Below are 54,702 nucleotides of genomic sequence, written 5' to 3'. Positions count from 1 at the left end.
GCCGGGCAGCATCACGGTGAACAGAAATCCATAGATGTGATGCGACGGCACCACGCGCACCACGCGGCGGCGCGGCCCGATCAGGCTTGCCAGGAAATCGGTTTCCTCATTCAGCCGGTCGACGGCATGCACGCACAGCTTCGGCGTTCCCGAAGTGCCGGATGTTCGGAACCCGATTTCAGCATCGAAACGTTCGAGACACCAGGTTACGACATCTAGCCATCCGCCCAGCGTTCGCCGCACCAGCAGATAATCTTCCGCCCCGGCGCGATGCAGGTACAGCGTTTCATTGAGGGCCGAGGCCAGCGACAGGAGTTCCAGCGAATCAGCACCGAGGCCGTCGCCGTCCAGAACGAGATCGTCGGCCCAGCTATTGGCCGCGGGAAGTGGCAGGCCGGGGCGCAGCACGGCGAATTCGCCAGCCACCAGGTCGATGACGTAGCGCCGTAATGCCGACCGGTCCTGCCACCACCGCATAACGGTCACAGCCTCTTCACGAAAATCCAGTAGCTGTCGCCGATCACGGCATTCTTCATCTGCACCTTCACCTTGGTCGGCTTCATGTTGTAGTCGAACACATAGTCGAACATCACGCTGAGTTTCCCGGACTTCACGCCGGCATCGAATGCACCCTTGAAGGCTGGCGTGTTGGTGCACGGGGCGACGTCCTTGAAGAAATTCTTGCCGATCACGGCTTTCGGGTCGCGACCGGTAATGGCGCCCTCGGCCATGTTGTACTGCAGAATGGTGCCGTTGGCGTCGATCTGGACCGCGCCGAAGGCCAGGTTGTTGATTTCGGCGGCGGACATTTTCGCAAGGGCGTTCTGGATGTCGTCCTTGCCGAACTCGACGATACTAGGTGCGCTCATTGTGATGTGTTCCTTGTTCCTTGTTGCTTCATCTCGGTGGATGACGCGCCTGAATTAGTTTTTTGTAATGCTGCGCCAACGAATTTATTTGCGGCAGAATGGACAAGATTTGTGATCCAACCGTCCGCACCGGCCGTACGTGCTTTGATGGTCAAGCCATAAAACCTGCCGTCCTCACCATGATGGCGGCACCGTTAGGCTGGTTGCAGAACCGCTCCTCAACATCATTCTCCGCCCGCACGGTGATCACCGTGCGGCCTTTCCGGCACTGACGCTTTAAGCTGCCGCGTTGTGATGCCGGTGAGGGACGCCGTGGTCGGCCGGGCTTGCCGCCGGCGCTACTTGTTGCTATATTGTTCCATAAATATTGAAGTAGGCTCTCTGATTATGGAAAATCCATGTTTCTATGAAATTCAATAGCTTAACGCATCAAAACCATCGCAAAACAACGTAAACCACCGGAAAGCTGTCGCGCAGCGGCCACCAAAATGCGCGATCCATATGGTTCAGCCACCCGGGCCGCGTCCGGCGCTTTTCTGCCGCAGGCGGACGGGTATGGTAGGCGACCGAATACAGGCCGGTCCGCATAGGCAGCCGGCCCACCGAACAGAGGTTGGAGGAAACCCGAAGATGACCACCACTAAGGTCGCCCTGATCACCGGCGCGGGCACCGGCATCGGCAAGGCTTCGGCCATCGCCCTGGCCAAGGCGGGCTATAACGTCGTGCTGGCCGGCCGCCGGCTGGAGCCGCTGCAGAATGCCGCCCGCGAGGCCGAGGCCCATGGCGTGCGCGCCGTGGCGGTGGCCACCGATGTGGGCGACCATGCCCAGGTGAAGGCGCTGTTCGCCAAGACCAAGCAGGCTTTCGGCCGGCTCGACGTGCTGTTCAACAATGCCGGCATGGGCACGCCGGCCATGCCGCTGGAAGACCTGTCCTACGAACAGTGGAAGGCGGTGGTGGACGTCAACCTCACCGGGCCGTTCCTGTGCACACAGGAAGCCTTCCGCATCATGAAGGACCAGACCCCGCGCGGCGGCCGCATCATCAACAACGGCTCGATCTCGGCCTATGCGCCGCGCCCGTTCTCGGCGCCCTATACCTCGACCAAGCACGCCATCACCGGCCTCACCAAGGCCAGTTCGCTCGATGGCCGCGCCTACGACATCGCCGTGGGCCAGATCGACATCGGCAATGCCGCCACCGAGATGACCGAGCGCATGAAGGCCGGCGTGCTGCAGCCCGACGGCTCCACCCGGGCCGAGCCGCGCATGGATGTCGAGCATGTGGCCAATGCCGTGGTGCATATGGCCAGCCTGCCGCTCGATGCCAATGTGCTGTTCATGACGGTGATGGCCACCAAGATGCCCTTCGTCGGTCGCGGCTAGGCCGGCAGGAAGGCGCAAGGAAAAGGGGGCCGCAAGGCCCCCTTTGCTATATTGGTGTTGCGGGCCGGCTATGCCGGGCTCACTCCGGCTCGATGCCGGCGGCCTTCACCACCTTGGCCCATTTCTCGGTCTCCGAGGCCTGGAAGGCGGCCAGTTCTTTGCGGCTGCTCGAGACCGGTTCGATGCCGGCCGCCATCAGCTTCTCGCGCACCTCCTTGTCGGCGATGGCCTTGGCGATGGCAGCCTGCAGCTTGTCGGCGATGGCGGCGTCGGTCTTGGCCGGCAGCCAGGCGGCGAACCAGGCGGTCAGCTCATAGCCCGGTACGCTTTCGGCGATCGTCGGCAGGCCGGGCGCCACGGGCGAGGGCTTGGTGGTCGAAACTGCCAGCGCCTTCAGCTTGCCGGCGGCGGCATTGGGCAGCGTGGTCGAGACATCGGCGATCATCAGCGACAGGTTGCCGCCGATCAGATCGGTCACGGCCTGCGGATTGCTCTTGTAGGGCACATGCAGGATGTCGATGCCGGTCATGGTCTTCAGCATCTCGACGCTGATGCGCGACGAACTCGATCCGCTGCCGAAGCTCAGCTTGTTCGGGTTGGCCTTGGCATAGGCGACCAGATCCTTGACGCTGCTGACCGGCAGCGAGGGATGCACCACCAGGGCCATGGGTATGGTGCCCAGCATGCTGACCGTCTCGAAATCCTTCACGGGGTCATAGGGCAGCTTCTTGAGCATGCTCTGGTTGGCGGCATGGGTGGTGTTGGTCGAGATCAGCAGCGTGTAGCCATCCGGTGTCGCCTGCGCCACCTTCTGCGCCGCGATCACGCCATTGGCGCCGGCGGCATTCTCCACCACCACCGTCTGGCCGAGGTCGTTGCCCAGCTTGTTGCCCACCACGCGGGCCACCGTGTCAGTGGCGCTGCCGGCGGCAAACGGCACGATGAACTTGATGGGTTTGTTTGGATAGGCGCTCTGGGCGGCAGCCGGCAGGGCGAAGCATAGTGCCGCCAGGGCGGTCAATACGGGTTTCAGTCTCATGGTTTCCTCCTCGGTTTATCGTTGCTCGGTGTGAAGGGCGAAGCCAGCCGGCAGCCGGACCGGCAGGGTCAGCAGCAGGAACGACAGTGTCTTGCCATGGCCATCGAGGCCGAGGCTGGCATTCACGCCGCCGTCGAGTGCGTGATCGAGTACGAAGTTGAAGGCATGCAGATTCGGCAGGTCGTAGCGCCTGACCTCGGTCACGCCACGGTCGGCAAACAGCCCTGCCACGCGGGTTTCGCTCACCTGTTCGGCCAGCAGGGCGTAACTCTCGGGGCGATAGCAGATCAGGGCGATGTTCAGCCGGTTGCCCTTGTCGCCGGCGCGGGCATGCGCCAGCCGATGCAGCGGAAGGCTGTCGCTCATGGCATCACCTCCACCGTTTCTTGCACATGCTCGCGCTCGATCAGGCAGGAAGCGCTGGCCAGTTGCGGCAGCAGGTGCCGCCGGATTCCGCCGCCGCCGGCCGGGCCGGCAACGTACAGCGCTTCCACTTCCGCCAGCAGGCATTCGGCCGCGCGGCGATCCGGGCTGCGTGTGGCGAAGCGCACGCGCAGGTCATCGCTGCCGTCAGCTTCGAAGGCCCGGGCCAGCATGGCGCCGGTGCTGTCGCCGAATACGCTGCACAGACCGATAACGTCGGCGCGGATGGGCAGTCCCGGATGCCGGCGGGCCATGCGTTCGCACACGATCCTGACGGCCAGCCTGGCGCGGGCCGCGGCATTCGGGCCGGCATACGAGATCTCCGCCTCGGCCAGAAAGCCGGATTCGATGCATACCGTCGCCTTCAGGCTGTCGGGCCGTGGATGTCCGATGGCACCGGAAACCGCCACGCGATCGGGCCCGGCCTGTACGAGTTCCACACCGGTGATGTCGAGCACCACGTCGGGCGTCAGATAGGCCGCCGGGTCATGGATTTCATAGAGCAGCTGCTCCTTCACCGTGCGCAGGTCGACGCAGCCGCCGGTCCCGGCCGGTTTGGTGATGATCGCACGACCGTCACGGGCCACTTCCGCGATCGGATACCCCAGATCGGCCAGGTCCGGCACGTCCTTGTAGCCGGGATCGGCGAAGTAGCCGCCGCTGACCTGGGGTCCGCATTCCAGCAGATGTCCGACCAGCGTTCCGGCAGCAATGCGGGACCAGTCATTCCAGTCCCAGCCGAAAGCATGCACCAATGGTCCAAGCGCCAGCGCCGGATCGGCAACCCGCCCGGTCACCACGATATCCGCGCCGCGATCCAGCGCCTCGGCAATCGGCCTGGCCCCGAGATAGGCATTCGCCGAGATGATCCGGCTCCCGGCTGAAAGCAGGGTCCGCTCGGTTTCGCGGGCTGCCAGATCGGCGGCGGACAGACGGCCGGTCAGGTCATCGCCGCCCACCACCGCGATCTTCACGGCGGAAAAGCCAAGGTCTGCTGCTAATGCGGCCAGGCGTTTTGCCGCGCCATGCGGATTAGCGGCCCCGAAATTGCTGACGATACGAATCCCGCTGGTCAGGCATTTCGCCAGCACGGGCTCCACCAGGGCCAGCATGCTCGGGCTGTAGCCGGCTTCAGCCTCACGCTGACGATCCAGCTGGGCCAGCGCCAGTGTGCGTTCGGCCAGCGTCTCGAAGATCAGGAAGGATGGAGCGCCCGAGGCCGCCAGGGCATCCACCACGGCGACGGCACTGCCGGCACGATCGCCGGCAAATCCGGCGCCTGCACCGATATGGACGGTCTGCGGCGACATGCTGATCGACGGCTCTTCCCGCGTTTCCTCGGTGGCGGAGAGTAGCCGGCACATCTATAACTTCAATTATATAATATCTATAGTATCATTATGTATGTCTATAAATCTGACGATCCGGCAGCTTGAACTTTTTGCCCAGGCCAGCCGCTGCAGCACTTTCAGCGAGGCAGCGGAGAAACTGCATATCTCGCAGCCCGCGCTCAGCGTCGCCATCCGCAAGATCGAAACTGAACTTGGCGTCACGCTGTTCGAACGCACCACCCGGCATCTGGCGCTCACGGCCGATGGCCGGCAGCTGGCGGCCGTTGCCGATGATCTTATCCGCGATTTCCGCGTTGCCCTGCAGGGCGTCGCATCGCGGGCAGCCGGCTTGCATGGCCGCCTGGCCATCGCGGTGCTGCCTTCGATTGCCGCCTCCATCTTGCCGCATGCCCTGCACAGCCTGCAGCGGAAATACCCCGGCATTGATGTGGCGCTTTTCGACGTGATGCACGACCGGGCAGTGCGGATGGTCGAGGATGGCGTTGCCGATTTTGCCGTCACCACGCGAACGGCCGAAGGAGGCTTGCTGGTCTATGATGTGATCGGCGCCGACCGCATCCATCTGGTTTGCCGTAACGACCATCCGCTGGCCGGGAAGGGCCCTTTGCCATGGCGAGCACTGGATGGCCATCCTTATGTCGCCATGGCGGGATCCACCTCGGTGCGGCGTCTGGCTGATGCCGTTCTGCTGCAGGCCGATTTTTCGCTTCGCCCGCGCTATGAGGTTGAGCAGATCGCCTCGGCGATTGCGCTGGTCTCCGCCGGATTGGGCGTCACGGCTCTGCCGGCGCTGACCTTCTCAATGTTTGCCGGCGAGAAACTCACCATGCGGCCGCTGGTTCGGCCGGCCTTGAGCAGGCAACTGGGGCTTCTGCGGCTCAAGGCGCGTGTATTGTCGGCGCCGGCCCAGGCTTTGGCCAATGAAATCGTCGCGGCCTTTGGCAGTTCTGTTGGCCGGCGCGGGCCTAGTCCTTTCGACGCTCCCACGCCGCGCGGGCCAGGCAAAAGATCGTGAACAGCATCTGCGCACCGGCATGGGCCGTGTTGGTGGTGCCATCGTATTGCGGCGCCACCTCCACGACGTCGCCGCCGATGACGTCAAGGCCGATCAGACCGCGCAGGATGGCCAGGGCCTCGGCAGTGCTCAGGCCCCCGATCTCGGGCGTACCGGTGCCGGGTGCGAAGGCGGGGTCCAGCCCGTCCACGTCGAACGAGACATAGACCGGCCCATCGCCTACCACCTGGCGTGCCCTGGCGATCACCGCCGGGATGCCCATGGTGGCGACCTCCTCGGCATGGATCACCGTCATTCCGGACTCGTAGGAGAATTCCCACAGGTATTCCGCGCCGCCGCGGATGCCGATCTGGATCGTGCGGTCGGGGTCCAGCACGCCGTCCAGTACGGCCATGCGGAAGGGGCCGCCATGGTGGAATTTCGAGCCCTCGTAGGGGCCTGAGGTGTCGCAATGGGCGTCGATATGGACCAGACCCACCGGGCGATCGGCGCCCAGGGCCTTCAGGATCGGCCATGTCACCGAATGGTCGCCGCCCACCGAGAGAGGGATCACGCCGGCTGCCGCCACCCGGCGGTAGAAGGCCTCGATATCCTGGTGGCAGCTTTCCAGGCTGAAGCGGCTGCGGAACGGCACGTCGCCGATGTCGGCCGCCTTGCAGCCGATGAACGGGGCCATCTTCAGGGCATGCTCATATGGGCCGATGCGTTCCACCGCGCGGACCGCCCGGGGGCCCAGCCTGGCGCCGGCGCGGTTGGTCACACCCAGATCCATTGGCAGTCCGATCAGGGCGAAATCCAGCCCGGCGAAATCCTCGGACTGGGCGGCCTCGGGCCGGTAGGGGGCGCCCAGGAAGGTGGCGGCGTCCGAAAAGGGCCATTTGCGGCGTTCGCCGTCGCTGAACTGCTGGTCGGCCACGGCGCGGAAGGCGGGATCGAAGATATCCCCACCTTTTGCGGCGGCGAACTTCTCGCGCAGGGCACGCAGCTTGGCTGGATCTGTCATGGTCGGGCTATACTAAGGGAGGAGACATGCCGGCTAAGTGTATGAAGTTTGGCTGGCCGTCTCAAACAAATGTCGTGCCGGTCTCGTCGTTACCGCGCCGGCCCGATCAATGCGCCGGGTCCGGCGGAAAGATTGCGCGGGGCCCGGGAAAAGCATTAAAATTCACGGATTGTTTATTACGGCAAAGACATAACCCGGATATCAGGGGCGCCGCCAGTTTGGCTAGAGGGGGTAAGGGTCAGAATGAACCCGATGGAAGTAGAACGGATGCTTGGCCGCCACAGGGAGTGGCTGCTGAAGCGTCCCCGTGGAGCGCGTCTCAACCTTTCGCTGGCCGACCTTCAGGGTTACGACTTCAGCGGCGCTGATTTGCGCGCAGCCAAGCTCTCTGGCGCCAATCTTTCACGTGCCGTTCTGGTCGAGACCAATCTCTCGGAAGCCGATCTCTTTGCGGCCAATCTGGAACGCGCCGACCTGTCGCGGGCGGATCTGTCCAAAGCCGATCTGCGTGGCGCGTCGATGCGCGGCGCTACCCTGGCCGGGGCCCGCCTCATGGGCGTGGATTTCCGCGGCGGCGCGCTGATGCAGGCTTCGGACGATGGTGTCGGCTTCGGAGCCAAGGATGCCAGCGGCAAGAAGCCCAAGGCCAATACGGGCGGCGCGGATCTGGCCGAGGCCAACCTGCGTGGCTCCAACCTGACCGGCTCGAACATGAACGGCGTCAATCTGGCCGGTGCGAATCTGTCGCGCGCCAACCTGACCAAGGTATCTCTGCGCAAGGCCAATCTGGCCGGTGCCGATTTCAAGGGTGCTTGCCTGCGCGGCGTCGACATGTCGCTCGCGCTGATCGACGGTGCGGATTTCCAGGGTGCCGACCTGAAGGGCGCAATCCTGGAAGATGTGGATATGGATTCCGCCAATTTCGCCGGCGCCGAATTGTTTGTCGATGTCTCCAGCTTCGGCGACACGGTGGCGAATATCCTTCAGGAACACGAAAAGTGGATCAAGACCGATGGCAAGGAAGGCTCGCGCGCCGATCTGGCCGGTCTGAACATGGAACGCATCGACCTGTCTGGCAAAGACCTCAGCGGCGCCAATCTCAAAGGCGCCAAGCTGGCCGGCGCCAAGCTGCAGAATGCCAATCTGGTGATGACCGACCTGTCAGAGTCCGACCTCACAGGCGCCAATCTGATTGGCGCCCTGGCCAATGGTGCGAATTTCGCCCGCGCGACCCTGCACAAGGCGATCCTGCAGCGTGCGCAATTCGGTCAGGTGCCGCTGCGCGGTCCGGACGGCAAGCCGATCGGCCGCTTCTGGTCGGCCAGCCTGGCGGCTGCGGATGCGACGGAAGCCGATTTTTCCGATGCGCTGCTGAAGGGTGCCAACCTGATCGATGCAAAGCTGACGCGGGCCCGGCTGGTGAATGCCAATCTCACCGATGCCAAGATGGTCAATACCGATCTCAACGGTGCCGACACCACCGGCGCACAAATGCCGCCGTTGAACTAAAGCCGTATTCCTGTGATGCCGATGGCCAGCGCGGCTGGCCATCGGTGTAACCCGTCAGTTTTCCATGTTGCGGGCGCGTTCGATGCGCATGCGACCTGCATATTCCACGGCTTCCTTGTGGTTCTCCGGCACAACCGACATCAGCTTCTGATTCAGGTTGCGCGACATCTGCCATTCTTTCTTGGGCTCGTTCTTGCTGAGCAGGGCCTTGGAATTCAAGTTGCCCAGGATGCGTTCCCATATCGTGTCGACGCAGTGAGGCAGGCGGCCTTCGCCCAGCGCACGGTTTAGTTTCTCCAGCAGCGGATCAGGCTTGGCCGGCATGGTCAGCTTGCCGGCAGAGAGATCGGCCAGCGCCATCAGGGCTTCGGCCAGGCCAGGGCGGGACCCGAGCAAATCCTGGATCAGGGTTGTGGAGTCCAGGCAACTGGCCGCGATTTCGTCGAGCAGGATGCCGTTGCCGTTCATCGGCCGCTCGATCATGTCGGTGAGGACGATATCCAGCCGGGCGGCGTAACTGGACATGGTCTGCGTTACCTTCGCGGTCTGGAAGAAATACGTGAAACGAAGTTCATCGTCCTGCATACGCGCCGCCAGGCGCTCATAAAGCCGGGCGAAGTTATTGTTTTCGAAGGCAGGCAGGTTCTTTTCCGCCATTGCATCGCGGGTGCGCTGGATCAGCTTGTCGAACAGCGCTTCCAGCTTCTTGCTGCGCTCGGCCTGGCTGGGCAGGCCGGCCTGGGTCTGTGCGCCAGCCAGGGCGTAGAGGCCGGCCCGCAGGAAATTGCTCATGTCATTCAGCTTGCGCTGATGCTGCGGGGAATGCAGCAGCTCCAGCGAGGTGGCGTTCTGCTTGTCGAGGAATTCGCGGTAGGTGGCGCTGAAGCCTTTGGCGGCGGGGCGGCGGGCGAGGTCGTAGGGTGTTTCACAAACCGGGAACAGGCCCTTGAAGGGCCGCGTGACCATTGCCTTGGCCTTGGCCGTGGCGGTCTTGTTGAAGATTTCCGTCTGTGTCGCAAAGCCATCGGAGCGGGCCCGCGAACGCAGGATTTTAACCGCTGTGAAATCGCCCATGTTCAGCAGGGCGTTGGCCTGGGCTATGGCCGACTTCTCCATCTGCTCATTGGCGTGCTGCGTCATCCCGGAATCGCCTTCCAGGCGTTTGTCCAGACGCCAGCGCCCATCAACCTGGACGTAGATTTCGTAGGCATAGGCCCGCGAGCCGAACAATGACCCAAACACCATTTATTCCCCCGCCAGTCCGGCTTTTACAGAACATTTGTCGCGAGAATTTTCGCGCAACGTAAGGGTGATTGGCAAGACCCTGTAGCCTGGTCAGTCCTGTTTTTCGCGGCGCTGTTTGTCGGCCAGGGCCTTCTGCTCGATGGACTGCAGTTGCTTGGCGAAACGCTCGAAAGCCTGCGAGACGGACAGGATGAACTGACGCTGTTGCGGTTCTGGCATTTCCAGTGCGGCCTCGGCAAAACGCCGGGCCTGATGGCGCGCCAGTCCGGCTGCATCGCGGAAGGCGTCGGCGCGCACCTGCTCGAAAGTGGACAGGATGCAATGCCGCGTGATGCTCTCCTCAACCGTCTTGAAGGAGGCTTCCTTGACCATGCCATCCTTCAGCAGGTCGAAGACCAGCAGCGTCTCTTCGGAAATCTTGTTGATGATGCCGTCCACGCGCTCGCGGTCGCGCGGGGTGGGCGCCAGGTCGGGCTCGGCCGGACGTTTGGAGGCTCGTTTCACGACATTGCGCCACATGGCGGAAAAGGCAGTCCTTTCTGGCGTCCGATCATGGCGTTCTGGAATTGTGCGACACAACCCCGGGATGCGCCAGCAATATCCGGAAAAGCTGGCACAAAATGGTTAAATTTTCCGACTTCCCGGGCATGGATACTGCCAACCGGGCCCGGGCGACCACGTAATTTTTTCGTAACCCGTTCGATTGCTTGGCTTGCCGCCGAATATTTCACCCCCTCGGCTGATCTGCTATAACCGGGCCGCCTTAACAGGGGGCGTAAAAAACCGGGCTCATGCCATGCGGCGGGTTGACCGGCCGGCGCAGCGGGGGTAACTCGCTGCCGCCAAAGTGCTTTTTTGTCGTCTTTCGGCTTGCGGGCCGAAGATGCCGGGGTAGGGAGGTCTTGTGAATATTCTGCTGACACTCAGCCGTCTGATCGACGGCCTGAATGCTGCCGTTGGCCGTATCGTCTATTGGGCGGTACTTGTCGCGGTGATCATCAGTTCGGGCAACGCTGTTGTCCGCTACGGTTTCAACACAAGCTCGAATGCCTGGCTGGAGGTACAATGGTATCTCTTCTCGGCGATTTTCATGCTCTGCGCCGGATATACCCTGCTGCGCAACGAGCATATCCGGATCGACGTGATCGTCAGCCGTTTCTCGGAGCGCACACTGACCTGGATCGACATCATCGGCACGGTGCTGTTCCTGCTGCCCATCTCGATCATCATCATGTATCTGTCCTGGCCGGTGCTTGTTGACTCCTTCGTCCGCAACGAACTGTCCAGCGATGCTGGCGGCCTGATCCGCTGGCCGGTCAAGCTGCTCATCCCGGTCGGTTTCCTGCTGCTCGTTCTTCAGGGCATTTCCGAACTCATCAAGCGCATCGCCTTTCTGCAGGGCCTGATCCCGAATCCGGCACCGAAGAAACAGGATGCCCACAGCCCGGCCGAAGGCGCAGCGGAGTAATCACCCATGATCCAGTTCCTGACCGACAACATGGCGCCGCTGATGTTTGTGGCGCTGGTTTTTTTCCTTCTGTTCGGCTACCCGGTCGCTTTCGCGCTGGCGGCGAACGGCCTGCTGTTTGCCTTTATCGGCATCGAGTTAGGGCTTCTGACCCCGGCCCTGCTGCAGGCCCTGCCCGAACGCGTCTTTGGCATCATGCGCAACGATACGCTGCTGGCCATTCCGTTCTTCACCTTCATGGGGCTGATCCTCGAGCGATCCGGCATGGCGGAAGACCTGCTGGACACAATTGGCCAGCTTTTCGGGCCGATGCGCGGCGGTCTGGCCTATGCCGTGATTTTCGTCGGCGCGCTGCTGGCAGCGACCACCGGCGTGGTGGCGGCTTCGGTGATTTCGATGGGCCTGATTTCGCTGCCGATCATGCTGCGCTATGGCTATGACCGTCGCCTGGCATCCGGCGTGATCGCGGCCTCGGGCACGCTGGCACAGATCATCCCGCCCAGCCTGGTTCTGATCATCATGGCCGATCAGCTCGGCCGTTCGGTTGGCGACATGTATGCCGGCGCAATCATTCCCGGCCTTGTACTTTCAGCCCTGTATGCTGGCTACGTCTTCATGATCTCCATGATCAACAAGGACGCCGCACCGGCATTGCCGCCCGAGGCCCGTACGCTGCGCGGCATGCAGCTTGCGATCCGCGTGATCGTTTCGCTGGTGCCGCCGCTGGTGCTGATCTTCCTGGTGCTGGGCACGATTTTCCTCGGGATCGCGACCCCGACCGAAGGCGGCGCCATGGGTGCGGCCGGTGCCCTGATCCTGGCGCTGATGAAGCGGAAGCTCGACTGGTCGCTGCTGCGCCAGGCGATGGACACCACGGCCAAGCTGTCTGCTTTCGTGATCTTCATCCTGATCGGTTCCACCGTGTTCGGCCTGACCTTCCGGGCCGTGAACGGCGATCTATGGGTTGAACACCTGCTGACCAGCCTGCCGGGCGGTCAGCTTGGCTTCCTGATCGTCGTCAACATCATGGTCTTCCTGCTGGCCTTCTTCCTCGATTTCTTCGAGCTGGCCTTCATCGTCGTGCCCCTGCTGGGGCCGGCGGCGGAGAAGCTGGGCATCGACCTGATCTGGTTCGGTGTGCTGCTGGGCGTAAACATGCAGACCTCCTTCATGCACCCACCCTTCGGCTTCGCGCTGTTCTATCTGCGCAGCGTGGCGCCGGTTGCCGATTATATCGACAAGGTGACCGGCAAGCTGATCCCCAAGATCACCACCGGCCAGATATACTGGGGCGCCGTGCCCTTCGTGTGTATCCAGATCATCATGGTCGGGCTGGTGATAGCCTTCCCGGAAATGGTCACGTCGATGCTCGATCGCGGCCCGGTGCTGGATGAGTCTGAAGTCCAGATGCAGTTGCAGATCGAAACGCCCAATTACAGCGACGATCCGGCAGACACGCAGGATGGTGCTGAAGAGGGCGAGCCCGACCTGGGCTTTGGCGAGGAGGAGGAAGAAGGCGAGAGCGAGACGCCCAAATAGCGGTTCGCTGGACAACCTCCCAAAAAGACAATGGCCGGTCCCGACGGGGCCGGCCATTTTTTTATTTCTGCCTGGCTGCTGCAGGCAAAAAGAAAGGCCCCTTGCGGGGCCTTTCCATCGCTGAACAATCAGCCTTTCTTGGCGGGCTTCTTCTGCGAGGCCGCAATCATGAAGTTGTCGAAGGTGTTTTCGGCAACACGCCACCACAGGACCTGTTCCTCACGGAACTTGATCCAGCTGTCGTAGACCTTCTTGAACTTGGCATTCTTGGCCGCGGTCTCGGCATAGACTTCGTTCGCCGCAGTCAGCGCCGCTTCCATCACCGGTCGCGAGAAAGCGCGGAGCTGGGTGCCACCGGCCACAAGCTTGCGCAGGGCGCCCGGATTGACGGCATCGTATTTCGATACCATCCAGCCATTGGCCTCGGCGCAGGCCGCTTCCAGAATGTTCTGGTATTCCTTCGGCAGCTTGTTCCACTGCTCCAGGTTCACCATCACGGAGAGCTGCGGACCGCCCTCCCAGAAGCCGGGGTAGTAGTAGTACTTGGCGACCTTGTTGAAGCCGAGCTTTTCGTCGTCATACGGACCGATCCATTCGGCCGCGTCGATGGTGCCCTTTTCCAGCGCCGGATAGATGTCGCCGCCCGCGATCTGCTGCGGTACGGCGCCGAGGCGGGCCATGATCTGGCCGGCGAAGCCACCGATACGGAACTTCAGACCGTTGAGGTCCTGGACGGTCTTGATCTCCTTGCGGAACCAGCCGCCCATCTGGGTACCCGTGTTGCCGGCCGGGATGCCGTGGCAGTTATAGTCCTTGAAGAATTCGTTCATGAGCTGGCGGCCACCGCCATGATACGATGCGGAACTTGAGGCCCTTCAGGTCCTCAACGGTTTTGATCTCCTTGCGGAACCAGCCGCCCATCTGGGTGCCGGTGTTGCCGGCCGGGAACTGGACGATGTTGTAGTCCTTGAAGAATTCGCGCATCAGCTGCATGCCGCCGCCGAACTGCATCCAGGAATTCTGCTGGCGCGAATTCAGGCCGAAGGGGATCGCGGCGTCGAAGGCAAAGGTCGGATCCTTGCCGATATAGTAGTAGCTGACGGTGTGGCCTGCTTCGACGGTGCCGTTCTGCACGGCGTCCAGGACCTGCAGACCGGGTACGATTTCGCCAGCAGCGAAAACGCGGATCTGGAACTTGTTGTCGGTGAGCTCGGCAACCCGCTTGGCAATCACTTCGGCGCCGCCATAAATGGTGTCGAGGCTCTTGGGGAAGCTGGAGGCGATGCGCCATTTGACTTCCGGCATGCTCTGGGCGATGGCCGGGGCCGGGAAGCTGGCGGCAGCGCCGAGGCTGCCAGCGCCGGCAATGGCTGCGCCCTTCAGAAACTTACGACGAAGCATGATTTTATCTCCCTAGGGTCTTGCGGCCGGGGTCTGGGTTTTCCGGTACGCGAGCTATGTATACGGAGAATCCGTATACGGCGCGGGAAAATACCCTCGGGCGGGGCTGCACGCAAGAAACAGGCGTTCTAGGGCTCAGCCAACGGGAGCTGCGGTATCCTGATCCAGCCGTCGCCACCCCTCCGGATTGAGAGCTTCCAGGGGACGGAATTGGCTCTTGTAGGCCATTTTCCGGCTCTCGGCGATCCAGTAGCCCAGATACACGTAGGGCAGCCCCAGATCGAGGGCGTTGGCGATATGCCACAGGATGATGTAGCTGCCCGGGCTGCGGCGCTCGAAATCGGGGTCGAAAAAGCTGTAGACCAGCGACACGCCGTCGCTCATCTCATCAATCAGGCAGATGCCGAACAGCCGGCCGTCAGGGCAGCGGAATTCCGACAGGCCGCTGCGCACCGGACTGTCTTCCACCATGGCCCGGTAATCGGCGAATTCCATGTCGGCCATGCCGCCGCCGTCATGGCGCGCCGTCACGTAGCGACGGAAGACCTGATAATGCTCGCGGGTGGCATAGGAGGGCAGGCGGCGCGCAAGAACCCCCTCGTTCCGCTTGAGGATGCGCTTCTGGCTGGCCGAAGGAGAGAAGTCGGGAACCGGCACACGAACCGGAACGCAGGCATTGCAGCTCTCGCAAGCCGGCCGGTAGGCCAGATCCTGACTGCGGCGGAAGCCGGCCTGGCTGAGGGCGTTATGCAGGCCATCGGGATCTTCGCCGGCCAGCAGCGTAACCACCTTGCGCTCCAGCTTGCCCGGCAGATAGGGGCAGGGCGTCGGCGGGGTGGCAAAGAAGTGCCGTAGTGGTATCTGCAGGCGATGCTTCACGTCGCAGCCCGTCGCTGAAGGACCAGACAGAGATTAGTATAAATAGCTGGCTTGGGGAGGGGGATTCTGCGTCTCACCCGCCCGCGAGCCTCCGGACGACGAGGGTGCCGCACAGGATGTCATGCAGGCAGCGGCCACGATTGTTGAACAGGGCCCAGAGCAGGATCAGGCCGCCGGTAAAACCGGTCGTGACATAAAAGGCCGCGGTGTGCAGCAGGGCCTGCAGGTATCCCGGTTTGCCGCCATTCCAGACCCTGACTTCCAGCCCGAGCAGGCGCATGCCCAAGGTTGCCGAGGCCGGACCGCCGATCGTGAGCGTGTGATAGACGATTGGGATGGCGGCGCCGATCAGAACCAGAAGAGGCGTGAGCAGGCCGAAGCTGACGATGGTGAGCAGGCCCAGCATGATCTTGTAGACGATCAGGATGCCGGCCAGGATCGCCAGATCGACGATATAGGCGAACAGCCGTCTACCGGTAACGCCGGCGAAGAAGGCGGGGTTGTCGACGATCTGGCCGGCCGGCACATATGGCGGGACGGGCGCAAGATCGCGCGATGCGGGATCGTCTGACATCAGCGGTTTGGCAGTATCCGGATGGCGCCGTTTGCCGGTCCCGGACCGCTCAGGCCCGGCGGCGGGGGCGGCGGGGGCGGCGGATTGCGCAACACGCCCGGAACGGATGGACGTGCAGTACCGGGGGCGGCGCCGGCCCCTGCTGAATTGTTTGCGGCTTTCTGGGCGTCGCTGAGCAGCAGGATGGCGATACGACGGTTGCGCGGATCAAGAGGGTTGTCCTTGATCAGCAGGTCCTGGTCGGCGTTGCCGGTAACCTGCCTGATGCGCTCGGCCGGAACACCGGCCTCGATCATGGCGCGGCGGGCCGCATTGGCGCGATCGGCCGACAATTCCCAGTTCGAATAGGCGCCCTGACCGCGGAACGGCTGCGCGTCGGTATTGCCGCTGATCGCCAACTTGTTTGGCAATTTCGATACGGCCTGGGCCACCTGCTGCATCAATCGGCGGGCCTTGTCGTTCAGCGAGGCGCTGCCTGACGGGAACATCGATGATTGTTCCTCGTCCACCAGCTGAATACGGAAACCCTCGGGAGTGTTGTCGAATACGATCTGCTTCGACAGTTCAGCAAGCTGGGGATTGCTTTGGATAGCTTGCCGGATCTGCGCCTCGACCTCGCGGAAATTCTCCGCCTCGATCTGGGCCAGACGTTCGCGCGCCGACTGCTCGTTGATCTGCTGCAGATCGGAGAATTGCTGCTGCTGCCCATCGCCGATCTGCGCCTGCTCGCCGGTGCCGGTCTGCGACATGGATGGGTCCTGGAACCGGTCGCCGCGCGTGCCGGCTGCCGGCGGAGGCTGCCGCGCGTCGGGGTATTTCTGGTCGTACTGGGGCTGGTCTTCCTGATCGCTCTTTTCGGCAGAAGGACCGACAATCACAGTGGGCAGGCCGAAGCTGGAAATCTTGCCGCCGTCTTCCAGAATGGTGCGGCCGCCGAGCACGCCGCCTGCGCCCGACAGGCTGCGGCTGACCGAGGCCGGCGAGAAATAGTCGGCGACGCCCTTCTTCTGCTCGTCGGTGGTCACGTTCAGCAGCCACAGCAGCAGGAAGAAGGCCATCATCGCCGTCACGAAATCGGCATAGGCCACCTTCCAGGCGCCGCCATGATGGCCATGGGCTGCCTTCTTGATCTTCTTGACGATGATTGGGCGTTCGCCGTCGGCCGCTGCCATGGATCAATCGTCCCGCTGCATCACACGGACTGCACTTTACTGGTCGCTTCTTCGACTTCGTAGAAGGTCGGCCGCACATTCGACATCAGCGATTTGCGTGCGAACTCCACAGAAACGGCCGGCGCGTAGCCTTGCAGATGCGCCAGCAGCCCGGCCTTCATGCAGAGCATGTATTTCTGATCGTGCTCCTGGGTTGCCTTGCAGGCCGCGGCGATCGGCGAAACAATGCCATAAGAAAGCAGAATGCCAAGGAAGGTACCGACCAGAGCGCCGCCGATCAGCTTGCCCAGCACTTCCGGCGGCTCGCTGATCGAGCCCATGGTCTTGATAACGCCGAGCACGGCAGCCACGATGCCAAGCGCGGGAAAGCTTTCGCCGAAGGCGGTGAGCGCGGCCTGGGCCAGATGGTCCTCCTGATGATGGACTTCCAGTTCCATGTCCATCAGGGATTCCATCTCATGCGGGTTTTCGCTGCCCAGGGTCATCAGGCGCAGATAGTCGCACAGGAAATCCATCGCGTGATGATCGGCCATGAATTTCGGGAACTGGGTGAAGAGCTTGCTCTCTTCCGGTTTTTCGATGTGCTGTTCCAGCGCGAGCATGCCCTTGCTCTTGGCCAGCTTGAACACGCTGTACATCATCGACAGCAGTTCCAGGTAATCGTCCTTGGTGTATTTGGGTCCCTTGAAGGAGAGCTTGAAGCCGTTCAGCGCGGCCTTCAGCACCGGCTTGGGGTTGCCGACGATGAAGGCGCCGACGCCGGCGCCGCCAATGATGACCAGCTCGAATGGCTGCCATAGCACGGCCAGCTTGCCGCCCATCGCCATATAGCCGCCGAGCACGCAACCAAGCCCAATGATCGAGCCGATGATTACCAGCATCCCAACACTCCATGCCCGCGCTCCGGCGATTCGGCCGGATGCGCGACAACCCAACCTTTTTTATCGTATGCAGCGGGTAAATAGAATATTGAAAATACAAAGATAATTATTCGTTCCGCAGCACGAGACGGCCCCGCGCGCCGGCCTCGATATCCCCTGGCCGCATCGACATGGGAATATACTGCACAGCGGCCCAGGGCGCGGCAAAATCGGCGTAATTCGGCGAAAGCACGTGGCCGGACTGCCCTGTCGAATGCATGAACTGGGACCGGTTCAGGTCGGCTAGGTCATAGATCGCCCGCAAGGACGCAGCATGGCGGTTGCTGAAGGGCTCGCGCTCGTCGGCCAGACTGTTCTGCCCGACGTTAACCGTAAATGTGTCGCCCGGGGTCGGGACACGGATTTCGAATAGCTGGCGCAAATACCGGTTGTTGCTGAAAGGCCGGTGCGGAGCATGGCTGAAATGCGCGTCACCCCAGCGCCAGCGGGCCAGGTCCGAACCATAGCGGTTTTTCAGGTCGTCCAGGGCCATGTCCAGCGCTTCGGCGATCAGCGTGGCGCATGAAGTCCGGGTGCCGGTGGCGATGTTGTCGCACCAGCGCGACTGCCCGTCGGCGTTGCTGAGGATGTTTTTCATCAGGAGCGGTCGATGCCGCCACAGCTGTCCGAAAGCCTCCCCCAGTTCATCCGCCAGAACCAGGCGCGTCAGCTCCCGATACCAGGCCTGGAAAATCAGGGGTTCGGCGCGGCTGGCGGCCATTGCGCCGTCCCAGCCCATCAGCATGGCATGCGCCGCGGCCAGCTCGGCATTCCGGGGGGAGGTCTTGAGCTGCGCGCCAAGCATCAAGGGCAGGATTTCGGCGGCCATCAGCGAGACCGTGTCGCCCTGTATCTGCTTGAAGCTTTCCACCGAATGGATCGGCCGCTCGCGCAGGAGCTGCTCGATGCGTCTTGCACGATAGGGCTCGGCCCATTCCGAGGTGATGAAATGTGGGTAGCTGTCCGGAACGATCTTGTGGTTTGCCGTGACCAGCATACCGCCGGGCGGATTATAACTGCGCGGAAGCTGGTCGAACGGGATGAAGCCAGCCCAGTCGTAGCGCGCATCCCAGCCGGGTGCGGGCGCCAGACCCTTCAGATCGTTTTCGGGTTTGCGGATCGGCACCAGCCCGGGGGCAAGGAATCCGATGTTTCCCTCCCGGTCGGCATACACGACGTTCTGCTGTGGGGATACGTAGCGGCGGAAATTGTTGAGAAAGCCGGTCCAGTCGGAAATCGTATCCAGGTTGGCCAATGCGTCTGCGGTCGTGTCATCGTCGCGCAGCGCGGTCCAGCTGAATGCCAGGACATAACCCGTCCCGACCAATCGACGTGAAGCCTCATGAACGTCTGAAATCACTGGTCCATGGCGGGTCTCGCGCACCGTGATCGTGACCGGATCACTGCCGCGGACGGCGATGGTCTCCTGGCGCAGCGTGAATGGCGCGCTGCCGTCGGGCGTCAGGTAGCGGGTCGGATCGGCGGGATCGAGCCTTTCGATATACAGATCCTGCGTATCTGGCCCGGTATTGGTGAAGCCCCAGGAAATCCGGCCGTTATGGCCGAGAATCACGCCGGGCACGCCGGGCAGGGTGGCGCCGATCACCGCGCCTGCTGGCGAGGCCATATGCGCGAAATACCAGATCGCCGGCGTTGTGAGGCCAAGATGCGGGTCGTTTGCCAGCAAGGGCTGGCCCGTCACAGTGCGTTTGCCATTGACGACCCAGTTATTCGAGCCGATGCCGTCCGCGCGGGGCGGCGGCAGCAGGCGCAACAGGCCCTCGACGTCTATGCCGGTCGCGACATCGCAGTAAAGGTCGGTCATGTCGGCCAGCGCGACCGGCGCATCGCCGGGATATGGCGGGAAGAATTCCTCGATCTGCTGCTTGCTCAATCGCTGCGCCAATCCAAGGCGCGCCAGTTCGTTGCCCCAGTTGCCGCCCAGATCCCACGACATCATCTTGAGCCAGCCCAGCGTATCGGCCGGCGTCCATGGCTCGGGGGTGATATCGAAGACCAGGAATTCCGGCGGCAACGGACCGGACCGGTTTTGCAGGAAGGCATTCACGCCATTGGCATAAGCCTGAAGATAATTCTGCGTTTCAGGCTGCAGCGCCGCAAATGCCGCCACGGCCTTGCGGCGTATGCCGAGTGTGCGGATGAAGGTGTCCGTATTCAAAGCCTGAGAGCCAAAAACCTCGGCCAGTCGCCCGGCGGCAACGCGGCGCTGAAATTCCATTTGCCACAGCCGATCCTGCGCATGGGCATAACCTAGCCCGAAGGCGGCATCGGAACGGGTGGCGGCGCGGATATGCGCCACGGCGTGACGGTCGCGCAGGATTTCAACCGGTCCCACCAGCGGCGACGCCACTTTCACATTGCCATTGTAATCGGGCAGGGACAGGCGGGCTGTCCCGTAAATGGCGCCGGCAACGATGCCCGCGAGTAAAAGCAGGATCACAACAATACGAACGAACCAGCGCATCTATCCCCGCTCGACATGCACACACGAGCAGACTTAACAGATTCGCAAACGATTTGCAGGATTGAAAAGACGCCTGCCGCTATCAGGCGACGGCGAGTTCGCGCGCGCCGGTCAGCGTGTTCTGAACGCTGCTGAAAGCAGCCAGGGCAGCGCTGGGGACGGGAGTGGGGGCGACGGGGGCAGGAGCAGGAGCAGGAGCCTGCGGTGCAGGCTGAGGCGCTGTGGCCGCAGGCTGCTGGGGCAGAGCAGGAAGGCCGCTTTCATCGCCGCCATTCTGCGTCGTATCGAACGTGACCGGCTGCACCGGCACGTCCTCGCGCTCTTGACCCTTGCCGCGGGACTGGGCCTGCAGTTCAGATGCCTCAATCTGGTTCTGCTGGTATTCGCGCACCACGCGCGGACTGGGATACTGCTGCTTCACTTCGCCGGTTTCGCTGTTGCGAATCTCGACAATGGCAAGCCGGGTCACGAGGTCGAGCCTGATGAAGGGACTCAGATAGGCCGCGACGTTGGGTGAGGGCGACGGGATGGTGATGACGCTGTTTTCGCGGCTGTTGCCACGCGCCGAATAAGCCGAGAAGCCCGAAAGGTCATCAGCTGATGCCGGGTAGTCGGTAATTCCTGCACGGGCACCGCGGGCTATCGCACCGCTGCTGCCCGCCACGGCGTAACTGCCGATGGTTTCGAGCGGCATAATGGGCTTCTCCCACGCCAAATAGGGTAACTCTATTTTTCATTTACTATAAAAACTCCGATTTTACAAGCAGTAATTGTTTGTGCGCTGCAAGTAGTCTCGGTAGTAGTGTTAATGCTGGCGATTGCCCGAGCGGCAAGCATGGTGCAAACTTGGGCGGGCAAGGCGGTTAACCATAACTGCTTAATTTCTATTGATTTTTTAGGGGGGAGACGATGGCGAAGGTGGCATTTATCGGCCTGGGCGTTATGGGCTATCCCATGGCCGGGCACCTGGTGAAGGCCGGGCATTCTGTCACGGTTTGGAACCGTTCCGGCGAGAAGGCCGAGCGCTGGGTCACCCAGCACAAGGGCCAAAAGGCCAGCAGCCCGAAGGAGGCCGCCGCCGGCGCCGAGTTCGTCATGGCCTGCGTAGGCAACGACGACGATCTGCGCTCGGTGGTGTATGGCGACAGCGGCGCCTTTGCCGGCATGACGAAGGGGGCGGTCTTTGTCGATCACACCACAGCCTCGGCCGATGTTGCCCGCGAGTTGCATGCGAAGGCGAAAGCCTCGGGCTTTGGCTTCGTCGATGCCCCGGTTTCCGGCGGCCAGGCCGGTGCCGAGAACGGCCAGCTCACCATCATGTGCGGCGGCGATGCGGTCGATTACGACAAGATCAAGCCGGTGATCCAGGCCTATGCCAAGATGCAGAACCTGCTCGGCGGTCCCGGCAGCGGCCAACTCACCAAGATGATGAACCAGATCTGCATCGCCGGGCTGGTGCAGGGGCTGGCTGAGGCATTGGCCTTCGGGCGCGCCGCGGGCCTGGACCTGGTCAAGGCCGTGGAAGTGATCTCGAAAGGCGCCGCCGGCTCTTGGCAGATGGACAACCGCCACAAGACCATGATCGAAGGCAAATTCGATTATGGCTTCGCGGTCGACTGGATGCGCAAGGATCTCGGCATCTGCCTATCGGAAGCGCGCCGCAACGGTGCCAGCCTGCCGGTGACAGCGCTGGTCGACCAGTTTTATGCCGAGGTGCAGCAGATGGGTGGCAATCGCTGGGACACGTCCAGCCTGATCGCCCGGCTTGAAGCAACCAAGACCAAGAAGCACTGACGGCAGGCGGCGTATCGGCCGGGGGTTATTTGCCCTCGGCCAGCATGCGTGCGATGTCGCGGGCGAAATAGGTCAACACGCCATCGCAACCTGCGCGCTTGAAGGCCAGCAGGCTTTCATGCGCCACACGGCTGCGATCAAGCCAGCCGCGTTCCGCGGCACCGGCCAGCATCGCGTATTCGCCCGACACCTGATAGGCATAGGTTGGCAGGCGGAAGGCCTGTTTCACGCGCCAGCAGATATCCAGATATGGCATGCCAGGCTTGACCATCACCATGTCGGCCCCCTCGGCGATATCCAGCGCCACCTCGCGCAGGGCCTCATCTCCGTTGGCGGGGTTCATCTGATAGGTACGCTTGTCACCCAGGCCCAGATTGACGGCCGACCCGACTGCATCGCGAAACGGGCCATAAAAGGCAGAGGCGTATTTCGCTGCATAGGCCATGAGCTGCACATGCTGCAGGTTCTCGCGCTCCAAAGCTGTGCGGATCGCGCCGATGCGGCCATCCATCATGTCGGACGGCGCGATGATGTCGCAGCCCGCGCGCACCTGAACCAGCGCCTGTTGCACCAGCGCCGAGACGGTTTCGTCGTTCAGGATCTGCCCATCCTTCAGCAGCCCGTCATGGCCATGCGAGGTATAGGGATCGAGGGCTACGTCGCAGAGCACGCCGAGATTGCTGGTGGCGGCCTTGATGGCGCGCACCGTGCGACAGACCACGTTGTCTGGATTATGCGCCTCGCGACCATCGTCGGTCTTCAGCTTCGGGTCCGTGGCCGGAAACAGGGCTATCGCCGGTATGCCCAGCGCCTCGGCCTCTTTCGCGGCGGCAACGGCATTGTCGATGCTCAGGCGCTCGACCCCGGGCATCGACGGGATCGGGGCATTGCCGCTGCCGTCATGGACGAAGATCGGCCAGATCAGGTCATCGACGCCAAGGCGGTTTTCAGCGACCAGCCTGCGGGCCCAGTCGGTGCGGCGCAGGCGGCGGGGACGGGATGCGGGGAAGGGCGGGAGTGGTGCGATGCTCTCGGTCATTCAGAGAGATTTATCAAACCGCTCCTGAAACGCAATCCAGACCCAGGGGGAGGTGCCGAAAATCCGGCCCAGGCGCAGCGCCAGGCCAAGGGAAATCGGCCGCTCGCCGTTCAGGACCTTGCGCAGCAGTTTCCGCGGCATGCGCGCCTCGCGATGGAAATGATCAGGATCGGAGCCGCGGGCGGCAATCGCCTGCTCTAGCAGAAGGCCGGGATGGATCGGCAGCATGGCCTGACCTCGCAAGTCGCACTGGGACGTAACGAGTATCGGGCAGGCTGGTTAATGTCCGGTAACGCCGCCGTCACGAGGCGGTCGTCCAGCCAGGCGATCGAGTTGATCCAGCAGGTCGGCGACGCCCTGGTCCAGTTCAGCGGGCGCCTTCGCGCCGGTCGTGTCATTGGCCGGAGGACGCGCCGGCGCAGGCAGTGGCGCCTGCTCTCGGGCCGACAGCCGGGCAGCCAGTTCGATATCCTCACGGCACCGGATCGTGAACCAGAACGTCGATCCGGCGCCCGGCGCGCTGACGACACCGATCTCGCCACCCATCAGATGCACAAGGTGACGACAGATCGTGAGGCCCAGGCCGGTGCCGCCATAGCGTCGCGTCATCGAGGCATCGGCCTGGGTGAAGGGCTCGAACAGCTTTTCCTGCTGGTCCGGCGCAATGCCGATGCCGGTGTCGCGGACGGCGCAGTGCAGCATGAATTCGCCGCTCTGCAATGAGGTGTTCGTGATCGTTACGGTGACATCCCCGTTCTCGGTGAATTTGAGCGCGTTGCCGATCAGATTGGTGAGTATCTGCCGCAGGCGCAGCGGATCGCCGATCACGTGATCGGGCACATCATCGGCGATATCAAGGTTCAGCCGGTTGCTGTTTTCACGTGCCCGCGGGGCCAGCAGGGTCAGTACGTTCTCGATGGTCGGGCGCAGGTCGAAGTCGATGGATTCGATCTGCAGTTTGCCAGCCTCAAGCTTGGACACATCGAGGATGTCGTCGATCAGCCCAAGCAGATCGCGGGCCGACTGCTGGGCCACTTCCGCATAGCGCTTCAGGCTGGCATCCTGCTCGTCGCGCTGGATCAGGCTGAGCATGCCGAGCACGCCGTTCATTGGTGTGCGGATCTCGTGGCTCATCATGGCGAGGAAGCTCGACTTCGCGCGATGCAGGGCCTCGGCCGCGTCGCGCGCGACTTTGAGGGCCTGCGCAGTCTCTGCCAGTTTGACCGACTGTTCCTCCAGCATCTGGCGCTGCCATTCCAGTTCGTTCATCTGGCGGCGGATCTGGTCGATGTCTTCCAGGCTTCCGATCATGCGCAAGGGCCGGCCGGCGGCATTCCTGGTTACTTCGGCGCGCGCCAGCACCCATATGTAATGCCCATCGCCACGCCGGATTCTGAACTCGCATTCATAGGGCCTGCCATGCCGCAGGCTGTCATTCACCTGATGGGCCACGCGGGCAGAATCATCAGGATGAATCAGGCTGTTGAAATCCGCGATGCTGCTGCGTGCCGCAAGCTGGGCAGGATCGGTGCTGCTCTGCAGATAGTTCGCCACGATCAGCAGATCGCCGCTGGCCAGATTCCAGTCCCAGATTCCCAAGCGGCTGCTGCGGGCGGCGGCCTGGAACAGGTCGTTGCTGGCCTGCAGGGCGCTGCGGGCGACAGCCATGGAACGCTGCTGGATCGTCACACGCACCGCCAGCGTGATCAGCCCGGCGATCATGTACGTGGCAACCAGGCAGGCCGCCAGCGACAGGGCAGGCACCAGGCGATCAGAGGAGGTGGCGAGGTTGGCCTGCCACAGCGTGAACGAGGCGAGGATGCCGCCGATCAGTACGATGGCCTGGCCAAACAGCAAACCGGGCGGCGAGATGTCGTTCGACGGATGATAGGTACGTGCCGCGCAGGCCGCGCCCAGCAGAAACAGCAACGCCGCGCCATCGGGAAGAGCGACGGCATGCGCGGTCCATTGTTCTTGCTGCGGGAATACATCCAGCGCCGCCACGGCCAGCATCGTGGCGATGGCAAGCATAGTCATGGCCATCATCCAGCCCAGCGGCATATTGCTGGCGGTGACGGTTGCCGTCGGCCTGACGCTGAGGCGAAGGGCCCCGATCAGGCCGCCGGCCGCGACGACAGGGCCCATATGTCCCAGCCAGCGTTGCGTCGTATCCAGGGTGTCGATGGTTGCCGTGACGCGCAGGAGATCGGCGGCCTGCAGGGAGCCAAGCAAGGCGCCGAGGCACAGTACGGCGAGGGCCATGGCGGCCAGCCGCGACAGCAGTGTCAGCCGATCCCGCGTCAGCAGGGCGATACCCCCCAGCAAGGCGGCTAGGGTTATGTCGGCGTGAAAGGCAGGGCGGCCAGGAAATATCGTGAGAAGTTCGCCAACGGTCATGACCGGATAGGTCAACAGGCCAGCCATGCCCAGCAGCATGACAGCCAGACCGTTTGCGACACCGCGCAGCGGCCAGCCATGCGCGGACATGGCTGCCGGCGAACCGGCTGGGCTGGTCGGTGTCAGCATTTGCTGGAATGACGGATCATTGCGGGCACGAAGCTAGCATGTAGCGTGCAGTCATGCGACTCTGCAGCGGATTCCGACGCGGCCGGAGCGTTGACGGCCGCCGGATGGGCGATTAAGACCCGCATTAAGGGAGAAAACGCGATGCTGTTCGAGTTATCCGATGATCAGCGGGCTATCCAGGAAACCGCGCGGCGTTTCGCCGCCGACCGCATGTTTCCCAATGCGGCGCGTTGGGATGAGGACAAGCATTTCCCGGTCGAGGAACTCCGGGAAGCTGCGGCACTGGGGTTCGGCGGCATCTATGTGCGCGACGACGTCGGAGGCTCGGGCCTGAGCCGGCTGGATGCCGCGATCATTTTTGAGGAACTGGCGGCAGGCTGCACGTCCACGGCAGCCTATATCTCGATCCACAACATGGCGGCCTGGATGATCGACCGCTTTGGCAGCGAGACCTTGCGTCAGCGCTATCTGCCAGGCCTTTGCAGCATGGATACCTTCGCGTCGTATTGCCTGACCGAACCCAATGCCGGTTCCGACGCGGCGGCCCTGCAAACCAAGGCCGTCGATGCCGGCGATCATTATGTGCTGAATGGCACCAAGGCATTCATTTCAGGCGGCGGCCGTTCCGATATCTATGTCTGCATGGTGCGCACGGGCGAGGCCGGTGCGCGCGGCGTATCCTGCGTGATCGTCGAGAAGGGCATGCCGGGCCTTTCATTCGGCGCGCAGGAGCGCAAGCTGGGCTGGAACAGCCAGCCCACGGCGATGGTGATCTTCGAGGATTGCAAGGTGCCGAAGGCAAACCTGGTCGGCGCCGAGGGCGAGGGGTTCCGCATTGCCATGGCGGGGCTGGATGGTGGACGGATCAACATAGGGGCGTGCTCGCTGGGGGCGGCCAAGGCCTGCCTGACCACGACGCGCGAGTATGTCGCCAACCGCAAGCAGTTCGGCAATGCCATCGCCAGTTTCCAGGCCACGCAGTTCAAGCTGGCCGACATGGCCACCGACCTGGCCGCTGCGCGCCTGATGATCCGCCAGGCCGCCGCAATGCTCGATGCGAAACATCCCGAAGCGACGATGTATTGCGCCATGGCCAAACGGTTTGCCACCGATTCCGGTTTTGCCATCTGCAACGAGGCGCTGCAGCTGCATGGCGGCTATGGCTATCTGAAGGATTATCCGGTGGAACGCTATCTGCGCGATGCGCGCGTGCACCAGATTCTGGAAGGCACCAACGAGATCATGCGGGTGATCATTTCCCGCGCGTTACTGTCAGGCTCGTTTCACGATTGATCGACGTACCCGTAAGGACACCATGACCGACGATATCCTGTTTTCCGTTCGCAACGGCGTTGCCACCATCCAGCTCAACCGCCCGAAAGCCCTGAACGCCCTGACGCATGACATGTGCGTGCCGCTGGAGCGCTACCTGCGCGACTGGGCAAAGGACTCTGCGGTGAAAGCCGTGATCATAAAGGGCAGCGGAGAGAAGGCTTTTTGCGCCGGCGGCGACATCCGCAAGCTGGCGGACCGTGAAGCGGATGGCGCCGAGTACCGCCGCCGTTTCTGGCATGACGAATATCGCTGCAACACCCTGATCGGCGAATACCCCAAGCCTTTCATCGCCCTGATTGATGGCATCTTCATGGGAGGCGGTGTTGGCCTGTCGGTGCATGGCAGCCATCGCATCATCAGCGAACACGCCCATTTCGCGATGCCTGAGACCGGCATCGGCCTGTTTCCCGATGTGGGGGGCACCTATTTCCTGCCGCGCTGCCCGGGCGAACTGGGCACTTATCTCGGCCTTACCGGCGCGCGGCTGAAGGGCGCCGACATCATTGCGGCGGGCGTGGCCACGCATTTCGTCCCGCGCGAGAAAATGGCCGCGCTGGAAGAGGCCCTGGTGGCGGCCGCGCCTGGCGACCGGGGAGCTGTGGATGCAGTGGTGACGCGCTTTGTTGTAGATCCTGGCCCGTCAGAGCTGGCCGTGATGAAACCGCAGATCGACCGCCTTTTTGCTGGCAGCAGCGTTGCTGGAATCATGGCGGCGCTGGAGGCAGATGGCAGCGAATTCGCCCGGGAACAGGCACGCATCATCCGTACAAAGTCGCCGACCTCGGTGAAGCTGACCTTTGCGCAGTTGCGGCGCGGGCGCAGCCTCTCGCTGCGCGACTGCATGCGTCTGGAATGGCGCATGTGCAATCATGTTGCCGAAGGGCATGACTTCTATGAAGGCGTGCGGGCCGTGATCATCGACAAGGATCATCATCCGAAATGGCAACCGGCCACGCTGGATGACGTGTCGGATGCCGAGATCGATAAGTATTTCGAGCCGGTGTCCCAGGGCGAATTGCAGTTCGACTGATAATCGGAAGAATACAAGCCACAAGAACGCAGGCGGAGGAAACATCATGGCGAATATCGGTTTCATCGGCGTCGGCAACATGGGCGGCCCGATGGCGCGCAACCTGCTGAAGGCCGGGCACAAGGTGAAAGCCTTCGACCTGATGCCCGAGCTGGTGCAGAAGGTGGTTGAGGCCGGCGGCACCAAGGCCGCGTCAGCGCAGGAAGCCGCGCAGGATGTGGATGCCGTGATCAGCATGCTGCCGGCCGGCAAGCATGTGCTCAGCGTCTATACCGGTGAAAAGGGCATCCTGGCTGCGGCACGCCCCGGCACGCTGTTCATCGACAGTTCGACCATCGATGTGAAGTCCGCCCGCGAGGCCATCGCCGCCGCCGAGGCCAGGGGCATGCTGATGCTGGATGCGCCGGTATCGGGCGGCGTGGCGGGTGCCGAGAATGCCGCGCTGACTTTCATGGTCGGCGGCACGGACGAGGCCTTCGCCAGGGCGAAGCCGATCCTCGAGGCCATGGGCAAAAAGATCGTGCATGCCGGCGGGGCGGGGAATGGCCAGGTGGCCAAGATCTGCAACAACATGGTACTGGGCATCAGCATGATCGCGGTGTCGGAAGCTTTCGTGATGGCGGAGAAGCTTGGGCTGTCGGCGCAGGCGATGTTTGACATCGTCTCCAGCTCCTCGGGCTCCTGCTGGGCGCTGGTCAACCATTGCCCGGTGCCGGGCCCGGTGCCCAACTCGGCCGCAAACCGCGATTACAAACCTGGCTTTGCCGCCGAACTGATGCTGAAGGACCTGAAGCTGTCGCAGGAAGCGGCACGCAGCGCGGGTGCACAGACCCCCCTTGGCGCCGAGGCGACGGCGCTGTTCTCCGAATACGTTCAGGGCGGAAACGGACCGTCGGATTATTCCGGCATCATCCGCATGATCCGGAGCATGGCCTGAAGGCTGCGATGATTGGGGCTGGCCTCAGGCGCCGGGCGGAAGCACGGCGGTGGCCTCGATCTCGATCTTGGCGCGGTCCTCCAGCAGGGCCGCGACCTGCACCAGCGTCATGGCAGGGTAGTGGCGGCCCATGATTTCGCGGTAGACCTTGCCGAGATCGGCATTGCGGGCGAGATAGTCCTTTTTGTCGACGACGTACCATGTCATGCGGACAACATGCTCTGGGCGTGCGCCCGCTTCGGCCAGCACGCGCACGATATTGCGCAAGGCCTGCCGCGTCTGATCAACCAGGTCGTCGCTTTCAAAACGGGCCTCGGCAGTCCAGCCGATCTGGCCCGCAACGAACACAAACCGGCCTTCGGCTGCCACGCCGTTGGCATAGCCCTTGGGTTTCGCCCATTCAGCCGGATTGAGAGTCTTCATCCGTATCCCTCCAAATATTTTATATATAAAATATATTGCCGCGGCAGGCAAGCGGCATATCTAGTATGGACCGGAGCCTGTGCGGGGGTGACGCTTGAGCCCGCCGACAAAGAAATGGTAACAGACCAGACATGTCACACGCGACAGGGAGTGGTGACGGGGAAGCGATCGTCGAATTCCGCCGCATCGGGGCGGCGCTGCAGGTGATCGCTGTTGATCCCATTACCGGCATGGAGGTTTCCATGGTCGGAGATCCGCGCCTGTCGCAACAGGAGCTGGCACGACTTGCGGTTCAGAAGCTGCGCTACATGCAGAAAAAGCAGCAGAACCCGGGTTGACCGGCCGTAACGGGGGACAATGGAGTACTTTCTTCAGCAGCTTATCAACGGCATAACCCTGGGCGCGGTCTACGCGCTGATCGCCATCGGTTACACGATGGTCTACGGCATCATCGGGATGATCAACTTCGCCCATGGCGAGGTTTACATGATCGGTGCCTTCATCGCGGTGATCGGATTCGCCGTCCTGGGTCTGCTTGGCGTCACCTGGGTTCCGCTGGCCCTGATCATAGTTCTGGCGGCGGCGATGATCCTGACCGGTCTGTATGGCTGGACCGTCGAGCGCATCGCCTATCGGCCCTTGCGCGGCTCGTTCCGGCTGGCGCCACTGATTTCGGCAATCGGGATGTCGATCTTCCTGCAGAATTACGTGCAGATCGCCCAAGGTGCCAAGATCAAGCCGCTGCAGCCGATGATCCGCGGCGGCGTCGAGCTGATGCAGGGTCAAACCTTCTCGGTCACGCTGTCTTACATGCAAATGATGATCATCGCGCTCACCGTCGTCCTGATGGCGGGGTTCTCCTGGCTGATCGCGGCGACGCCGCTCGGCCGCGCCCAGCGCGCCTGCGAACAGGATCGCACCATGGCCGGTCTGCTTGGCGTGAATGTCGATCGCACCATTTCGCTGACCTTCGTGCTGGGTGCAGTTCTGGCTGCGGTCGCCGGCGTGATGGTCAGCCTGTATTACGGTGTCGTCGATTTCTACATCGGCTTCCTGGCCGGCTTGAAGGCCTTCACCGCTGCAGTACTCGGCGGTATCGGTTCTCTGCCCGGCGCCATGCTGGGTGGACTTCTGATCGGCCTCATCGAGGCCTTCTGGTCGGCCTATTTCAGCATCGAGTATAAGGATGTTGCCGCCTTTTCGATCCTTGTCATCGTGCTGATCTTCCGCCCCACCGGCCTGCTTGGCCGCCCGGAAATCGAGAAGGTCTGACATGACGCCAGCGCAACGCCTCCGCGACGCGGTGCTCGCCGCTTTTGTCGCCGCCGCCCTCGCTTTTCCGCTGCTCGGCTTCGAAACCGTCGATACCGGCGGTCCGCTCGGAATCAAGACCCGATTTGACTGGGTCGCCTATGCCGCCGGCATTGTGTTTGTTGGCCGCCTGGCCTTCATGGCGCTGCTGGACTGGCACCGCAATCGCAGCGGACGCGAGCGCCAGACGTCTGCATCGGCATCCGAGCGTCAGGATTTCCTGACCCGGCTGGGCAGCAAGGCCGACGCATGGCTGATGCCGGCGCTCATCGCCTTTGCAGTGATCCTGCCATTCCTGCCCTTTGCGGATCGCACCGTGGTTGATCTGGCGACCGTCGTGCTGATCTATGTGATGCTTGGCTGGGGCCTGAATATCGTGGTGGGGCTGGCCGGCCTGCTGGATCTGGGCTACGTCGCCTTCTATGCCGTGGGTGCCTATACCTACGCGATCCTGTCGATCCAGTTTGGCCTCAGCTTCTGGGTATGCCTGCCGCTGGCCGGCATCTTCGCTGCCACTTTCGGGATCATCCTGGGCTTCCCTGTGCTGCGCCTGCGCGGCGACTATCTTGCCATCGTGACGTTGGGGTTCGGCGAGATCATCCGTATCGTGCTGCTGAACTGGACCGAGGTGACTTCAGGTTCGAACGGCATATCCGGGATTCCGCGCCCATCCTTCTTCGGCGCCCCGTTCACCGCCGATCCGCCCGATGGAGTGACATCCTTCCATCAGCTTTTCGGGCTGGAATTCTCTTCGCTGCACCGTATCGTGTTCCTGTATTATGTGATCCTGGTGCTGGCGCTGATCACCAACCTGTTTACCATGCGCATCCGCAAGCTTCCCGTCGGCCGGGCCTGGGAGGCTCTGCGCGAAGACGAGATTGCCTGCAAGGCGCTTGGCATCAATCCGACCAACACCAAGCTGACCGCCTTTGCCATAGGCGCGATGTTCGGCGGCTTTGCCGGCAGCTTTTTTGCCACGCGGCAGGGCTTCATCAGCCCGGAAAGCTTTTCGTTCATCGAATCCGCCGTGATCCTGGCCATCGTTGTGCTGGGCGGCATGGGCAGTCAGGCCGGCATCGTGCTGGCGGCAGCCTTCCTGACGCTGCTGCCCGAACTGGCGCGCGAATTCTCGCTCTACCGCATGCTGGCCTTCGGCGCGGCCATGGTGCTGATCATGATCTGGCGGCCGCAGGGCCTGCTGGCCCATCGCGAGCCGACGATCCGGCTGTCGAAACTGAAAGCGTCAGCCGGGGGAGGCGTGTCATGACGACGCCGCTTCTGCAGGTCGAGCACCTGACCATGCGCTTCGGCGGTCTGGTCGCCGTCAACGATGTGTCCTTCGATGCCATGCCGGGCCAGATCACCGCGATCATCGGCCCGAACGGCGCCGGCAAGACCACAGTTTTCAACTGCATTGCCGGTTTCTACAAACCGACCATCGGCAGGCTGACCCTGAGCCGCAACGGAGAGCCCTATCTGCTTGAGCGCATGCAGGGCCACGACATCGCCGCCAAGGCGCGGGTTGCGCGCACCTTCCAGAATATCCGTCTGTTCCCGAAGATGACGGTACTCGAGAATCTCATCGTCGCGCAGCACAACAAACTGATGCGCGCATCCGGCTATACCTTCCTCGGCCTGTTCGGACTTGGCGGCTATGGCAAGGCCGAGAACGAAGCAGTCGATCGCGCCCGCTACTGGCTGGAGCGTACCGGGCTGACCGATCTGGCCGACGAGCCGGCCGGCAGCCTGCCGTATGGCGGCCAGCGCCGTTTGGAGATCGCACGGGCGATGTGCACGGAGCCGGCGCTGCTCTGTCTCGACGAGCCGGCCGCCGGCCTCAATCCGCGCGAATCCTCCGAGCTCAACGCCCTACTGCAGTTCATCCGCCGGGAGCATGATTGCGGCGTGCTGCTGATCGAGCATGACATGAGCGTGGTGATGCAGATTTCCGATCATATCGTTGTGCTGGATTACGGGCGCAAGATCGCCGACGGCACGCCTGAGCAGATCCGCAACGATCCAGCCGTGATCCGCGCCTATCTCGGCGAGCCGGAAGGCGATGAAAAGGGGGCGGCCTGATGCTCAGCATCTCTGGGGTGCATACCTTCTACGGCGCCGTGCATGCCCTGAAGGGCGTGGATATCGAAGTCGGACAGGGCGAAATCGTGGCTCTGATCGGTGCCAACGGTGCCGGCAAATCCACGTTGCTGATGACGATCTGCGGCAACCCGAAGCCGCGCCATGGCAGCATTCGGCTGGATAACGATGACATCGTCGGCATCCCGACCCATATGCTGGTACGGCGCGGCCTGGCGCACGCGCCGGAGGGGCGTCGCATCTTTCCGCGCATGACAGTGCTGGAAAACCTGCGCATGGGCGCGGTCGCCGCCGACCCGGCGCATTTCGACGACGACCTGGAACGCGTCTTCGCGCTGTTTCCGCGCCTGAAAGAACGGCGCGAACAGCGCGGCGGCACGCTGTCGGGCGGCGAGCAGCAGATGCTGGCGATCGGGCGGGCCCTGATGAGCCGGCCGCGTCTGCTGCTGCTGGACGAGCCGTCGCTGGGCCTGGCGCCGCTGGTCGTGAAGCAGATTTTCTCGATCATCGAAGAGATCAACAGGCGCGACGGCGTGACCGTGCTGCTGGTCGAGCAGAATGCCTACCATGCCCTGAAGCTGGCGCATCGCGGTTATGTACTGGTCAACGGCAAGATCACCATGAGCGGGCGCGGAACCGACCTGCTGGCCGACGAGCAGATCCGCGCAGCCTATCTGGAAGGCGGTCACGGATGAACGAAATCCTCGGCGAAAGCATTCCGGTATTCATCGGCCTGACGGTGATCCTGGTCGGCGGCTGCGGTTTCATGATGGGGCAGGCCATAGCCAACACCTGGCGGCCCTATTGGCAGGTGATCCCCTACAGCCTGCTGCTGGCGGCCACCAGCCGGTTCCTGGCCTTCGCGCTGTTCGAGGAAGATCTTCTGGCGGTAGTTCCATACCTCACGGCGTCGGTTGTCGTTCTTGGCCTGGCCACGCTTGGCTTTCGCCTTACCCAGGCGGACCTCATGGTCCATCAGTATCCTTGGCTGTATGAACGATCCGGCCTGCTGGGGTGGAGGGACAAGCGGTCTGCACCTTAGGTTGTTGCCCGAAGCCACCAGACTGACTAGAGTTTCGCATCAGTTTTTAAACAGGGAGAGGATATCATGCGTAGACTTATGACTGGTTTGGCGGTTGTTGCTGCCGTTGGCCTGTTTACCGGCGCCGCTTCGGCACAGGTGAAGATCGCGCTGAACGGCCCGATCACCGGCCAGCTCGCCAGCTTCGGCGAGCAGATGAAGCGCGGCGCCGAGATGGCGGTTGCCGACCTGAATGCCAAGGGTGGCGTCAACGGCCAGAAGATCACGCTGGTGATCGGCGACGACCAGTGCGACCCGAAACAGGCGGTCGCGGTTGCCAACCGCGCGGCGCAGGAAAAGGTCGCGGCCGTGATCGGCCACTTCTGCTCGGGCTCGTCGATCCCGGCTTCCGATGTCTACAAGGAAGAGAACATCCTGCAGATCACGCCGGCCTCGACCAATCCGCGCTACACGGATCGCGGCTACAAGAACACCTTCCGCGTCTGCGGACGCGACGACCAGCAGGGCATCGTCGCCGGCGACTACATCGCCGATAAGTTCAAGGGCAAGAAGGTTGCAGTGCTGCATGATAAGACCGCGTATGGTCAGGGTCTGGCTGACGAGACCAAGAAGCGCCTGAACGCCAAGGGCGTCACCGAGGCGATGTATGAAGCCATCACCCCGGGCGAGAAGGATTACTCGGCCCTGGTTTCTAAGATGAAGGCTGCGGGCATCGACCTGATCTATCTCGGCGGCTATCACCCCGAGGGCGGCCTGATCGTGCGTCAGGCCAAGGAGCAGGGCCTCAATGCCGTGCTGATGGGCGGCGACGCCCTGGTCGACAAGCAGTTCTGGGCTATCTCGGGCCCGGCCGGTGAAGGCACGCTGATGACCTTCGACGCCGATCCGCGCAAGAATCCGGTTGCCAAGCCGATCGTCGACAAGTTCAAGGCCGGCGGCTACGACCCTGAGGGTTACACCCTCTATACATATGCCGCGATCCAGGTCTGGGCCGAGGCCGCGACCAAGGCCAAGTCGTTCAAGACGGCCGATGTCGAAAAGGTCATGCGGACCGAGAAGTTCAGCACTGTGCTGAACGAGATCTCCTTCGATGCCAAGGGCGACACCACCTCGCCGGCCTACAAGGTCTATGTCTGGAAGAACGGTTCCTACGACTACGTGAACTGATCCATCCGATCTTGGAAAAGCCCGGCCTTGTGCCGGGCTTTTTCTTTGGTTGCATGTACCCTTTTTGTTTCCTGGATGCTGGTTGTCCGCTGCACCGGCCCACCCATTTCCCTTGTTGCTGGGGTTGGCACCTGCCACCGGATATTGTAGGGTCCGGCGTCTTTTCCCGAGGTGCTCTGCCGATGTCCAAGCCCACGGTCGCTCTTGCCGCCGATCATGCCGGTTTCGAACTGAAAAACCTGCTGCGGGACGAGCTTAAGGCCCAGGGCTATGCGGTCCTCGACCTCGGCACCAACGGCCCCGACAGCGTCGATTACCCCGATTTCGGCCGCAAACTGGCCCAGGCCGTGGCCGAGGGGCAGGCGCAGATGGGGGTCGCCGTCTGCGGCACCGGGATCGGCATATCCATTGCCGCCAATCGCGTGCCCGGCTGCCGCGCTGCGCTCTGTCACGACACGACCAGCGCCCGTCTGTGCCGCGAGCATAACGATGCGAATGTGCTGGCACTTGGCGCCCGCCTGATCGGCGTGGAAACGGCGCGCGACTGCCTGAAAGCCTTCCTCGAAACCCCCTTCGCCGGCGGCCGCCATGCCCGCCGGGTGGAGAAACTCGGTCAGCCCGCCTGACCGCAAGCAGAATACCCAGACCCCCAGAATACCCAGAGCCGGAGTACCCCGATGTCCAGCACCGCCGCCAAGCCCACCGTTACCCATGCCGGCTTTTTCGAGCGTTCGCTCGCCCAGGCCGACCCCGAGATTTTTGCGTCCATCACGGGTGAACTGGACCGCCAGCAGAACCAGATCGAACTGATTGCCTCGGAGAACATCGTCAGCCGCGCCGTGTTGGAGGCGCAGGGCTCGGTGATGACCAACAAGTATGCCGAAGGTTATCCGGGCAAGCGCTATTACAATGGCTGCGAATTCGTCGACATCGCCGAAAGCCTGGCGATTGAGCGCGCCAAGAAAATCTTCGGCTGCGGCTTTGCCAACGTGCAGCCGCATTCCGGTGCGCAGGCCAACCAGGCGGTTTTCATGGCCGTGCTGAAGCCGGGCGACACCTTCATGGGCCTCGATCTGGCTGCCGGCGGCCACCTGACGCATGGTGCCGCCGCCAATCAGTCGGGCAAGTGGTTCAACGTTGTCAGCTACACCGTCCGGCAGGACGATCAGCGCATCGACATGGAGCAGGTGGCCAAGCTTGCCGAGCAGCACAAGCCCAAGCTGATCATTGCCGGCGGCTCGGCCTATCCGCGCTTCTGGGATTTCGCCCGCTTCCGCCAGATCGCTGACAGCATCGGCGCGGTCTTCATGGTCGACATGGCCCATTTCGCCGGTCTGGTGGCCGGAGGCGTGCATCCCAGCCCGTTCCCGCATGCACATGTGGCCACCACCACCACGCACAAGACCCTGCGCGGCCCGCGTGGGGGCATGGTTCTGACCAACGACGAGGCGCTGGCGAAGAAGATCAACTCGGCAGTGTTTCCCGGCCTGCAGGGCGGGCCCCTGATGCATGTGATCGCCGCCAAAGCGGTTGCTTTCGGCGAGGCGCTGTCGCCGGAATTCCGCACCTACGCCCAGGCGGTGATCGACAACGCCAAGGCCATGGCAGGCGCATTGCAGGAGCGCGGTTACGACCTTGTTTCCGGCGGCACCGACAATCATCTGATGCTGGTCGATCTGCGCTCGAAAGGCCTGAAAGGCAATGTCTGCGTCGAAAGCCTGGAGCGCGCCCGCATCACTACCAACAAGAACGGCGTGCCGTTCGATACCGAAAAGCCGACCGTCACCTCGGGCGTGAGACTGGGCAGTCCGGCCGGCACCACGCGCGGCTTCGGCGTTGCCGAATTCCGGCAGATCGGCGGCCTGATCGCCGATGTACTGGACGGCCTGGTGAAGAAGAGCAACGACAATTCCGATGTCGAGCGGGCAGTGGCCGAGAAGGTGGTGGCCCTGTGCGGCCGCTTCCCGATCTACCCGAAAGCCTGACGGCAGCAATCTTGGCGGGGGGGAATCTGAACAATGCGTTGTCCGTTTTGCGGCAATGACGACACCCAGGTGAAGGATTCGCGGCCGACCGAGGATAACTCGGCGATTCGCCGTAGGCGCTTTTGCCCCAATTGCGGCGCGCGTTTCACGACGTTCGAGCGCATCCAGCTGCGCGAATTGACCGTGATCAAGAAGAACGGCCTGAAGGTGCCGTTCGACCGTGACAAGCTGGCCCGTTCGATCATGATCGCCACACGCAAGCGGCCGATCGACCCGGACCGCATCGAGCGCCTGATCAACGGTATCGTGCGCCGCCTGGAAAGCTCGGGCGAAAGCGAGATCAAGTCGGACGCCATCGGCGAACTCGTGATGGACGGCCTGGCCGCTCTCGACAAGGTAGCCTATGTCCGCTTCGCCTCGGTCTATCGCAACTTCCGTGAAGCCAAGGATTTCGAGGAATTCATTGGCTCGCTGAGCGGCGCTGGCAGCGACGATGACTGACAAGGCCGTGGCCGCCCGGGACGAGCGCTACATGCGCATCGCGCTCGGGTTGGCCGCGCGAGGGCTGGGCAATACCTGGCCCAATCCCGCCGTTGGCTGCGTGATCGTTCACGATGGGCGCATCGTCGGCCGCGGCTGGACCAAGGTGGGTGGCCGACCCCATGCGGAAACCGAGGCCCTGCAGCAGGCCGGCGCGGCGGCACACGGCGCCACGGCCTATGTAACGCTGGAACCATGCAGCCATCATGGCCATACGCCGCCCTGCGCCGAAGCGCTGATCGAGGCCGGGATAGCCCGCTGCGTGGTGGCGCTTGAAGATCCCGATCCCCGTGTGGCCGGCAAGGGACTGGCCCTGCTGCGTGAAGCCGGCATCAAGGTAGATGATGGCTGCCTGGCCAATGCGGCGGCAGAACTCAACGCCGGATTCCTTCTCAGCCGCGAACAGAGCCGGCCGCTGGTCAGCCTGAAATTGGCTGTCAGCCTGGATGGCCGGATTGGCACCCATACGGGGGACAGCAAATGGATCACCAACCCTGAATCGCGCCGCCGCACGCATCTGCTGCGCGCCCAGCATGATGCGATCATGGTGGGCAGCAATACCGCCTTGCAGGACGATCCTGAACTGACCTGCCGTCTGCCGGGTCTGCCCCTGCGGCCGCCGGTGCGGATCATTCTTGATGGCCGGTTGCGGCTCAGTCTGACATCCAGGGTGGTGGCGACCGCGCGGGATGTCCCGACCTGGGTAGTGACCCGCAGCGATGCCGACCCGACCCGCCGCGACGCGTTCCGCGATTGCGGCGTGGAGGTAATCGGTGTGGAGCCGGACCAGGCAGGTTTCCCTGACCTGGTGCAGGCTTTCGCCGCTCTGTCGGAACGGGGGCTGACCCGGATCCTGGTCGAAGGGGGCGGCAAGCTGGCCGCCAGCCTGATCCGGGCCGATCTGGTCGACCGGATGATCTGGTTCCGATCCCCCAGCATGATCGGCGGCGATGGCCTGTCCGCCGTGGCAGGTTTCGGCGTCGATACCGTAGCGGAAGCCCCCCGGTGGCGCCGGGTCCGGGCCGATATTCTGGCCGACGACCTGCTGGAAACCTTCGTCCGACCCCTCTAAAACAGGGCCATGTTCACAGGCATTGTCACTGACATCGGCACCGTCACCGCTCGCGAGGCGCGCGGGGATACCCGCTTCCGTATCCGCACCGCCTATGACACGGCCAGCATCGCCATAGGCGCCTCCATCGCCTGTTCCGGCGTCTGCCTGACTGTGGTGCAGAAGGGCGGGGACTGGTTCACGGTCGACGTTTCGGCCGAGACGCTGTCGCGCACCGGCCTCGGCGACTGGCGCGAAGGCAGCCGCATCAACCTGGAACGCAGCCTGCGGGTCGGTGACGAACTCGGCGGCCACATCGTCTCTGGTCATGTCGATGGCGTGGGAGAGGTCACGGCCGTCAGGGCGGAAGGTGATTCCATGCGGATCGAGATCAAAGCGCCGGACGCGCTTGCCGCCTTCATTGCCGAGAAGGGTTCAATAACGGTCGATGGTGTTTCGCTGACCGTGAACAGCGTCGAAGGCGCCAGCTTTGGCGTCAATCTCATCCCGCATACCCAGCAGGTGACCACACTCGGCAAGCTCAAGGCGGGCGACCGGGTCAATCTGGAAATCGATACGCTGGCGCGCTACGTCGCCCGCCTGCAGCAATGGAACAAGCCAGCGTGAACAGCATGGATGACATCAAGCGTTACATCGCTTCGACGGAAGAGATCATCGAGGAAGCGCGGCGCGGCCGCATGGTGATTCTTGTCGACGAGGAAGATCGCGAGAATGAGGGCGATCTCTATATCCCTGCCGAAATGGCCGATGCCGCCGCCATCAATTTCATGGCGAAATACGGCCGCGGCCTGATCTGCCTGACGCTGACCCGCCAGCGCATCGAACAGCTTGGCCTGCCGCTGATGGCGCAGAACAATGCCTCTCGGCATCAGACCGCTTTCACCGTCTCGATTGAGGCCCGCGAAGGTGTCACCACCGGTATTTCCGCCGCCGACCGGGCGCAGACCGTGGCCGTCGCCATCGATCCAACCAAGGGTCCGCAGGACATCGCCGTGCCGGGCCACATCTTTCCGCTGATGGCCCGCGATGGCGGTACGCTGGTCCGTGCCGGCCATACCGAGGCCGGAGTCGACATCGCCCGCCTGGCCGGCCTTAACCCGTCCGGCGTGATCTGCGAGATCATGAATGACGACGGCACCATGGCACGGCTGCCCGATCTGGTCTCGTTCGCCCAGATGCACAACCTGAAGATCGGCACCATTGCCGACCTGATCGCCTATCGTCGCCGGAACGACAACCTGATCCAGCGCATGGTGGAAGGCGAGATCGACAGCGTCTGGGGCGGGAAATTCCGCATGCTCGTCTACCGCAACCGGGTTGAGTATGCCGAGCATATTGCCCTGGTGAAGGGTGACGTGGCCGATGGCCGGCCGGTCATGGTGCGGATGCATGCCATGAACGTGCTGGAAGACGTTCTTGGCGACCATGGCGCCCGTTCCGGGGTTTTGCATGGGGCCATGCAGATGATCGGGGAGGAGGGGCGGGGCGTTGTGGTCCTGATTCGCGAGCCCCGGGCCACCGCCCTGTCCGACAAGGTGCGCCAGAAGATCGGCGAACCAGTTGAAAAGTCTGCGCAACTCCGGGATTATGGCATCGGGGCGCAGATCCTGATCGATCTGGGGGTTAAGGACATGATTGTCTTGTCCAATGTGGAGCGTACCATCGTCGGGCTGGAAGGCTATGGCCTGAGCGTGGTCGAAACCCGTCCCATCAAGGTTCGCAGGGAGGTCTGAGAGCATGGTGGCGCGCAAAGGCAAGCCGGCCGCGAAGAAGAAGTCGGCCAAGATGCAGAAATTCTCGACCAGCAAGAGCCAGGTCAAAGGCAATCTTGCCATCGATATCCGCAAGCCGCGGGTTCTGATCGTCGAGGCCCGTTTTTACGAGGACATCGCCGATGCCCTGTTCGAAGGGGCAAAGGCCGTCATCGAGGCATCGGATTTCGATTACGACCGCATCGACGTGCCCGGCGCGCTGGAACTGCCGGCTGCGATCCGCTTCGCCATGAACCGGAAGGGCGACAAGGCCTATGATGGCTTCGTGGCGCTGGGCTGCGTCATCCGCGGCGAGACAGCCCATTTCGACGTTGTGGTGAACGAAAGCGCCCGCGGCCTGCAGCGACTGGCGATTGATCACCAGCTCTGCATCGGTAACGGCATCATAACCGTCGAGAACGAAGAGCAGGCCTGGGAACGCGCCCGCAAGGACCGTCAGGACAAGGGTGGCCAGGCAGCCCTGGCCTGCGTGGCCATGATCGGTTTAAAGCAGCTTTTCTCGATATGAGCGAAGGGGGGCAGCGTCGCGGCATCCGGAACGATCGACCCGCAGGACGCCGGTCGGTCGCCCGTCTTTTCGCGGTGCAGGCCCTGTACGAAATCGAATTCGGCGGCGGTGTCGCCGAAGCCGTAATCAGCGATTTCCGCGCCAATCGCCAGAACGAGGAAATCGAAGGCGTACAGATGCGCGAGGCGGATGCCGACTGGTTCTCCGAGATCGTGCGTGGCGTTGCCAAGCGTCAGGACGAAATCGACAGGATCATCAAGGAAGCCATGCCGCGTCCCGATGGGCTCGATCGCATGGAAGCGATACTGCGATATGCCCTGCGCTGCGCGGCCTATGAAATTCTGGCCCGTATCGACGTTCCGGCGGCGACCGTCATCGACGAATACCTTGGCATCGTGCGGGCCTTTTTTGGGCCGCGCGAGATCAAGCTGGCCAATGGCGTGATCGATGCCGTGGCGCGCAGATTGCGGCCCGGCGAATTCGCGGCCTGAATCGGCCATGGCCGGGCAGCGCCTCGGCGAGTTCGAGCTTATCGCGCGCTATTTCGCGCCTCTGGCCGCCGGTGCGCCGGGTGCGCTCGGCCTGCGTGACGATGCAGCCGTGATCCCCGTGCCGCCGGGCGAGGATCTCGTGGTCACCACGGATGCCATGCTGGAAGGAGTTCATTTCCTCATCAAGGATGGCCCGGCGCGGATCGCGCGCAAGCTGCTGCGAGTCAATGTGTCCGACCTTGCCGCCAAGGGTGCGAAACCCGTCGGTTATCAGCTCGCCATCGCCCTGCCAGAGCATTTGGCCAATGATGAATGGCTGAGTGCTTTCTGCGACGGACTGGCCCAGGACCAAAAGACCTTCGGCATCGCCCTGTATGGCGGAGACACAGTGCGCAGTCCCGATCGCCTGATGCTGAATGTAACGGCCTTTGGCAGCGTGCCGACCGGCGCCATGCTGCGGCGCGACCATGGGCAGGCCGGCGATGGCCTTTATGTGACGGGCAGCATCGGCGATGCCGCTCTTGGCCTGGAGGTGAAGCTCAATCATCGCCTGTTTTCCTCGGCCGCGATGATGTTCTTCGACTCCCGCCTGCATCTGCCCACGCCACGATTGGCATTCGGGCAAGGATTGCGCGGACTTGCCAGCGCGGCGATGGATGTATCCGATGGTCTTGTGCAGGATGCCGGGCATGTGGCGGTAGCCTCCGGAGTTCGGATCGTGATCAATGCCGAGGCGGTGCCGCTTTCCCTGGCGACCAGGCAGGCCGTGGCCGAAGACCGTGATCTATTGATCCCGGTGCTGACCGGCGGCGAAGATTATGAATTGCTGTTTACCGCTCCCCCCCGGGCCGAAGCGCAGATCATGGCCCTGTCGCGCCAGGCTGGATTGGCGGTCACCCGCATCGGCAACCTGGAACCCGGAACCGGGGTAGCTGTCGTCGACAGCAGCGGCCAGCCGATCCGGCTGAGCCAGGGCGGCTTCCAACATTTTGGCGGTGGGCTACAATAGCGCCATGCGTAAACTCGGTCTGATCATTCTGGCCATTGTAGTGCTGCTGACATTGGCAGGCGGCGGCGTGGCCGTGTACCTGTTGATCATCGCCCCGAAGAGTCAGTCTGAAGCAGAGGCCGTCGATCCCAACGACCCGCCGCCGCCGCCGGTACCGAAACGGCCTGCCTTCATACCCCTTGAGCCTTTCAGCGTTTATGTGAGGCCCGAAGGCCAGCCTTCACGAGAAATCATCGTCATCCTGCACCTGGAAGTGCCGCCTGATAACGTGCCGCAGGTGAACGAGAAGATGCATCTGCTGCGGGATGCCTATATCCGTGAGCTGCTCAAAGGCGATCCCATCGAGGTCCCGGCCCGGTTTACGGCCCGCGATCTGTATGTCGTGCGAGACAGGCTGCGCGCTCCGACTGAGCAGGTGATGGGAAAAGGACTGGTGACGCAGGTCCTGCTTCTGAATATTATTGGCCAGTTGAAGTAAGTAGAATCGCGATCAACCGTACTGGCCGTCTCCCATGACTGTACTTTCGCCGGCCGCTGCCAAGCGGAACGTCCTCATTCTTGCCGTATGCATGGCGCTGGCGAATTCTGCGGTGACGCTGCAGGTGACGCTGGGCGGTCTGGTTGGGCATATCCTGGTCGAGGACAAGGCCTACGCCACCCTTCCGGTCACCTTCGTGGTGGCGGGCACGGCGCTGGCCACAATCCCGGCCTCCATGCTGATGCGCCATATCGGACGGCGACTCGGGTTTATGCTCGGCTGTCTGGTCGGTAGTGGCGGCTCGCTGATTGCCGCCCTTGGTGTCTATCTTGGGCATTTCTGGCTGTTCTGCCTGGGCGCCTTCATCTTCGGCGGTTCCAGTGCGTTCGTTCAGCTATATCGCTTCGCGGCAGCCGATATCGCGCCGCAGGATTTCAAGAGCAAGGCGATTTCCTGGGTGATGGTCGGTGGCCTCGTCTCGGCCATTCTCGGGCCCGAGATCGCCAAATACACCCGCGAACTGCTGACGCCACATCTGTTCCTGGCTTCCTATCTGGCGGCAGCCATCTTGCCCGTGCTGGTACTTGGAATCCTGACCCTGGTCACGATCCCGGCCCCGACCATGACGGAACTGAAGGAGAAAGGCCGCCCGCTGCTGGAAATCGTACGCCAGCCCACCTTCCTGGTTGCCGCCATGGCCGGCATGTTCGGTTACGGGGTTATGAACCTGCTGATGACGGCGACACCGCTGGCCATGCAGCTCTGCGAGCATCCCTTCGCCGCGGCCGCGACGGTGATCCAGTGGCATGTGGTGGGCATGTTCTTTCCCAGTTTTTTCACCGGCAGCCTGATTGCCCGTTTCGGTGCCCTGCGCATCATCATGGTCGGTACGCTGCTCAATCTGGCCTGCATTGCCGTTGCCCTGAGCGGGATAGGCGTATGGCATTTCCAGATCGCCCTGCTGCTGCTCGGGGTGGGCTGGAATTTCATGTATATCGGGGGCACCTCGCTGCTCACCGAGGTCTATCGCCCGGCCGAGCGCAATAAGACGCAGGCCCTGAACGACTTCCTGGTGTTCGGCACCGTCGCGCTGGCCTCCCTGGGGTCCGGCAAGATGCTTTACCACTGGGGTTGGGACTTCGTGCCGCTGTCGGCCCTGCCGTTCATCCTGATGGCTGGGCTGGCGGTGGTGTGGCTGCTTGTTCAGCGCAGACAACCCGCTCTCGCTGAATAAGCGCCGGAAAAATAAGCCATATTGCGCCAGTCCGGCTTCTCTGGCATAACGACTCGGTGTTCCACCCCGCGTCGAGTCTGGGGATCAATAAGGTAGCAGTCGCGTAACCCGAGTCGGGCAGCGCTGCCCGGTCGGGCGTGTCTCGATTACATAATCCAAGGAACGAAGGGAAACGCTCATGACGGAGTTGTGGTTCGCCATCGCCTGTGGCGTATTGGCGTTGTTGTACGGCATTTGGACCTCGCGGTCTGTTCTGGCCGAGTCCGCCGGTAATCAGCGGATGCAGGAAATCGCCGCTGCCATTCAGGAAGGCGCCTCGGCCTATCTGAACCGGCAGTATCGCACCATTGGTATCGTCGGCATCGTGGTCGCGATCATCATCGGCCTTACGCTTGGCCTGAAGGTCGCCATCGGCTTCATCATTGGTGCCGTGCTGTCCGGCGCTGCCGGCTATATCGGCATGAATGTTTCCGTTCGCGCCAACGTGCGCACTGCGGAAGGCGCACGCAAGGGCATGGAACACGCGCTCGGCATCGCCTTCAAATCGGGTGCCGTGACAGGCATGCTGGTGGTCGGCCTCGCCCTGCTGGGCGTCGCGGTATACTACCTTGTGCTGAAAACCATGAACGCACCGGCGCGCGAGATGATCGACGCCCTGGTGGCTCTCGGCTTTGGCTCGTCACTGATCTCGATCTTTGCCCGCCTGGGCGGTGGCATCTTCACCAAGGGCGCCGATGTCGGCGCTGACCTCGTCGGCAAGGTCGAGGCCGGCATTCCGGAGGATGACCCGCGCAATCCGGCGGTGATCGCCGACAACGTGGGCGACAATGTCGGCGACTGCGCCGGCATGGCCGCTGACCTGTTCGAGACCTATGCGGTGACCATCGTTGCCACCATGGTGCTGGCCTCCATCTACTTCGCGGCGGATGCCGCGGTGGTGGCCAAGTTCATGGCCTATCCGCTGGTGATTTCGGGCGCCTGCATCATCACCTCGGTGATTGGCACCTACTTCGTCCGCCTCGGCAGCAGCCAGAACATCATGGGCGCGCTGTATAAGGGGCTTGTTGTTACCGGCATCCTGTCGGCCATCGTACTGTGGCCGGTTACATCCTGGGTGCTGGGAGGCATGGATGCGCAGTTCACCGCCGGCGCCAAGACCTTCACCGCGCAAAGTCTGTTCTGGTGCGGAATCGTCGGTCTGGTCGTGACGGCGTTGATCGTCTGGGCGACCGAATACTACACCAGCACGGAGTACCGGCCGGTGCGGAGCGTGGCGCAGGCCTCGACCACCGGTCACGGCACCAACGTGATCCAGGGTCTGGCTGTTTCGATGGAGGCGACGGCCCTGCCGGCGTTGTTCATCGTGGCCGGCATCATCGTCACCTACATGCTGGCCGGCCTGCTGGGTATCGCCATCGCGGTGACGACCATGCTGGCTCTGGCCGGCATGGTCGTGGCACTCGATGCCTACGGCCCGGTCACCGACAATGCCGGCGGTATCGCCGAGATGTCGGACCTGCCCAAGGATGTGCGCAAGACCACCGACGCGCTCGACGCCGTGGGCAACACCACCAAGGCCGTTACCAAGGGCTATGCCATCGGTTCGGCAGGCTTCGGCTCGCTGGTGCTGTTCGCCGCCTATACGGAAGACCTGAAGTACTTCTTCAAGGGCGTGACGATCGATTTCTCCCTGAGCAACCCGTATGTCGTGGTTGGCCTGCTGATCGGCGGTCTGCTGCCGTATCTGTTCGGCGCCATGGGCATGACGGCGGTCGGCCGTGCGGCCGGTTCGGTCGTCGTGGAAGTGCGGCGTCAGTTCAAGGAAATCCCCGGCATCATGGAAGGCAAGGCCAAGCCTGATTACTCCAAGGCGGTCGACCTGCTGACCAAGGCGGCGATCAAGGAAATGATCGTGCCAAGCCTACTGCCGGTGCTCAGCCCGATCGTGCTGTACTTCGTGATCACCTGGATCGCCGGCCAGGCAGCGGCTTTCGCCGCTGTCGGCGCCATGCTGCTCGGCGTGATCGTCACGGGCCTGTTCGTTGCTATCTCGATGACGGCGGGCGGCGGCGCCTGGGACAACGCCAAGAAGTACATCGAGGAAGGCCATCACGGCGGCAAGGGCTCGGATGCCCACAAGGCCGCGGTGACCGGCGACACGGTCGGCGACCCATACAAGGACACGGCCGGCCCGGCCGTGAACCCGCTGATCAAGATCACCAACATCGTCGCGCTGCTGCTGCTGGCCGTGCTGGCGCACGGCTGATCTCAGCGTTCCGTATCGGAATGGAAAGGGCCGGGGCAACCCGGCCCTTTTCGTTTGGCTTATACCGGCAGCGTCGCGGCCCCAATGGCCAGCAGGGCTGCGATTTCGGTTGCCTGTTGCACGGCGCCCAAAACATCACCGGTATGGCCGCCGATCTGGCGATAAGCCAGGAAGGCCAGCGCCAGCGCCATCACCGCCACGCTGGCTAGCGCAAGCAAAAAGGCGGTGCCGGGCAACAGCAGAAAGGCAATCGCAGCCGCCATGGCCAGGGCGGTCAGCGCGGGAATGAGCGTGACGCTGCCGCTGCTGGCGGCCAGACCGTCCGCGCGCGCAGACGGAAGCAGGTACCACACGATTGCCATGGCAGCACGCGACAATACGCCTGCCGCAACCAAGGCCACGATCACCGCACCTGTATGGCTTATGGTCTCGTCCAGTTCATCGCTGACCGACAGCAGGTTGCTGGCGAGTTCTTGCAGGGCCGAGAAGCGCAGGCTCAGGACAAGCAGCAGGGCGACCACGCCATAGGTGCCGATGCGACTGTCGCGCATGATCTCCAGCTTGCGCTCGCGCGTGCGGCCGCCGCCGAAACCGTCGGCGGTATCCGCGAGTCCGTCTTCATGCAGCGCGCCGGTGAGCAGAACCTGCATGCCGATGGTGAGCAGGGCGGCCGTGGAAATCCCAAGCCCGGCTCGATTGGCGACAAAAAACACGAGGCCTCCGCCAAGGCCGATCAGCGCCCCCACAAGGGGGAAGAGCCAGACGGCACGTGCGACCTGCCCCTGCACATGATGGCCGCCAGGGATCGGCAGCCGCGTCAGCAGCATCAGCGCCAGCCGCAGATCATCCATCCAGCGCTGGCGCCGACCAGGCTGTTGATGCGGATCAGTCGAATCGGGGGTGCTGTCTGTCATGATGCGTTGCGGTTCTGGCTGGGCTGGCTTATAGCACGCCAACCCCGTTTCGACGACGCTTGGCAGGTAGGCAGGCACCATGATGCAACCATTTCGGGATTTTGCCGCCATCAGGGCCGCAGCCGTGAATCTGCCGGCCGCGGACGCGGATGCGGTGGCCGCCGCCCGCGCGCGCGATCAGCAGTTGACCAAGCCAACCGGCGCCCTGGCCCGGCTGGAGGACTGCGTGTTTCACCTGGCTGGCTGGCAGCGGCGCGGCATTCCATGCCTGGACGCCGTCAGGATCGCTGTCTTCGCTGGCAATCATGGCGTTGCTGCGCGTGGCGTGTCGGCCTATCCCGCCGATGTGACCATGCAGATGGTCGCAAATTTCGAACGCGGGGGAGCGGCGATCAACCAGCTCGCCATTCTGCATGGCGCAACCCTGTCGGTGACCGCGCTTGAGCTTGAGCGACCGACCCAGGACTTCACCGCCCATGCCGCGATGACGGAGACCGAGTGTCTGGCGGCGATCAATGCAGGAGCGGAAGCCGTGCCGCCGAACTGCGATTTGCTGGTACCGGGCGAGATGGGAATCGGTAACACCACGGCTGCGGCAGCACTGGCCGCAGCACTGCATGGCGGCGATGCCGCGAGCTGGGTCGGACCCGGTACCGGCGTTGCCGGCGATGCCCTCGATAACAAGATCCGTGTTGTCGATGCGGCGCTTGGCTTTCACAGGGCTGCGCTCGGCGATCCGCTGCAGGCCCTGCGTCTGGTCGGTGGGCGCGAACTGGCTGCACTGTTCGGTGCGGTTCTGATGGCGCGCCTGCAATCGGTACCCGTGCTACTCGATGGGTTCGTAGTCGGTGCCGCAGCCGCTGTGTTGGCTCGCCTTAATCCTGCCGGCCTGGACCATTGTCTTGCCGGGCATGTTTCGGCAGAGCCCGGCCACCGCAGGCTGCTGGCAGCGTTGGGCAAGCCGGCCCTGCTGGATCTGGGCATGCGTCTGGGCGAGGGTGCCGGCGCGGCCGTTGCGGTTGGCTTGCTTAAAGCGGCTGTGGTCTGCCACGCGGGCATGGCGACCTTCGCCGAGGCCAGCGTCAGCCAGCGCAGCTAGCCAGGATTGGATTACTTGTTGCCGTTGTCGCTTTTGGTGAAGCGGCCGAAATTGCCGAATATCTGCTCTAGGAAGGTCAATTCCTTGCCGCGAGTGGGGGTTTCGCGCTGAACGAAGGCAATCTGCTTGCCGTCCTTCAGGCCATAGCGCTTCACATCCTTGACCTTGCCGTCCTTGTCGAAGGCGATGGCCACGACCTGCTGGTCGATCAGTTCGGGCGCCAGGAAGGCGACAGCCTCTGTCTCGCTGGAAATGTAGTAGTAGGTCACTCCCCAGTCCGGGAAAGTGGAGGAGGTGGAAGGCGAGCCAAGCAGGGCGCCAACCTGGGCCTCGGTGCTTTGGCCAACCTGAATCTGCTTGAGCTTGTCTTCCTCGATGGTCACGCCACGGTAATCCTGCCGCGGGGCGCAGGCCGCAAGCATCAGAATCAGGACGGCGGCCAGAAGGCTGCCTTGGAAACGGATTGGCATGGCAGAAGACTCGCTCTAACGAGGCATGCATATTATCTTCTGTCGCCGACAAAGGCAAATGACCGAGATTACTGACTGTATTTTGCGGTGCTAAATCATATGCTTGCGCGATTTTTTTCACTCTTTGCTGGAAAACAGCCCGATGCCGTTGCCATAGAGCTGTATCGCGGCATTGTCGCGCAATCCCGCCAGCCCGGCTTCTATAGCGACCATGGCGTGCCTGACAGCCTGGATGGACGCTTCGATATGATCGTGCTGCACAGCTTTCTGGTCATGCGCCGTCTGCGTCGGATCGCACAGGCGGGACCGCTGAACCAGCAGCTTTTCGACCTGATGTTCTCCGACATGGACAGCAACCTGCGGGAAATCGGGGTTGGCGACCTGAGCGTCGGTAAGAAAGTCAAAACGATGGCCCAGGCCTTTTATGGCCGGGTGGAATCCTACGAGGCGGCCCTGCAGATGGCCGAGGATGGCCCGCTACGGCAGGCCTTGGCCCGTAACCTTTATGCAGGGAAGGCCGAAGCGCACGATCCAGGGATTGGCGCGGTCGCAGCCTATATGCGGGAGGCCGATGCTAGGCTGGCCAGCCAGCCCGATAGCGATATTATGGCGGGAAACCTTGATTTTCCGCATGTAAAAACCTGATTTAGCCCCGATAAAGCGGTTGACCGGGGGGCGGCAAGCCCCTATGTTCCGCCGCCTTGACCGCCCCGGGTTTGAATCACGAGGATATGTCGTGTCGAAAGACGCGCCTGGCAACGAATTCAGCCATGTCGTCGAGGTCGACCGGATCGGTCCAGAAGGCCTGACGCTGGCCCTCACGGCTGATGAACAGGCCCGTGCCGCCTTGGCGCGACGGTTTCGCATTCCGGCTGTCCTGTCGTTCACAGCCAGGATTCGGCTGATGCCGGATCAGGCTGTCGCCCGGCAGTATGTGTTGAAGGGCGAAATCGAGGCGGAGGTGGAACAGGTCTGCGTCGTGTCGCTTGAGTCGGTTCGGCAATCGATCTCCGAACACTTCGTCAGGCGCTTTGCGCCGGCGGATATGATCGAGCCGCAGACCGATCTGGGCGAGGATGAGTCGGAATGGCTGGATCCTGATGCCGAGGACCCGGTCGATCCGATCGAAGGCGGTCTGATCGATGTTGGTGCCGTGGTGGCCGAGGAACTGGCCCTGGCGCTGGATCCTTATCCGCGTAAGCCCGGTGCGGATCTGCCGGTAGGTTACCGTCCGGATGTTGAGGAAGAGGTTAAAGTAAGCCCCTTCGCCGCCTTGGCAAAACTGAAGGCGGGGAAAAAGGTTTAAGGGAAAGCGCTTGGTCCCCGGGCGCGCCGAGAGTATATAGGCGGGGATTCTGACCGAAGCGGTTAACGCGCATGCGGGCCCGCAGCGCGCGAATAGTGAGAGAGATGTGTCATGGCTGTTCCTAAGAAGAAAAAGTCCAAGTCCAAGCGCGACATGGGCCGTTCGCATGAGGCGCTGAAGGGCAGCGCTTATGTGGAATGCTCGAACTGCGGCGAACTGAAGCGCCCGCACCACGTCTGCGGTGCCTGCGGCCATTATGACGGCCGTGAGGTTGTTGCCAAGACGGCTGCCGCCTGAGCTCGCTCAGGCACCGGCATTGAATCAGTAAGGGCAACGGGGTGACCGCGGCCTTAACGATTGCGCTCGATGCCATGGGGGGCGACCACGCCCCTGACATGGTTATCAAGGGCGCAGCGGCTCTGCTTCCGCGCTTCCCGCAGGTGAAATTCATCCTGTTCGGCGATGCCGGACAGGTTGAGCCTTTGCTGCGCCGTTTTCCGAATCTGAAGGAGCGCTGTGAGCTGCGGCATACCGCCGAGAAGGTTCTCAGCGAGGACAAGCCCAGCCAGGCGCTGCGACGCGGACGCAACACCAGTATGCGACTGTCGATCGACACCGTCGCAAATGGCGAGGCGGACGCCATTGTATCGGCCGGCAATACCGGCGCGCTGATGGCCATGGCGAAGTTCGTGTTGCGCACGCTGCCTGGCATCGAACGCCCTGCCATTGCTTCCTTCCTGCCCACGCTGAAAGGCGAGACCGTCGTTCTCGATCTCGGCGCCAATGTGGAATGCGATGCGCGCAATCTGGTCCAGTTCGCGGTGATGGGGGCCAATCTGGCGCATTCGGCGCTTGGACGCCATCTGCCGCGTGTCGGTCTGCTGAATGTCGGCGTTGAGGACGTGAAGGGGCACGACGAGGTGAAGGCGGCGGCCGAGATGCTGCGCGCCGTCAGCAATCCGCCCTTCGAGTTCGTCGGCTTCGTCGAAGGCAATGACATTGGCAGCGGCGAGGTTGACGTTATTGTCACCGACGGCTTTACCGGCAATATCGCCCTCAAGACCGTAGAAGGCACCGCGAAGTTGCTCTCGTCGCTGCTGCGCTCGGCCTTCCAGCGCTCGATTTTTACCAGGATCGGCTATCTCTTTGCCAGTTCCGGCCTGGCGATGATGCGGGACCGCATGGACCCGCGATTCTATAATGGTGGCGTTCTGCTGGGCTTGAACGGAATTGTCGTGAAAAGCCATGGCGGCACGGACGACGTGGGTTTTTCCGCAGCCCTGGAAGTCGCGATCGATATGGCGCAGGATCGCCTGATCGAGCGGATCAAAGCTGATTTCTCCGGCGCCTTCGCTGATTCTCTTGTATCCGCCCCGGCCATCGGCGATCCCAATAAAACAGAACAGCAAGAGTTGCGTACGGGGGTGTCATGATCCGCTCGGTTATCGTTGGTTGCGGCAGTTATCTGCCGGAGCGGATCCTGACCAATGCCGACCTGGCACGGATGGTCGACACCTCCGATGAATGGATCGTCGAGCGTACCGGAATCCGTCAGCGCCATATCGCGGCCGACAATGAAAAGACCTCCGACCTCGCCATCAAGGCAGCACAGGCGGCGCTGCAGAGCGCAAATCTGACAGCCGGCGATATCGACCTGATCGTTCTTGCTACGGCTACGCCGGATGAAACCTTTCCTGCCACGGCCTGCCGGGTTCAGGCTGAGCTAGGCATGACGCGTGGCTTCGCCTTCGATGTGCAGGCGGTCTGCTCCGGGTTCATCTACGCTTTGGCCACGGCCGACAATTTCATCAAGGCCGGGCAGGCCAGGACGGCGCTGGTGATCGGCGCGGAAACCTTTTCGCGCATCCTTGACTGGACTGACCGCACCACCTGCGTCCTGTTTGCCGATGGCGCCGGCGCTCTGGTGCTGCGTGCGGAAGAGGGCAAGGGCGATACCGATGATCGCGGCGTGCTGACGACGCATCTGCACTCCGACGGCCGTCATCATGATCTGCTGTATGTCGATGGCGGGCCGTCGAGCACGCAGACCACCGGCTACCTGCGCATGCTGGGCAAGGAAGTGTTCCGCCATGCCGTGGTCAACCTCGCCGATGTTGTGAAGGAAACGCTCGCGGCCGTTGACATGAAACCCGAGCAGATCGACTGGCTGGTGCCGCACCAGGCCAACAAGCGCATCATCGACGGTACGGCGCGCAAGCTTGGAATGAGCATTGACCGCGTGGTGCTCACGGTCGATCACCACGGCAATACATCAGCCGCTTCCGTGCCGCTCGCGCTGGCGGAAGCAGTGGCCGATGGCCGGATCAAGCGCGGGGATGTGTTGCTGCTTGAAGCCATGGGCGGCGGCTTTACCTGGGGCAGCGCGCTCGTCCGCTGGTGATTTCCCTTAAAAATTGCATTACCAACAATTTTCCCGCCATTCGAGCGAGCGATTCGGCCAAGGTCTTATTGACGGCTGGCTGGGGTTAAGTTAGCGTCCTCACTATAAAATTTGCCAAAAGGGGGCGTTGGTGATGACCGGTAACACCTTGACGCGGGCGCAACTGAGTGAGGCTATCTACCAGGAGGTCGGCCTATCACGAAGCGAGTCTGCCCAGCTGGTCGAAACCGTTCTGAACGAAATCATCGACAGCCTGATCGCCGATCACATGGTGAAGATTTCGTCCTTTGGCACTTTTCAGGTCCGCTCCAAAGGCGGCCGCATGGGGCGCAACCCGAAAACTGGCCAGGAAGTCCCGATTGATCCGCGCAAAGTGCTGGTTTTCCGTGCCAGCCATGTGCTGAAGGAAAAGATCAATGCCGGGATGCACGCCGTGAGCCAGCAGACCAAGAGCGGCGCCTGACGTTTGCCGGGCGACGGGCGTTTCTATGACGGATGAACCAGATCAGGTCAGTGGAACGGCGAAAGGCAAGCCGGAACGCCAGAACGCAGGAAAAGGCAAAACTGACGCGGCTTTCCGCACGATTGGAGAGGTCGCTGAGCAGCTCGGTCTGCCCCAGCACGTTCTGCGTTTCTGGGAAAAGAAATTCCACCAGATCAAGCCTGTGAAGCGGAATGGCGGGCGCCGCTATTACCGCAGCGAAGATATCGCTTTGCTCGGTGAAATCCGCGTGCTCCTGCACGAGCAGGGCTACACCATACGTGGCGTGCAGAAGCTTCTGCGCGAGGGTGGGCTGGCCAAAGCGGTGCGGGCCCGGAACCAGCAGGGAAAAACCGCGGCCAATCCGCCGCCCGGCGAACCGGCCGGACGCAAGCCTGCGAAACCCGCGCTCCACGATCGTCAGATCGGCATGCCTTTCGACCTGCTCAACGACATGGGCAGCCTGCGCCAGGCCCTGAAATCCTGCCTGAAGGATCTGGAGGGCATTCACGCCGACATCGTCGCGCGCCAGAACCGCTGACTGATATTGATATTCCAATGGCTTGGCGCGGTTGCGCCGTGAAAGGGCGCTGGTTATAGTGCCCGCCGCTTGATCGCCTGCCGCCTGCTTATCCGGCCGCCCGCGATCAGCCCGGTCGGAGCGTAGCGCAGCCTGGTAGCGCATCAGTCTGGGGGACTGGGGGTCGTGGGTTCAAATCCCGCCGCTCCGACCATTTTCATACTGTTCGATAGTCGTATTTATTGTGCCATGGCAGAATTGTCCGATAAGCCATTGGTATAGTTTAATTAACGAATATTCTGGTATATTCTGCGGGAATGTGTGCTTTCCCGCATAATCTTCATGCCGCTCAGTGACAATCCCACCACGCCAGCGGCAATCTGCCTGGGTGGCGAAAGCGATTACGTCGATATCCGGCTGAACGAGGGGTATCTGGCGATCACTGCCGTTGGCGCACCGACGGGTTCATGCTTTTACAATGGCGTGCTGCAGGGCTTTGAGCAGGGCTGGATCCGGCCGGGAATGCCGACATTGGTCGACGCCAGACAGTTCCGGGGCAATGTCGACTGGGCTGCCATGCTGGCAATCAGTCGCATTACCGATTGGGGGAAGGGCGGAACGGTTGTCGCGCCTGTGGCCTACATAACCAGTGACGCCCTCTTTTCATTGCTGGTCAAAGCGGCGAGCACCATGTTTCCCGACAGCCGCCACCGGCTTTTTCCCGACCCCGAATCCGCAAGGCACTGGCTGATTGCGCAGGCAGTAGCTCAGGCCTGAAGGTTCAGTTCCAGCGTGCGCCCACGCCGATCGGCGCCGGGGCGCGGTTGACGATGCTGCGCAGCATCTCCTGGTAATGGTCTTTAGCGTCGGTACCGATCAGCGGATCGGCGTTGCTGCGAAAAGCCGCGTTTATGTCGGCCCAGTCCTGTGCGTTCAACCTTGCCTCGGCCAGCGGGAAAACCTGTTCTTCCTCCATGCGCATATGGCCCCAGTGAAACTCGGCATACTGCTTCACCAGTGTGCGAAAGGCTTCGCGGACATCGGGCTTTTCAGGGTGTTCCTCATAACGTTTCAGGGCGCGGCGCAGGCCGGTCATGAGTTCGCCATTGCGCTTGTGCTCGCTTTCAAGCGCATCGAGCAGCCCGGTTGCATCGGGCGCCCGCAGCCGCAACTGAC

The 54,702-nt window shown here is 62.6% G+C and carries 58 protein-coding genes, 1 tRNA gene and 1 pseudogene (2 of these 60 cut by a window edge); 38 read left to right on the top strand and 22 right to left on the bottom strand.

Annotated elements, in window-relative coordinates; translation table 11 throughout:
- Positions 1–477, bottom strand: the start of a protein-coding gene (gene pcl / locus ACK4FK_RS10245) for a 4-coumarate--CoA ligase (protein ID WP_409745020.1). The gene continues 720 nt to the left of window position 1, outside the view; the window shows 477 of its 1,197 coding nt (coding positions 1–477); it begins with the start codon at positions 475–477; its stop codon lies off the left edge, out of view.
- Between the two features lie 5 nt (positions 478–482).
- Entirely contained in the window at positions 483–869 is a 387-nt protein-coding gene (gene pyp, locus ACK4FK_RS10240; protein WP_409744763.1) for a photoactive yellow protein, read from the bottom strand.
- Positions 870–1,499: 630 nt separating this feature from the next.
- On the opposite strand from pyp, the gene ACK4FK_RS10235 reads away from it, so the two are divergent.
- The gene (locus ACK4FK_RS10235) at positions 1,500–2,255 is read left to right on the top strand and encodes an SDR family oxidoreductase (RefSeq protein WP_409744762.1); all 756 of its coding nucleotides are present in this window, start codon (positions 1,500–1,502) and stop codon (positions 2,253–2,255) included.
- A 79-nt stretch (positions 2,256–2,334) separates the two neighbouring features.
- Here the strand turns inward: ACK4FK_RS10235 and ACK4FK_RS10230 are convergent, their stop codons facing one another.
- The 3 genes from ACK4FK_RS10230 to ACK4FK_RS10220 are packed head-to-tail and all read right to left on the bottom strand — an operon-like array spanning position 2,335 to position 5,027.
- Entirely contained in the window at positions 2,335–3,294 is a 960-nt protein-coding gene (locus tag ACK4FK_RS10230; protein ID WP_409744760.1) for a Bug family tripartite tricarboxylate transporter substrate binding protein, read from the bottom strand.
- Positions 3,295–3,309: 15 nt separating this feature from the next.
- Positions 3,310–3,660, bottom strand: a complete 351-nt coding sequence (locus tag ACK4FK_RS10225; protein WP_409744758.1) for a hypothetical protein — start codon at positions 3,658–3,660, stop codon at positions 3,310–3,312.
- The gene (locus tag ACK4FK_RS10220) at positions 3,657–5,027 is read right to left on the bottom strand and encodes an acyclic terpene utilization AtuA family protein (protein ID WP_409744756.1); all 1,371 of its coding nucleotides are present in this window, start codon (positions 5,025–5,027) and stop codon (positions 3,657–3,659) included. The genes ACK4FK_RS10225 and ACK4FK_RS10220 overlap by 4 nt, the downstream gene beginning before the upstream one ends.
- A 94-nt stretch (positions 5,028–5,121) precedes the next feature.
- Here ACK4FK_RS10220 and ACK4FK_RS10215 point away from each other — a divergent pair, with 94 nt between their 5' ends.
- Complete coding sequence (locus ACK4FK_RS10215; RefSeq protein ID WP_409744754.1) at positions 5,122–6,084, top strand: LysR family transcriptional regulator; 963 nt, start codon at positions 5,122–5,124, stop codon at positions 6,082–6,084.
- On the opposite strand, the gene speB is transcribed toward ACK4FK_RS10215, so the two are convergent.
- Positions 6,035–7,087, bottom strand: a complete 1,053-nt coding sequence (gene speB / locus ACK4FK_RS10210) for an agmatinase (RefSeq protein WP_409744752.1) — start codon at positions 7,085–7,087, stop codon at positions 6,035–6,037. The two genes, ACK4FK_RS10215 and speB, sit on opposite strands and share 50 nt — an antisense overlap.
- 252 nt (positions 7,088–7,339) lie before the next feature.
- Between speB and ACK4FK_RS10205 the strand changes: the two genes are divergently transcribed.
- A complete protein-coding gene (locus ACK4FK_RS10205) occupies positions 7,340–8,596 on the top strand; it encodes a pentapeptide repeat-containing protein (RefSeq protein ID WP_409744750.1) in 1,257 nt (418 codons plus the stop codon).
- Between the two features lie 54 nt (positions 8,597–8,650).
- On the opposite strand, the gene ACK4FK_RS10200 is transcribed toward ACK4FK_RS10205, so the two are convergent.
- Both ACK4FK_RS10200 and ACK4FK_RS10195 read right to left on the bottom strand, forming a co-directional pair.
- Positions 8,651–9,841, bottom strand: a complete 1,191-nt coding sequence (locus ACK4FK_RS10200; protein WP_409744748.1) for a hypothetical protein — start codon at positions 9,839–9,841, stop codon at positions 8,651–8,653.
- 90 nt (positions 9,842–9,931) lie between these two features.
- Complete coding sequence (locus tag ACK4FK_RS10195; protein WP_409744747.1) at positions 9,932–10,345, bottom strand: hypothetical protein; 414 nt, start codon at positions 10,343–10,345, stop codon at positions 9,932–9,934.
- 400 nt (positions 10,346–10,745) lie between these two features.
- On the opposite strand from ACK4FK_RS10195, the gene ACK4FK_RS10190 reads away from it, so the two are divergent.
- Both ACK4FK_RS10190 and ACK4FK_RS10185 read left to right on the top strand, forming a co-directional pair.
- Positions 10,746–11,309 carry a TRAP transporter small permease subunit gene (locus tag ACK4FK_RS10190; protein WP_409744745.1) on the top strand — a complete coding sequence of 188 codons (564 nt, stop codon included), beginning with the start codon at positions 10,746–10,748 and terminating at the stop codon, positions 11,307–11,309.
- 6 nt (positions 11,310–11,315) lie between these two features.
- Positions 11,316–12,848: a TRAP transporter large permease subunit gene (locus ACK4FK_RS10185; RefSeq protein WP_409744743.1), complete on the top strand. Its 1,533-nt coding sequence runs from the start codon at positions 11,316–11,318 to the stop codon at positions 12,846–12,848.
- A gap of 128 nt (positions 12,849–12,976) precedes the next feature.
- On the opposite strand, the pseudogene ACK4FK_RS10180 reads toward ACK4FK_RS10185, so the two are convergent.
- From ACK4FK_RS10180 to ACK4FK_RS10150, 7 genes and pseudogenes are all read right to left on the bottom strand, one after another.
- Positions 12,977–14,249, bottom strand: a pseudogene (locus ACK4FK_RS10180) (TRAP transporter substrate-binding protein).
- A gap of 135 nt (positions 14,250–14,384) precedes the next feature.
- Entirely contained in the window at positions 14,385–15,128 is a 744-nt protein-coding gene (locus ACK4FK_RS10175) for an arginyltransferase (protein ID WP_409744741.1), read from the bottom strand.
- 73 nt (positions 15,129–15,201) lie between these two features.
- Entirely contained in the window at positions 15,202–15,702 is a 501-nt protein-coding gene (locus tag ACK4FK_RS10170) for an RDD family protein (RefSeq protein WP_409744739.1), read from the bottom strand.
- The gene (locus ACK4FK_RS10165; protein ID WP_409744737.1) at positions 15,702–16,874 is read right to left on the bottom strand and encodes a flagellar motor protein MotB; all 1,173 of its coding nucleotides are present in this window, start codon (positions 16,872–16,874) and stop codon (positions 15,702–15,704) included. Before ACK4FK_RS10165 ends, ACK4FK_RS10170 begins: the two co-directional genes overlap by 1 nt.
- Positions 16,875–16,894: 20 nt before the next feature.
- Positions 16,895–17,755: a flagellar motor stator protein MotA gene (gene motA, locus ACK4FK_RS10160; protein WP_409744736.1), complete on the bottom strand. Its 861-nt coding sequence runs from the start codon at positions 17,753–17,755 to the stop codon at positions 16,895–16,897.
- A gap of 106 nt (positions 17,756–17,861) precedes the next feature.
- Positions 17,862–20,279 carry a penicillin acylase family protein gene (locus ACK4FK_RS10155; protein WP_409744734.1) on the bottom strand — a complete coding sequence of 806 codons (2,418 nt, stop codon included), beginning with the start codon at positions 20,277–20,279 and terminating at the stop codon, positions 17,862–17,864.
- Between the two features lie 82 nt (positions 20,280–20,361).
- Positions 20,362–20,973: a hypothetical protein gene (locus tag ACK4FK_RS10150; RefSeq protein ID WP_409744732.1), complete on the bottom strand. Its 612-nt coding sequence runs from the start codon at positions 20,971–20,973 to the stop codon at positions 20,362–20,364.
- Between the two features lie 215 nt (positions 20,974–21,188).
- Between ACK4FK_RS10150 and ACK4FK_RS10145 the strand changes: the two genes are divergently transcribed.
- Positions 21,189–22,073, top strand: a complete 885-nt coding sequence (locus tag ACK4FK_RS10145) for an NAD(P)-dependent oxidoreductase (protein ID WP_409744730.1) — start codon at positions 21,189–21,191, stop codon at positions 22,071–22,073.
- Positions 22,074–22,098: 25 nt separating this feature from the next.
- On the opposite strand, the gene hemB is transcribed toward ACK4FK_RS10145, so the two are convergent.
- From hemB to ACK4FK_RS10130, 3 genes are read right to left on the bottom strand one after another with little or no spacing between them, the layout of a single operon-like run.
- Positions 22,099–23,112 carry a porphobilinogen synthase gene (gene hemB, locus ACK4FK_RS10140; RefSeq protein WP_409744729.1) on the bottom strand — a complete coding sequence of 338 codons (1,014 nt, stop codon included), beginning with the start codon at positions 23,110–23,112 and terminating at the stop codon, positions 22,099–22,101.
- Positions 23,113–23,340 (bottom strand): transcriptional regulator, encoded by a 228-nt coding sequence (locus ACK4FK_RS10135; protein WP_409744727.1) that lies wholly within the window; start codon positions 23,338–23,340, stop codon positions 23,113–23,115.
- Positions 23,341–23,391: 51 nt separating this feature from the next.
- Entirely contained in the window at positions 23,392–25,638 is a 2,247-nt protein-coding gene (locus tag ACK4FK_RS10130; RefSeq protein ID WP_409744725.1) for an ATP-binding protein, read from the bottom strand.
- A gap of 141 nt (positions 25,639–25,779) precedes the next feature.
- Here ACK4FK_RS10130 and ACK4FK_RS10125 point away from each other — a divergent pair, with 141 nt between their 5' ends.
- Genes ACK4FK_RS10125 through mmsB form a run of 3 tightly spaced genes read left to right on the top strand, consistent with a single transcriptional unit; the run spans position 25,780 to position 28,940 of the window.
- On the top strand, positions 25,780–26,931 hold the full coding sequence (locus tag ACK4FK_RS10125) for an isobutyryl-CoA dehydrogenase (protein WP_409744723.1): 1,152 nt from the start codon (positions 25,780–25,782) through the stop codon (positions 26,929–26,931).
- A 22-nt stretch (positions 26,932–26,953) separates the two neighbouring features.
- Positions 26,954–28,003 carry an enoyl-CoA hydratase/isomerase family protein gene (locus tag ACK4FK_RS10120; RefSeq protein WP_409744721.1) on the top strand — a complete coding sequence of 350 codons (1,050 nt, stop codon included), beginning with the start codon at positions 26,954–26,956 and terminating at the stop codon, positions 28,001–28,003.
- Positions 28,004–28,049: 46 nt separating this feature from the next.
- Complete coding sequence (mmsB, locus tag ACK4FK_RS10115; protein ID WP_409744719.1) at positions 28,050–28,940, top strand: 3-hydroxyisobutyrate dehydrogenase; 891 nt, start codon at positions 28,050–28,052, stop codon at positions 28,938–28,940.
- A gap of 24 nt (positions 28,941–28,964) precedes the next feature.
- On the opposite strand, the gene ACK4FK_RS10110 is transcribed toward mmsB, so the two are convergent.
- Entirely contained in the window at positions 28,965–29,363 is a 399-nt protein-coding gene (locus ACK4FK_RS10110) for a RidA family protein (protein ID WP_409744717.1), read from the bottom strand.
- Positions 29,364–29,494: 131 nt separating this feature from the next.
- On the opposite strand from ACK4FK_RS10110, the gene ACK4FK_RS10105 reads away from it, so the two are divergent.
- The 19 genes from ACK4FK_RS10105 (at position 29,495) to ACK4FK_RS10015 (ending at position 46,335) form a co-directional block, all read left to right on the top strand.
- Positions 29,495–29,701 carry a DUF6898 family protein gene (locus ACK4FK_RS10105; protein WP_409744715.1) on the top strand — a complete coding sequence of 69 codons (207 nt, stop codon included), beginning with the start codon at positions 29,495–29,497 and terminating at the stop codon, positions 29,699–29,701.
- Between the two features lie 19 nt (positions 29,702–29,720).
- Complete coding sequence (locus ACK4FK_RS10100; RefSeq protein WP_409744713.1) at positions 29,721–30,635, top strand: ABC transporter permease subunit; 915 nt, start codon at positions 29,721–29,723, stop codon at positions 30,633–30,635.
- Position 30,636: 1 nt separating this feature from the next.
- Positions 30,637–31,941 (top strand): high-affinity branched-chain amino acid ABC transporter permease LivM, encoded by a 1,305-nt coding sequence (gene livM / locus ACK4FK_RS10095; protein ID WP_409744711.1) that lies wholly within the window; start codon positions 30,637–30,639, stop codon positions 31,939–31,941.
- Positions 31,938–32,753 carry an ABC transporter ATP-binding protein gene (locus ACK4FK_RS10090; protein ID WP_409744709.1) on the top strand — a complete coding sequence of 272 codons (816 nt, stop codon included), beginning with the start codon at positions 31,938–31,940 and terminating at the stop codon, positions 32,751–32,753. The genes livM and ACK4FK_RS10090 overlap by 4 nt, the downstream gene beginning before the upstream one ends.
- Positions 32,753–33,466, top strand: a complete 714-nt coding sequence (locus ACK4FK_RS10085) for an ABC transporter ATP-binding protein (protein ID WP_409744707.1) — start codon at positions 32,753–32,755, stop codon at positions 33,464–33,466. The genes ACK4FK_RS10090 and ACK4FK_RS10085 overlap by 1 nt, the downstream gene beginning before the upstream one ends.
- Complete coding sequence (locus ACK4FK_RS10080; protein ID WP_409744705.1) at positions 33,463–33,813, top strand: DUF6867 family protein; 351 nt, start codon at positions 33,463–33,465, stop codon at positions 33,811–33,813. The genes ACK4FK_RS10085 and ACK4FK_RS10080 overlap by 4 nt, the downstream gene beginning before the upstream one ends.
- A 66-nt stretch (positions 33,814–33,879) precedes the next feature.
- Entirely contained in the window at positions 33,880–34,980 is a 1,101-nt protein-coding gene (locus tag ACK4FK_RS10075; protein ID WP_409744702.1) for a branched-chain amino acid ABC transporter substrate-binding protein, read from the top strand.
- Between the two features lie 182 nt (positions 34,981–35,162).
- On the top strand, positions 35,163–35,606 hold the full coding sequence (gene rpiB / locus ACK4FK_RS10070; protein WP_409744699.1) for a ribose 5-phosphate isomerase B: 444 nt from the start codon (positions 35,163–35,165) through the stop codon (positions 35,604–35,606).
- 51 nt (positions 35,607–35,657) lie between these two features.
- Positions 35,658–36,965 carry a serine hydroxymethyltransferase gene (gene glyA, locus ACK4FK_RS10065; protein ID WP_409744696.1) on the top strand — a complete coding sequence of 436 codons (1,308 nt, stop codon included), beginning with the start codon at positions 35,658–35,660 and terminating at the stop codon, positions 36,963–36,965.
- 33 nt (positions 36,966–36,998) lie between these two features.
- Complete coding sequence (gene nrdR / locus ACK4FK_RS10060) at positions 36,999–37,466, top strand: transcriptional regulator NrdR (RefSeq protein WP_300304018.1); 468 nt, start codon at positions 36,999–37,001, stop codon at positions 37,464–37,466.
- Positions 37,459–38,577 (top strand): bifunctional diaminohydroxyphosphoribosylaminopyrimidine deaminase/5-amino-6-(5-phosphoribosylamino)uracil reductase RibD, encoded by a 1,119-nt coding sequence (gene ribD, locus ACK4FK_RS10055; protein WP_409744692.1) that lies wholly within the window; start codon positions 37,459–37,461, stop codon positions 38,575–38,577. The genes nrdR and ribD overlap by 8 nt, the downstream gene beginning before the upstream one ends.
- Before the next feature lie 9 nt (positions 38,578–38,586).
- Positions 38,587–39,183: a riboflavin synthase gene (locus ACK4FK_RS10050; RefSeq protein WP_409744689.1), complete on the top strand. Its 597-nt coding sequence runs from the start codon at positions 38,587–38,589 to the stop codon at positions 39,181–39,183.
- Between the two features lie 5 nt (positions 39,184–39,188).
- Positions 39,189–40,310, top strand: a complete 1,122-nt coding sequence (gene ribB, locus ACK4FK_RS10045; protein ID WP_409745019.1) for a 3,4-dihydroxy-2-butanone-4-phosphate synthase — start codon at positions 39,189–39,191, stop codon at positions 40,308–40,310.
- Between the two features lie 4 nt (positions 40,311–40,314).
- Positions 40,315–40,857, top strand: coding sequence for a 6,7-dimethyl-8-ribityllumazine synthase (locus ACK4FK_RS10040; RefSeq protein ID WP_409744686.1), 543 nt, complete (start codon positions 40,315–40,317; stop codon positions 40,855–40,857).
- Positions 40,854–41,348 (top strand): transcription antitermination factor NusB, encoded by a 495-nt coding sequence (gene nusB / locus ACK4FK_RS10035; protein ID WP_409744683.1) that lies wholly within the window; start codon positions 40,854–40,856, stop codon positions 41,346–41,348. Before ACK4FK_RS10040 ends, nusB begins: the two co-directional genes overlap by 4 nt.
- Before the next feature lie 7 nt (positions 41,349–41,355).
- Complete coding sequence (thiL, locus tag ACK4FK_RS10030) at positions 41,356–42,357, top strand: thiamine-phosphate kinase (RefSeq protein WP_409744680.1); 1,002 nt, start codon at positions 41,356–41,358, stop codon at positions 42,355–42,357.
- A 4-nt stretch (positions 42,358–42,361) separates the two neighbouring features.
- Positions 42,362–42,835, top strand: coding sequence for a flagellar basal body-associated protein FliL (gene fliL / locus ACK4FK_RS10025; RefSeq protein ID WP_409744678.1), 474 nt, complete (start codon positions 42,362–42,364; stop codon positions 42,833–42,835).
- A gap of 34 nt (positions 42,836–42,869) precedes the next feature.
- Complete coding sequence (locus tag ACK4FK_RS10020) at positions 42,870–44,069, top strand: MFS transporter (RefSeq protein ID WP_409744675.1); 1,200 nt, start codon at positions 42,870–42,872, stop codon at positions 44,067–44,069.
- A gap of 178 nt (positions 44,070–44,247) precedes the next feature.
- Positions 44,248–46,335, top strand: coding sequence for a sodium-translocating pyrophosphatase (locus ACK4FK_RS10015; protein WP_409744672.1), 2,088 nt, complete (start codon positions 44,248–44,250; stop codon positions 46,333–46,335).
- 59 nt (positions 46,336–46,394) lie between these two features.
- Here ACK4FK_RS10015 and cobS read toward each other — a convergent pair whose 3' ends face one another.
- Entirely contained in the window at positions 46,395–47,249 is an 855-nt protein-coding gene (gene cobS / locus ACK4FK_RS10010; protein ID WP_409744669.1) for an adenosylcobinamide-GDP ribazoletransferase, read from the bottom strand.
- A 79-nt stretch (positions 47,250–47,328) separates the two neighbouring features.
- On the opposite strand from cobS, the gene cobT reads away from it, so the two are divergent.
- Complete coding sequence (gene cobT, locus ACK4FK_RS10005) at positions 47,329–48,348, top strand: nicotinate-nucleotide--dimethylbenzimidazole phosphoribosyltransferase (protein ID WP_409744666.1); 1,020 nt, start codon at positions 47,329–47,331, stop codon at positions 48,346–48,348.
- 11 nt (positions 48,349–48,359) lie between these two features.
- Here the strand turns inward: cobT and ACK4FK_RS10000 are convergent, their stop codons facing one another.
- Positions 48,360–48,818, bottom strand: a complete 459-nt coding sequence (locus ACK4FK_RS10000; protein WP_409744663.1) for an outer membrane protein assembly factor BamE — start codon at positions 48,816–48,818, stop codon at positions 48,360–48,362.
- 99 nt (positions 48,819–48,917) lie between these two features.
- On the opposite strand from ACK4FK_RS10000, the gene ACK4FK_RS09995 reads away from it, so the two are divergent.
- The 9 genes from ACK4FK_RS09995 (at position 48,918) to ACK4FK_RS09955 (ending at position 54,303) form a co-directional block, all read left to right on the top strand.
- A complete protein-coding gene (locus ACK4FK_RS09995; RefSeq protein ID WP_409744661.1) occupies positions 48,918–49,463 on the top strand; it encodes a ubiquinol-cytochrome C chaperone family protein in 546 nt (181 codons plus the stop codon).
- A gap of 43 nt (positions 49,464–49,506) precedes the next feature.
- Positions 49,507–50,124, top strand: a complete 618-nt coding sequence (locus ACK4FK_RS09990; protein ID WP_409744658.1) for a DUF177 domain-containing protein — start codon at positions 49,507–49,509, stop codon at positions 50,122–50,124.
- 111 nt (positions 50,125–50,235) lie between these two features.
- Positions 50,236–50,421 carry a 50S ribosomal protein L32 gene (gene rpmF, locus ACK4FK_RS09985; protein WP_409744655.1) on the top strand — a complete coding sequence of 62 codons (186 nt, stop codon included), beginning with the start codon at positions 50,236–50,238 and terminating at the stop codon, positions 50,419–50,421.
- Positions 50,422–50,462: 41 nt separating this feature from the next.
- Positions 50,463–51,557 carry a phosphate acyltransferase PlsX gene (gene plsX / locus ACK4FK_RS09980; RefSeq protein WP_409744654.1) on the top strand — a complete coding sequence of 365 codons (1,095 nt, stop codon included), beginning with the start codon at positions 50,463–50,465 and terminating at the stop codon, positions 51,555–51,557.
- Complete coding sequence (locus ACK4FK_RS09975) at positions 51,554–52,525, top strand: beta-ketoacyl-ACP synthase III (RefSeq protein ID WP_409744651.1); 972 nt, start codon at positions 51,554–51,556, stop codon at positions 52,523–52,525. The genes plsX and ACK4FK_RS09975 overlap by 4 nt, the downstream gene beginning before the upstream one ends.
- 133 nt (positions 52,526–52,658) lie before the next feature.
- Complete coding sequence (locus ACK4FK_RS09970; RefSeq protein ID WP_409745018.1) at positions 52,659–52,988, top strand: integration host factor subunit alpha; 330 nt, start codon at positions 52,659–52,661, stop codon at positions 52,986–52,988.
- 25 nt (positions 52,989–53,013) lie between these two features.
- Positions 53,014–53,547, top strand: a complete 534-nt coding sequence (locus ACK4FK_RS09965) for a MerR family transcriptional regulator (protein WP_409744648.1) — start codon at positions 53,014–53,016, stop codon at positions 53,545–53,547.
- 116 nt (positions 53,548–53,663) lie between these two features.
- Positions 53,664–53,740: transfer RNA gene (locus ACK4FK_RS09960), tRNA-Pro, on the top strand.
- Between the two features lie 128 nt (positions 53,741–53,868).
- Entirely contained in the window at positions 53,869–54,303 is a 435-nt protein-coding gene (locus ACK4FK_RS09955; RefSeq protein ID WP_409744645.1) for a hypothetical protein, read from the top strand.
- A gap of 4 nt (positions 54,304–54,307) precedes the next feature.
- Here the strand turns inward: ACK4FK_RS09955 and ACK4FK_RS09950 are convergent, their stop codons facing one another.
- Positions 54,308–54,702, bottom strand: the 3' portion of a protein-coding gene (locus ACK4FK_RS09950; RefSeq protein WP_409744642.1) for a hemerythrin domain-containing protein. The gene runs 196 nt beyond the window's last position; 395 of the gene's 591 nt are visible here — the last part of the coding sequence; its start codon lies beyond the right edge, outside the window; its stop codon occupies positions 54,308–54,310.

The sequence above is a fragment of the Ferrovibrio sp. genome (assembly GCF_046297895.1).
In the GTDB taxonomy this organism is placed as follows: Bacteria; Pseudomonadota; Alphaproteobacteria; order Ferrovibrionales; family Ferrovibrionaceae; genus Ferrovibrio.
Note: the sequence above shows the minus strand (reverse complement) of the source record. Positions and strands in the feature narration are given on the sequence as shown.

Bases quoted from the DNA above. Each gene is read 5' to 3' on its own strand.
- pyp (WP_409744763.1), bottom strand. From the start codon at position 869: ATGAGCGCACCTAGTATCGTCGAGTTCGGCAAGGACGACATCCAGAAC.
- ACK4FK_RS10235 (WP_409744762.1), top strand. From the start codon at position 1,500: ATGACCACCACTAAGGTCGCCCTGATCACCGGCGCGGGCACCGGCATC.
- ACK4FK_RS10230 (WP_409744760.1), bottom strand. From the start codon at position 3,294: ATGAGACTGAAACCCGTATTGACCGCCCTGGCGGCACTATGCTTCGCC.
- ACK4FK_RS10225 (WP_409744758.1), bottom strand. From the start codon at position 3,660: ATGAGCGACAGCCTTCCGCTGCATCGGCTGGCGCATGCCCGCGCCGGC.
- ACK4FK_RS10220 (WP_409744756.1), bottom strand. From the start codon at position 5,027: ATGTCGCCGCAGACCGTCCATATCGGTGCAGGCGCCGGATTTGCCGGC.
- ACK4FK_RS10215 (WP_409744754.1), top strand. From the start codon at position 5,122: ATGTCTATAAATCTGACGATCCGGCAGCTTGAACTTTTTGCCCAGGCC.
- speB (WP_409744752.1), bottom strand. From the start codon at position 7,087: ATGACAGATCCAGCCAAGCTGCGTGCCCTGCGCGAGAAGTTCGCCGCC.
- ACK4FK_RS10205 (WP_409744750.1), top strand. From the start codon at position 7,340: ATGGAAGTAGAACGGATGCTTGGCCGCCACAGGGAGTGGCTGCTGAAG.
- ACK4FK_RS10200 (WP_409744748.1), bottom strand. From the start codon at position 9,841: ATGGTGTTTGGGTCATTGTTCGGCTCGCGGGCCTATGCCTACGAAATC.
- ACK4FK_RS10185 (WP_409744743.1), top strand. From the start codon at position 11,316: ATGATCCAGTTCCTGACCGACAACATGGCGCCGCTGATGTTTGTGGCG.
- ACK4FK_RS10170 (WP_409744739.1), bottom strand. From the start codon at position 15,702: ATGTCAGACGATCCCGCATCGCGCGATCTTGCGCCCGTCCCGCCATAT.
- ACK4FK_RS10165 (WP_409744737.1), bottom strand. From the start codon at position 16,874: ATGGCAGCGGCCGACGGCGAACGCCCAATCATCGTCAAGAAGATCAAG.
- motA (WP_409744736.1), bottom strand. From the start codon at position 17,755: ATGCTGGTAATCATCGGCTCGATCATTGGGCTTGGTTGCGTGCTCGGC.
- ACK4FK_RS10155 (WP_409744734.1), bottom strand. From the start codon at position 20,279: ATGCGCTGGTTCGTTCGTATTGTTGTGATCCTGCTTTTACTCGCGGGC.
- ACK4FK_RS10150 (WP_409744732.1), bottom strand. From the start codon at position 20,973: ATGCCGCTCGAAACCATCGGCAGTTACGCCGTGGCGGGCAGCAGCGGT.
- ACK4FK_RS10145 (WP_409744730.1), top strand. From the start codon at position 21,189: ATGGCGAAGGTGGCATTTATCGGCCTGGGCGTTATGGGCTATCCCATG.
- hemB (WP_409744729.1), bottom strand. From the start codon at position 23,112: ATGACCGAGAGCATCGCACCACTCCCGCCCTTCCCCGCATCCCGTCCC.
- ACK4FK_RS10135 (WP_409744727.1), bottom strand. From the start codon at position 23,340: ATGCTGCCGATCCATCCCGGCCTTCTGCTAGAGCAGGCGATTGCCGCC.
- ACK4FK_RS10130 (WP_409744725.1), bottom strand. From the start codon at position 25,638: ATGCTGACACCGACCAGCCCAGCCGGTTCGCCGGCAGCCATGTCCGCG.
- ACK4FK_RS10125 (WP_409744723.1), top strand. From the start codon at position 25,780: ATGCTGTTCGAGTTATCCGATGATCAGCGGGCTATCCAGGAAACCGCG.
- ACK4FK_RS10120 (WP_409744721.1), top strand. From the start codon at position 26,954: ATGACCGACGATATCCTGTTTTCCGTTCGCAACGGCGTTGCCACCATC.
- mmsB (WP_409744719.1), top strand. From the start codon at position 28,050: ATGGCGAATATCGGTTTCATCGGCGTCGGCAACATGGGCGGCCCGATG.
- ACK4FK_RS10110 (WP_409744717.1), bottom strand. From the start codon at position 29,363: ATGAAGACTCTCAATCCGGCTGAATGGGCGAAACCCAAGGGCTATGCC.
- ACK4FK_RS10105 (WP_409744715.1), top strand. From the start codon at position 29,495: ATGTCACACGCGACAGGGAGTGGTGACGGGGAAGCGATCGTCGAATTC.
- ACK4FK_RS10100 (WP_409744713.1), top strand. From the start codon at position 29,721: ATGGAGTACTTTCTTCAGCAGCTTATCAACGGCATAACCCTGGGCGCG.
- livM (WP_409744711.1), top strand. From the start codon at position 30,637: ATGACGCCAGCGCAACGCCTCCGCGACGCGGTGCTCGCCGCTTTTGTC.
- ACK4FK_RS10090 (WP_409744709.1), top strand. From the start codon at position 31,938: ATGACGACGCCGCTTCTGCAGGTCGAGCACCTGACCATGCGCTTCGGC.
- ACK4FK_RS10085 (WP_409744707.1), top strand. From the start codon at position 32,753: ATGCTCAGCATCTCTGGGGTGCATACCTTCTACGGCGCCGTGCATGCC.
- ACK4FK_RS10080 (WP_409744705.1), top strand. From the start codon at position 33,463: ATGAACGAAATCCTCGGCGAAAGCATTCCGGTATTCATCGGCCTGACG.
- ACK4FK_RS10075 (WP_409744702.1), top strand. From the start codon at position 33,880: ATGCGTAGACTTATGACTGGTTTGGCGGTTGTTGCTGCCGTTGGCCTG.
- rpiB (WP_409744699.1), top strand. From the start codon at position 35,163: ATGTCCAAGCCCACGGTCGCTCTTGCCGCCGATCATGCCGGTTTCGAA.
- glyA (WP_409744696.1), top strand. From the start codon at position 35,658: ATGTCCAGCACCGCCGCCAAGCCCACCGTTACCCATGCCGGCTTTTTC.
- nrdR (WP_300304018.1), top strand. From the start codon at position 36,999: ATGCGTTGTCCGTTTTGCGGCAATGACGACACCCAGGTGAAGGATTCG.
- ribD (WP_409744692.1), top strand. From the start codon at position 37,459: ATGACTGACAAGGCCGTGGCCGCCCGGGACGAGCGCTACATGCGCATC.
- ACK4FK_RS10050 (WP_409744689.1), top strand. From the start codon at position 38,587: ATGTTCACAGGCATTGTCACTGACATCGGCACCGTCACCGCTCGCGAG.
- ribB (WP_409745019.1), top strand. From the start codon at position 39,189: ATGGATGACATCAAGCGTTACATCGCTTCGACGGAAGAGATCATCGAG.
- ACK4FK_RS10040 (WP_409744686.1), top strand. From the start codon at position 40,315: ATGGTGGCGCGCAAAGGCAAGCCGGCCGCGAAGAAGAAGTCGGCCAAG.
- nusB (WP_409744683.1), top strand. From the start codon at position 40,854: ATGAGCGAAGGGGGGCAGCGTCGCGGCATCCGGAACGATCGACCCGCA.
- thiL (WP_409744680.1), top strand. From the start codon at position 41,356: ATGGCCGGGCAGCGCCTCGGCGAGTTCGAGCTTATCGCGCGCTATTTC.
- fliL (WP_409744678.1), top strand. From the start codon at position 42,362: ATGCGTAAACTCGGTCTGATCATTCTGGCCATTGTAGTGCTGCTGACA.
- ACK4FK_RS10020 (WP_409744675.1), top strand. From the start codon at position 42,870: ATGACTGTACTTTCGCCGGCCGCTGCCAAGCGGAACGTCCTCATTCTT.
- ACK4FK_RS10015 (WP_409744672.1), top strand. From the start codon at position 44,248: ATGACGGAGTTGTGGTTCGCCATCGCCTGTGGCGTATTGGCGTTGTTG.
- cobS (WP_409744669.1), bottom strand. From the start codon at position 47,249: ATGACAGACAGCACCCCCGATTCGACTGATCCGCATCAACAGCCTGGT.
- cobT (WP_409744666.1), top strand. From the start codon at position 47,329: ATGATGCAACCATTTCGGGATTTTGCCGCCATCAGGGCCGCAGCCGTG.
- ACK4FK_RS10000 (WP_409744663.1), bottom strand. From the start codon at position 48,818: ATGCCAATCCGTTTCCAAGGCAGCCTTCTGGCCGCCGTCCTGATTCTG.
- ACK4FK_RS09995 (WP_409744661.1), top strand. From the start codon at position 48,918: ATGCTTGCGCGATTTTTTTCACTCTTTGCTGGAAAACAGCCCGATGCC.
- ACK4FK_RS09990 (WP_409744658.1), top strand. From the start codon at position 49,507: ATGTTCCGCCGCCTTGACCGCCCCGGGTTTGAATCACGAGGATATGTC.
- rpmF (WP_409744655.1), top strand. From the start codon at position 50,236: ATGGCTGTTCCTAAGAAGAAAAAGTCCAAGTCCAAGCGCGACATGGGC.
- ACK4FK_RS09975 (WP_409744651.1), top strand. From the start codon at position 51,554: ATGATCCGCTCGGTTATCGTTGGTTGCGGCAGTTATCTGCCGGAGCGG.
- ACK4FK_RS09970 (WP_409745018.1), top strand. From the start codon at position 52,659: ATGACCGGTAACACCTTGACGCGGGCGCAACTGAGTGAGGCTATCTAC.
- ACK4FK_RS09965 (WP_409744648.1), top strand. From the start codon at position 53,014: ATGACGGATGAACCAGATCAGGTCAGTGGAACGGCGAAAGGCAAGCCG.
- ACK4FK_RS09955 (WP_409744645.1), top strand. From the start codon at position 53,869: ATGCCGCTCAGTGACAATCCCACCACGCCAGCGGCAATCTGCCTGGGT.